Here is a 51,722-nt window from a genome sequence, read left to right as displayed (position 1 = left end):
CCCGCTGAGCCTCTTCTCTGGCTTGAGCTGCTACTTCTTGCTGTTCGGCTAGACGTTGCGCTTCTTCTTCTCGTCGCTGTGCCTCGGCTTCGGCCTGAGCTTGAGCTTCTTGCAGCTCGCGAGCTTGCTCTTCTGCTCGTGCTTGAGCTTGAGCTTCTTCTCTCGCAGCGGCCTCGTCTGCCTGCTGCTGCAATGCTTCTTGCTCACTTGCATCAGGCTCTGGTGCTGGCTCAGCCTCATCGGGGTCGGTTGAACTATTGAGAGCTGCTTGTTGATCCGTTGTTTGCTGTGCTTGGTCAGTGAATGTTTCAGTACTGACGAAGGTCGCTTGCACAATAGAGGACGAGTCTGGCTCTGCCGTAGAACTTGGCAGACTAACCAAACTAAAAAGCACAACTAATAGATGCACCGCAACCGCCAGGACAGTAGGCCAAGTATAGCCAACATCCTGTGGGTCACGGGGTGGTTTGATTGCCATTTGCGCGCTACGTTTAACCATCTTGTGGCGGCTCAGATAACAGACCTACATTAGCGACACCCGAGCGTTGCAGCGTGCTCATCAATACGACTATTTGTCCGTACGCAACGTTGCGATCGCCGCGAACCATGACAGGTGTTTCAGGTCGTCGCTGTAATATCGCTGTTACTCGCTCTGCCATTTGCTCAAGAGAAACAGCCGTTGAGTCTTCGCCAAGCGTGATGAAATAGCCTCCATCCTGATCGACAGAGATAATAATCGGATCGCTATCGTCTTGGCTTTCGATAGGCTCTGATGTGACTTGAGGTAGATCGACTTGCACCCCTTGAGTGAGCATTGGTGCGGTGATCATAAAGATCACCAGCAAGACCAGCATGACGTCAATAAAGGGGACTACGTTGATTTCAGCCATCGGCTTTTTATTGCCGCTGCGATTAAACGGGCCTTGCATAGCGTACTCCCTTAGCTAGCGCTGGACTTACTTTCACGACCTTGCAAATTACGGTGCAAGATAGCGTGAAATTCCTCGGCAAAGTCTTCATATTTGCCCAACAAACGAGCGGCATCATTCGATAGACGGTTATAGAAAATTACCGCGGGAATAGCTGCAAACAGGCCCATAGCCGTTGCAATTAACGCTTCAGCAATCCAAGGCGCAACGGTTGCCAATGTAGCTTGCTGGGTCATAGAAAGGGATTGAAATGAACCCATAATCCCCCAAACCGTTCCGAACAAGCCAATGTAAGGGCTCGCGGATGCTACCGTTGCGAGAAATACAAGATGCTGCGTTAGGCGGTCTTCTTCCCGAGACCAGGCGACTCGCATACTCCGCTGCACACCTTCTAAGATTGTGTCGGGGTTGCGTGTTTTTGGCATTAAACGATTAAATTCGCGAAAGCCCGCCTGGAAAATATGCTCTGCTCCATAGCGTGGGTCGTCAGCAGGAATTTCTCGGTATAACTCGTTTAAATCGACACCCGACCAAAAAGATTCTTCAAATTGGTTGTATTCCTGTTTTGCCCTGCGTAGGGCAATGCTGCGTTGGAAAATAACCACCCATGAGAGGATTGACCCCACCACCAGCAGTAACATCACCAGCTGAACAACCGTGCTGGCACTCATTATCAAGTGGGGGATGGACATGGTGTTATCGTTCACAGTTACCCTCATCAAGCTATTAATGTCGGAATTTCCGAACAGTGGTGGTATATAAAGGCCATGAAGTACGCACGCTACATCGTGCTATCTACTCCATAGGTTTACACATATCACAGATTTATGCGTGTTCTCGGTGTTCGCCTTAAACGAATCAACCCAGCACCTGCAATGTTTTTGGCCATGCTTTTGGCCGCATCTTATGCGCGCATAAGCAGGCTATCTCGACTGTAGCAGCGCATAAGAGTTCCTCATCTCGCTGCACTTGCTGCAAAAAAGTCATCCGGCATCGACCAACATTCTCAATATTTGTACTGACAATAAGTGAGTCATCCAAGCGTGCCGGCTTGCTGTAGTGACAGGCCAAGCGATATACCACTAGCTGGGTGCCATCGTCTAGCAAAGTTTGCTGATTAAGGCCTAGCGTACGTAACCATTCGCTGCGGGCGCGCTCCATAAACTTCAAGTAGTTAACGTAGTAGACAATTCCACCGGCGTCAGTATCTTCCATATAGACGCGCACCGGCATCGTGAACCCATTATTCATGGGCGCCGCTCTCCTTCTGGATCAATAGCATGTTCGTGAGGCGTTTTGTTGAAGTGTAGCCACGCTTGTCGCGTCACTACGCGCCCCCTTGGCGTGCGCATCATTAATCCTTGCTGAATTAAATAAGGTTCAATGACATCTTCAATGGTACCGCGTTCTTCACTAATAGCGGCTGAGATTGAGTCAATCCCAACAGGTCCGCCATCAAATTTATCGATCATTGCCAACAAGAGCCGCCGGTCCATATGATCCAGCCCATGGTGATCGACATTTAGCATGTTGAGTGCCGCATCGGCGAGAGTAACATCAACAATGCCATTGCCCTTTATTTCTGCATAGTCACGTACGCGACGCAGCAGCCTATTGGCAATACGCGGGGTGCCTCTGGAGCGCTTGGCAACCTCCACAGCACCTTCATGGCTCGTTTCAACACCTAGCAAGCGGGCTGAGCGAGTGACAATCTCAGTCAGCTCTTCAAGGTTGTAAAACTCCAAGCGTTGCACAATGCCAAAGCGATCACGTAATGGAGAGGTTAGTAAGCCTGCGCGCGTTGTCGCACCTACCAAGGTAAAGCGAGGCAAATCTAGTTTGATTGAGCGGGCAGCGGGCCCTTCACCGATCATAATATCCAGCTGGAAATCTTCCATTGCCGGATAAAGCACCTCTTCTACCACGGGGGACAGCCGGTGAATTTCATCAATAAACAGCACGTCACCTGGCTCAAGGTTCGTCAGCATGGCGGCTAAATCACCTGCACGCTCAAGCACTGGGCCAGAAGTTGACTTCAGCCCTACCCCCATCTCGGTAGCAATAATATTCGCAAGCGTTGTTTTACCAAGCCCAGGGGGCCCAAATACCAAGGTATGATCTAGGCTTTCCTGACGTAGCTTTGCGGCTCCCATGAAAATTTCAAGCTGCTCGCGTACTCGCGGTTGCCCAATATAATCCTTTAAATGTTTGGGACGAATAGCATGATCAATACGCCCTTCCCCTTGTTCGGGCTCAGCCGCGATTAATCGGTCATGTTCTAACATAAAGTGCGCACTATCAGTCGTTCCATGAAATAACCCACGTTGTTACCCAGTCATGCGTTTTGTCAGCGCGGCTTTAATAATCGTCTCTGTTGACTGCTTGGGATTAATGTCAGCCAGCATTTTTGAGGCTTCAGTAAGCTTATAGCCCAAGCTCACCAAGGCAGCTTCCGCATCTGCTAACGAGTCACGGGGAGCAGGCTCTCCATTCGCCGCTTCTAACGCGAGGGGCGCATCCGCCGCGTTCTCCCATTCAGGGAAACGGTCACGCATTTCAATAATTAACCGCTCGGCAGTTTTTTTACCAACGCCCGGAAGCTTCGTCAGTGCTTTACTATCGTCGTCACGGACGCAGCGCATAAAGGCGGCTTCATCCATTCCGGAAAGGATGGCTAGTGCAAGCTTTGGCCCTACGCCGTTGACTTTGATTAGGGCGCGAAACAGTGCACGCTCTTGTTCACGGCCAAAGCCGTAAAGCAAATGGGCATCATCACGAATTGTAAGATGCGTATACATGGATACGCTCTCTCCTACGGCTGGAAGTGCCACTAGGGTGTTCATAGAGGCTTCAAGCTCGTAACCGACACCATGCACATCAACCACAATCCAAGGGGGGTGCTTTTCTAACAAAAAGCCATTAATACGACCGATCATAGGTATGCTCGCAATAATAAAAAGCAGTCATTTACTATAAAGACACTCTGTACAAATGACCAGTAAGCAACTAAAGCCGCCACCGCCCTGTGCTGCGCCGACGACTGCCCTTAGCGGGTGTGGCAAGTAAGCCATGTCCTGCATACGCATGGGTAAGCGCGATAGCTAGCGCATCCGCGGCGTCCGCCTGTGGCGTTGAAGAGAGCTGCAGAATAGCGGTGACCATATGCTGCACCTGGCTTTTCTCCGCGCCTCCCTGGCCCGTAACGGCTTGTTTGATCTGCCTTGCTGCGTATTCTGCAATGTTCAGACCGTGATTCGCGATGCAGACGAGAGCCGTGCCCCGTGCTTGGCCAAGCTTCAGTGCTGAATCGGGATTTTTAGCCATAAAGACTCGCTCAACGGCGACGGCATCGGGCCGATGCAGCCCCACTACTTCGCTTAAACCTGCATAAATTTGCGCCAAACGCTGCTCTAAAGGGCCATCGGTCGTTCTAATGCAGCCACTGGCGACATAATGAGGCTTAACACCTATTAAATCGATGACCCCATAGCCCGTGATACGCGAACCAGGGTCGATACCCAAAATCCTAATCGCGGGAGCGGGCTGTTTTTCATCCATGGCAGCTGTCCTATTGGTAGCGAGCGGTTCAAACAAAAACACCGACGCCTAAACGTCGGTGCTGAACTACTAGTTGGCGAACTTCTCGTTGCTGAGCTACAAAGCAGAGCTGAGCGATTATTCGCTGGCGGTCTCTGCTTTCGCTTTTTGGCGCAGACGGATGTTCAAGTCTTTCAACTGATCCGCGCTGACTTCACCTGGTGCATCAGTCAGTAAACAGCCGGCGCTTTGGGTTTTCGGGAAGGCAATCACTTCACGAATTGTCTTAGCTCCAGCCATCAGCATCACTAAACGATCTAAACCGAACGCTAGGCCGCCATGGGGAGGCGCGCCGTATTGCAACGCATCCAGCAGGAAGCCAAACTTCTCTTGCGCTTCCTCTTGGCCAATGCCCAAAATTTCAAACACAGTGCTTTGCATGGTTTGATCGTGAATACGAATGGAACCACCACCAAGCTCGGTTCCGTTAAGCACCATGTCGTAGGCACGCGACAAGGCTTTTGCTGGGTCAGCTTTAAGCGCTTCTGGCGAGCAAGAAGGTGCAGTAAACGGGTGATGTAACGGGCTGAGGCGACCGTTGTCGTCCGCTTCAAACATCGGGAAATCGACAACCCATAACGGTGCCCACGCCTGGGTGTAAAGCTCAAGGTCGGCACCTAACTTGACGCGTAATGCACCAATGGCTTCATTGACGATGCGCGTTTTATCCGCACCAAAGAAAATGATATCGCCATCTTCAGCGCCTACGCGATCAAGCAGCTCTTCAACCACATTTTCCATGAACTTAACAATGGGTGATTGAAGACCTTCAAGCCCTTTGGCACGCTCATTGACCTTAATCCACGCAAGCCCTTTGGCACCGTAAATACCAACGAACTTAGTATATTCGTCGATTTCTTTACGAGACAATTTGGCGCCACCTGGCACTTTCAATGCTGCTACGCGGCCGTCTTCCGCACTTGCAGGGCCCGAGAAGACCTTGAAATCAACCTGCTGCATCAGGTCATCAACATCGGTCAATTCTAACGGAATGCGCAGATCAGGCTTATCAGAGCCAAAGCGATCCATTGCTTCCTGCCAGGTCATGCGTGGGAACTCAGGCAGCTCAACGCTCAGCACTTCCTGGAAGAGTTGACGAATCATGGCTTCGGTAATGCCCATGATATCGTCTTCTTCCACAAAAGAGGCTTCGATATCGATTTGCGTGAATTCAGGCTGGCGATCAGCCCGCAGATCTTCATCACGGAAGCATTTAGCAATCTGGTAGTAGCGATCGAAACCGGCCACCATTAACAGCTGCTTAAACAACTGTGGCGACTGCGGTAGTGCAAAGAAGCTGCCTGCATGTGTCCGGCTAGGAACGAGGTAGTCGCGGGCACCTTCAGGTGTTGCGCGAGTCAATACCGGCGTCTCGATATCCAGGAAGCCTTGGTTTTCCAAGTAAGCGCGGACGTTGTGAGAAATACGCGAACGCAAGCGCAGCTTCTCAATCATATCCGGGCGTCGAAGGTCGATATAGCGATGCTTTAAGCGAACTTCCTCGCCTACTTTGTTGTGCTCATCCAACTGAAAAGGTGGTGTGGCAGCTGTGTTGAGCACCTCCACCTCTTTAGCTAATACCTCAATCATGCCCGTTGGCATGTTAGGATTTTGCGTTCCTTCAGGGCGCAGCCGGACACGGCCAATAATACGAAGCACGTACTCACTGCGAGCACGGTCAGCATTAGCAAATGCCTCGGCGGTATCTGGGTCGACAACGAACTGAGCGATGCCATCGCGATCGCGCATATCCAGAAAGATGACCCCACCATGATCACGGCGGCGATGTACCCAACCGCAGACAGTGACCGTTTGTTCCACCAAAGTTTCGTTAAGCTGGCCGCAATAATGGCTGCGCATGTCTAATCCTGTTCTGTTACGTGGCAATGAGATTGTCGTGGGCCGTTGTGACCCTGACAACCGCGGCTAAGCCGCGGCGCCCTTTTTCGTTGATGCGCTACTGGTATCGCTTGTGGCACCAGTGCTAGAAGTAGATTGGCCTTCTGCTGCCAAGTTTTTCTTACTTCCTGTTTTAAAATCGGTTTCATACCAACCGCCGCCAGCAAGGCGGAAACCAGCCGCCGAGACCAAACGCTCAAGACTGGCTCGCTGGCACGCGGGGCAATCCTTCAGCGGATCCGCACTGATTTTCTGCAATTTTTCCATGCGATGACCGCAGGCCTTGCACTCGTACTCATAGATGGGCATGTTGATAACTCCTGAAAAGCTCAACTCCGACAGGCTAAGTTTGTATAAACTAGTGGCAAAACAACGCTTGCCAGGCAAAGAATATGTGGCCTGCTGGGATAAATTCCAAGACTGCGGTTGATAGAGCGACACATTATACCCTTTTGTGCCCCCTGCTGAGCAAGGCCAAGTGCCTTTCGGCAGATAATGGAGAAAAGAAAAATGCCCAATGCGGTAATGCTGGATGCCGAGAGCTTAGGCGCGGATATCGATCTAACAGCAATTCGAGACCTTGTTAGTCATTTAGAGGTGTACCAGCAAAGCACTGCCGAACAGGCAAGTGAGCGCTTGTCGGATGCGGACATAGCGATCGTCAACAAGGTTGTACTGAACGCAGAAACACTATCAGCCTTACCTAAACTCAAGCTTATATGTGTGCTGGCGACAGGGCTTAACAATATTGATCTCGACACAGCTAAAGCCCAAAACATTCTTGTAAAGAACGTCTCCGCCTACGGAACAGCAAGCGTTTCTCAGCATACATTACTGCTTATGCTGGCATTAGCAAACCGTTTGCCTCGCTATCAAGCTGACATCGCACAAGGCGAATGGCAGCGCAGCGATTTCTTTTGCTTACAAGCTCACTCGACGCTGCAGCTTTCCAATAAGCATCTGGTGATGGTGGGGCAAGGTGAGCTTGGCTCAGAAGTGGCACGTTTAGCTGAAGCATTTGGAATGAAGGTTACATTTGCTGCTCGCCCTGGCAATGAATCAAACGATAAACGGCCCTCTCTCGACGATTTATTACCGACGGCAGATATTATTAGCTTGCATTGCCCGCTTAACGAAACAACCAAGCACCTTATTAATCGCACACGCTTGGCAAACGCAAAGTCATCACTGCTATTAGTCAACTGTGCCCGGGGCGGCATCATCGATGAAGAAGCGGCACTTGAGGCGCTTCGTGCTGGCAAGATTGGAGGGTTAGCAGTTGATGTGCTGCCCACTGAGCCGCCGAAAGACGGACACCCTTTATTAACAGCATTAGCAGAAGGCGAGGCACTTAATTTGATAGTGACCCCTCACAATGCCTGGATCACGCCTGAGGCTCGCCAGAACATTGTGGCGCTCACTGCTGATAATATTAAGCAATGGCAAACTGAGGCGAACGTATTAAGCACTGATTAATAGGTCGCAAAATGATCGGGAGCGCGGTGGCCATCCAGCACTTCAATAGTGACATGGGTTACCTGCGCTCCTTCGGGCCCCTGCCATAACCATTCAGTTAGCGTAGATACGGCAGTGGAATTGCCACATAGCAACACCTCTACCCGCCCATCAGGTAAGTTTTTGGCGTAGCCCGTTAGCCCTCGCTGAAGCGCTTGTTCCTGTGTTGAACGCCGAAACCATACTCCCTGCACTTTTCCTGTTACATAGGCACGTACACAACAAGTAGGCATAAACTGTCCTCTCAGTGTTTATACAATAGCGTTTATAGACTTCAGCCTGATAAATCGACAGGCTGAAATCTGTTGATATTCGCTCTTTCTACCCACCTTTTTTAAACCAATTCTTGTCTTACACTAACTCTCGCTTCACCAGCACTGCACTATTACGTGGCACCAATGGCCGCCCACGCCGAAGTAGCAAGGAGCGAGTAAAAGCGGCGCCAAATAGTAGGATTAATGAACTGTAATATACCCATAACAAAATCATCACAACAGACCCCGCTGCACCATAGGTCGACGCTGTGGCGGTATATGCTAAATAAATAGCAATAACGCTGCGCCCAATTGTAAACAACACAGCAGTTACTATCGCGCCAATCAGCACATCTTGCCAACGGAGAACAACATCCGGCAACACTTTGAAAATAGTAGCGAATAACAATGCCACCATCGCCAGTGAGATTAATGACTCAAGCGATGTCGTTAATAAACTGGCATAGGGTAATAAATTACCGGCTCCGTGGAGCATCCCTCGCAAGACAACCCCCAGCACTAACGATACGAGTAGAATGAAGCCAATAGACAACACGACGGTTAAGGAAAGCAAACGATTTTTTATAAAGATAAGAGCACTGTTGGAGGTGGGTTTTGCAGTGACGCCCCAAATGGTATTGAGCGAAAATTGCATTTGCGCAAACACGGTTGTGGCACCCACTAACAAGGCTACAAAGCCAAGCACTGTTGGTAAGATACCTGACTCTTCGATACGTGACTGAGCAACAGCCTGCTCAATCGCAAGTGCTGCATCAGCGCCTAACGTGTCCTGAAGCTGAGCAACTATTTGACCTTGAGCGGCATCTTCACCCAGCACCACGCCAATCACTGTTACCGCGATAATCACGGTAGGCGCCAAGGAGAAGAGTGTGTAGAACGCTAATGATCCGGCATAGCTGAAGGCATTTCGTTCAAGCCATAACGCCGTCGCATCTTGAACCACGTTCCACCAAAAAGTGATCGTTTTTTTCAGCATATTCATTCCCTTAACAAAAGAGTGTCCCTATCAAGCACTAGCGCAAGATACATCTAACAATCATACCGAACTAAAACGTTGAGCGCAGGCGGAGGCGCATTGCGCACCTTAACTGCCCACTTCATAATGGCTCTCTTTTCTCTGCTACTTTCTCACCCACGACCAAGGAAGCGTTATGAATTCGGATGCTGTTAACTCTACTACGGCTTACGACTTTGATTGCTTGGTGTTTATTGGTCGTTTTCAGCCTCCCCACCTTGGCCACCTTGCCATTATCCGAGAGGCGTTAAAACAGGCACGCCAAGTCATTGTATTAGTGGGCTCTGCTTGGCAGGCACGCTCTTTACGCAACCCGTGGACGTTCGATGAGCGACAGGCAATGATTCGTTCTGGGTTTGATGATCAAGACAATCAACGCCTGGAAATCACGCCACTACTTGATGCGCTTTATAACGATGATGTGTGGGTACGTGATGTGCAACGCAAAGTGCGTGATTTGACGTCCCCTGCCAACGCTCGCTTACCCCGTATTGGTTTGATTGGCGCGAGCAGAGGACAATCAAGCTACTATTTATCGCTTTTCCCCCAATGGGAGTCCATCAGTGTGCCACTCGTTGAAGGTATTTCAGCGAGTCAAATACGTGAGCGGTTGTTTCGCTCACCGGGTTCTACCGATGACTATTTGAGCACAGGCGCCTACCACGACTTACCACCAGAAGTCGTCAAAAGCGTTGACAAGTTTTGCAAAGGTACTGCCTACCACGGCCTACTGGAAGAGCAGCAGCTACTCGATCAATACAAACAAGCTTGGGCACAAGCCCCCTATCCGCCCATTTTTGTGACTGTTAATGCAGTTGTCGTCCAATCAGGCCATATTTTGTTGGTAAAGCGAATGGCTGCACCGGGTAAAGGACTTCTGGCATTACCCGGAGGCTTCATCAACCCTCATGAGCGCTTACTAGATGCTTGCTTAAGGGAGCTCCGTGAACGTTTAAGGCTTAAAGTGCCCGAACCCGTTTTAAAGGGCTCGCTACGTGGACAGCGCTTGTTTGATGAACCTCATCGCAGTTGGCGTGGACGAACGTTAGCAGAAGCCTTCTATTTTGCTCTTAGACCTGAGCAGCAGTTGCCCCGTTTAAAGCCAGTCAAGGGCGGCGATCATGCTCGCTGGGTCGCCCTTGCTGACCTAGAACCTGAAAGCTTGTTTGAAGATCACTTCTTTATTATTCAAAATTTTCTTGGATTACCGGCAGATTTAGGCACATTTTAAAATCTAAGGCTTTTTTCTAGTCGCTCTGCAGGCTAAGCCTGCAGAAAATCGCGTGGCAATTTCATCATTTGACGCCAGAGACGCTCAACGCCGGGTTTATGGACTAATGAACAACGGTAAAGTCTAATTTCTAGAGGGATATCCCAATTTTCATCGCCAGCTCTTACTAATTTGCCGGTTTTGAGCTCTTCACGAATGCAAAAATCAGGAATCCAAGCAACCCCCACTCCTTGAAGCACCATGCCTTTTAATCCTTCCGCCATGGCCGTTTCATAAACCGTGCGCAGCTTCAGTCGTAATGGGTCGTTTTTAAGCAGCATGCGTACACTTCGCCCCAGAAAAGCACCCTGCGTATAGGCTAAATAGGGAATTGAGCTGTCATTTTGAATCGAGAAAAGCGGCTTGCCGTCTTCATCTGGGAGTGAAACCGGCAACATTTTTACTTGGCCGATCGAGAAAGAAGGAAAGACTTCTGCGTCCAGCTGCATAGTGGCAAAGGGGTCATAATATGCCAGCATCAGATCACAGTTACCTTCGCGCAGAACATGGATAGCCTCCCCAACGTTCATGGCGACCAATCGTGTAGGCAGTTCACCCAAGCCTTTTTGTAAACGAGAAATCCAAGGTGGGAAAAAGCTTAATGCCAGCGAGTGTGCCGCGACGATATCAAGCGCTTCATTCGCAATAGAAACTCCCCGGAGATGGCTTAATGACTCGTTCAATTGCTCCACTAGGTTGCGTGCGGTGATCAAAAACAATTGGCCCTCTGAGGTCAGGCCAATCGGTGTTGTCGAACGATCTACTAAGATGACCCCTACCGCTTGCTCTAGCGCACGAATACGGCGACTGAATGCAGGCTGAGTAACATGGCGCTGCCTTGCAGATGCCGAAAAACTTCGTGTATTGGCTAATGCAACGAAATCCTCGAGCCATTTTGTTTCTAAATTCACCCAAAACTCCTTTTGCCTAATCGTTGTTAGCGGCGTGCAGGGTTATTATTGATTACTGAATAGGTGCAGTTAAATATGCCGCACGAGAAACTACTTTCTTCCACATTGGGCGCTGGCTAATTTCGTCAATTGTAACGCGTCGGCACTGAGCAAAATCTTGCTCTAACATGGCATGTACTTTACTAGCAAATGCGGCACTGGGTATGAAAGCCGTTATTTCAAAGTTGAGCCTAAAAGATCGATTATCCAGGTTTATTGTGCCGACAGTTGCTGCGTTGCTGTCAATAAGCATGACCTTTTGGTGTAAAAAACCAGGAAGATAACGGTATATTTTTACACCTGCTCTTAACATATCAGGCAGAAATGAAAATGCAGATAGAAACACCAATAAATGATCGGGGCGCTCGGGAATCATAACCCGTACATCTACGCCCCGCATTGCTGCTAACCTAAGCGCATCCTGTACTCCTTGATCTGGCACGAAGTACGGGCTGGTTACCCAGAGCCTTTCATTAGCACTATGAATTAACTGTTGGATTAAAAGGCTAGCCGTGTCCTGTTTATCGGCCGGGCCGGAGGGCACGATAACCACATGATGATCATCTTGCGGATGACTCTCGGCATGCCAGTTTAAGGTAATGACTTCCCCTGTTGCCCAGTGCCAATCTTCCCAAAAAGCTTCCTGTAAACCCAGCACACACGGGCCACCAAGCGCTAAATGGGTATCACGCCAGGGGCCATGCCGTGGATTTTGCCCAAGGTATTCTACACCAACATTAAAACCACCTACCCAGCCCTGCTTACCATCTACGACGGCTATTTTACGATGGTTGCGAAAATTAAGCTGAAAGCGATGTTTGAAGCCACGAGAAGAACGAAATGCTTTTACTTCGATGCCTTCTTTGATCATCTCATTTAAAAAGCCATCGTTTAGTTTCCGGCTACCCACTTCATCGTATAGAAAATAAACACGCACACCCCGCTGTGCAGCTTTAATCAAATGATGCTGCAATCGCTTGCCTAAAGTATCGTTACGTACAATGAAAAACTGCAGCAGAAGATAGTCTTTTGCCTGATCAATACCCTCAAAAAGGCTTGTGAAAGTGGCTTCACCATCGATCAACAAGTCGGCACTATTACCTTTAGTCAACGGCATCATTGCCAGCTGCTCCACTGCCTGAATATCAGTGCTAGTCGGCGATGAAAGGTGCGGCTTAATGTTATGGCGATAACGTACCAACACTCGACGTAATACGTTATCTCGTTCCCCTCTTGCTGTTACATAGCCATAGAAACGCGGGCGTCCGAAAAACCAATACGCAGGCAGCGCAACATATGGAAACGTTAATAGTGAAATAATCCAAGCAATAGCCCCCTGGGATGTTCTGCTCGACATAAGCGCCATAACTGCTGACACGATACCCAATAGGTGTATCAACATAATGCTGGTCCCTAGCAACCATGAGGTCATTGCCTGTTCCTCGCTATCAAGTGAGCTGTTGATCAGATTATTGCACTGCTAATGCACAAAAGCCCCGCGAGAGACGGGGCTTATTGTCACTGACTGCCATCAGTATGCTACGCCTTTTGAGCGATGATCTCCTTCCATTTGGCCGGTCCTGTCTGGTGGACAGATGTTCCTAGGCTATCGACAGCGACCGTGACCGGCATATCTTCAACTTCAAATTCGTAGATGGCTTCCATTCCTAGATCTTCAAAACCAACAACCCGTGACTTCTTAATTGCCTGGGCAACAAGGTAGGCAGAGCCGCCAACAGCCATCAAATAAACCGCCTGGTTATCGCGAATAGCATCAATGGCGACCTGACCACGTTCCGCTTTACCAACCATGCCAAGCAAGCCGGTCTCTTCAAGCATGGTGCGGGTGAATTTGTCCATTCGAGTCGCGGTGGTCGGACCCGCGGGGCCAACGACTTCGTCACCTACCGGATCAACAGGACCCACGTAGTAAATAAAGCGGCCTTTCATATCAACTGGTAATGGCTCGCCTTTGGCAATCATGTCCACCATGCGCTTATGCGCCGCGTCACGGCCGGTTAATAGCTTACCGTTTAACAGCAGCGTATCACCCGGCTGCCACGTTTTGACTTCTTCGGGAGTGACGCTATCCAGGTTAACGCGCTTGACGTTATCGCCTGCTTCGCGGGTGATTTCTGGCCAGTCTTCAAGCTTAGGAGCAGGAAGCGCCACGGGGCCACTGCCATCAAGCGTGAAATGCGCGTGACGCGTGGCTGCACAGTTGGGAATGATTGCCACAGGCTTATTGGCCGCATGGGTTGGATAGTCTTTAACTTTAATATCCAGCACCGTGGTTAACCCACCTAAGCCTTGAGCACCAATACCGCTCTTATTCACTTTATCGAACAGTTCCAGACGCAACTCTTCAGCGCGGTTGCTAGGCCCACGGGCCTGCAGCTCTTGAATATCGATAGGGTCGAGTAGCGCTTCTTTGGCAATCATCATCGCCTTTTCAGCGGTACCACCGATACCAATTCCCAACATACCCGGTGGACACCAGCCTGCACCCATTTTAGGTAACTGCTCCATCACCCAGTCCACAACACTATCGGATGGGTTTAGCATCGCAAACTTAGATTTAGCTTCGCTACCACCGCCCTTCGCGGCGACGTGGATATCGACCTTATCGCCAGGCACAAGCGAATGGTGAATAATCGCGGGGGTATTGTCTTTGGTATTGGCTCGCTTACCGTCGGGATCAGCAAGAACAGAAGCACGCAGCACGTTATCAGGCAACTGATACGCGCGGCGCACACCTTCGTTAATCATGTCATCGAGGCTTAGCTCGGCGTCCCAGGTGACGTTCATACCCACGTGAACGAACACCGTCACAATGCCCGTATCCTGGCAAATTGGACGATGTCCCGTAGCACACATTCTTGAGTTAATTAAGATTTGTGCAATCGCGTCTTTCGCCGCGGGGTTCTCTTCACGCTCGTAAGCGGCTGACATTGCATCAATGAAATCTTTAGGATGGTAGTAAGAGATGTACTGTAGAGCATCGGCAACGCTCTGAATGACGTCGTCCTGGCGAATCACGGTCATGGACAAACAGCTCCTCGGTTATCGTCTTGGCTGCGGCCTTTTTAATGGCCGTCTAGATGTACCGGTAGTATACCGTATTGGTCTTATATGCGGCAGCCACAACCACGGCTAACCTACATCTGATAACTAGGGCATTGGTCTGATTTTCATCAGCGCATACAAGATAACGGTATAAATTATGGAGATTGGCACGTTGGGCATAAATATAAACGGCGAGAGCCAACCATTATGCGTTCGATTACTGAGCCGCAGCGGTGGCAGGAAAGGCCAGCCCGTTCAAACACACTAAAGCGCCATTGTCGGCGTGGCTCACCGGAGGCAATGGCTTGTTTAATCCATGCCTCACGATTAGTAACACCCGCCTCCAAATACGCCTGACGCGTCGTTTCCACAACCATAGTGGCGAGCAGGTCTAACTGATTTTCAGTTAAGTCACATGGGCGCTTCTTAGGGTGAACGTTAGATAAAAAAAGAATTTCAGAGCGCAAGTAATTTCCTAACCCAGCGACAAACCCTTGATCAAGTAACAATGCACCCAGGCTTCTGCGCATAAACGCTGGATCAGTCAGGCGTTGTTTCACATCATCAGGTGATACGTTTTGACTTAATAAATCAGGCCCCAAGCGAGACAAGAAAGGGTGATGGCTCAACTCACTCTCATGCCAGAGCGAAATATCAGACGCGCTATAAAGACTAGCCACCCTGCCCTCAGCAACCAGCCGAACTCGTAATGACCTTTTCGTGCTTGGCGGCCTATTCTCGCTATGTAGCTTCCATACGCCATAAAGCTGATTGTGGGAATACAGCACACGATGGTCTGCAAAACGGACGAGCATGGCCTTGCCCCACGTATCAACTGCCTGAACCCGTTGACCAATCAATGAATCCGCTTGCACGGCGAGTTCGGGAAATGCAAACCACGCATCATCAAGATGTTTGCCACCTATCTGCTGCTCAATTCTGTCTGCTGCACGGCGGATTTCAGGGCCTTCAGGCATCGATTACCCCAGCGCCAGCTGTTTTTCTTGCATTTTATGAAGCTGATCACGAAGCCTCGCCGCCTCTTCAAACTCCAGGTTCTGCGCGGCTTCAAACATGGCGTCCTCTAGCTTGCTAATAGCCGCCAGCAGATCGTGTTTGCTCATCGTGGTCACATCATACTCAGCAGCACTCTCTGCCACTTTGCGCTCATTGCCACGGCGACGGCTGCTCTTCTTGCCTGGTGCCTGGGCGGCTTCAAGAATATCCGCCACGGAGCGCGTCACGGTGGTTGGCGTGATGCCATGCTCTTCGTTGTGAGCGGTCTGCTTGGCGCGGCGACGTCCGGTTTCATCGATGGCTTTGCGCATTGAGTCGGTGATTTTGTCACCATACAAAATAGCTTTACCATGGGCGTTACGGGCTGCACGGCCAATGGTTTGAATCAGTGAGCGCTCAGCACGTAAAAAGCCCTCTTTATCCGCATCCAAGATGGCAACAAGCGACACTTCAGGAATATCTAAGCCTTCTCGAAGTAAGTTGATACCCACTAAAACATCGAACTTACCAAGACGCAGGTCGCGAATAATTTCTACCCGCTCAACGGTATCAATATCCGAATGTAAATAGCGCACGCGGATACCGTGCTCATCAAAGTATTCGGTCAAATCTTCCGCCATGCGTTTAGTCAACGTCGTCACCAGAACACGCTCACCAACGGCGGTACGTAAGCCAATTTCTGAGAGCAGGTCATCAACCTGAGTACTGGCGGGGCGAACTTCTATTTCTGGGTCTAACAACCCCGTTGGGCGCACCACCTGTTCGACAATTTGACTGGCATGTTCTGCTTCATACTTGCCTGGCGTTGCCGACACAAAGATGGTCTGTGGCGAAATAGATTCCCACTCTTCAAATTTCATTGGGCGGTTATCTAGCGCTGAGGGTAGCCGAAAGCCATACTCAACCAGGGTCTCTTTTCTAGAACGGTCGCCCTTATACATACCGCCAACCTGGGGTACGCTCACATGAGACTCATCAATAAACAGTAACGCGTCATCCGGCAGATAGTCGAAGAACGTCGGGGGTGGCTCGCCAGGTGCGCGGCCTGAAAGGTAGCGCGAGTAGTTCTCAATGCCGTTGCAGTAGCCAAGCTCTAGCATCATTTCAATATCGTAAAGGGTTCGTTGTTCTAAGCGCTGCGCTTCAACTAAACGCTCGTGCTTACGCATCCACTCAAGACGCTCCTTAAGCTCTGCCTTGATCGCATCAATAGCACCTAAAATAGTTTCTCGCGGAGTAACATAGTGAGATTTAGGATAGATGGTCATGCGAGGCACATGGGTACGCACCTCGCCAGTTAATGGATCAAATAGGCGAATAGAATCAACTTCGTTGTCAAACAACTCCACCCGCACCGCTTCTTCGTCAGAGTCTGCGGGGAAAATATCGATCACATCGCCCCGCACCCGGTAGGTGCCTCGACGAAAATCCATATCGTTGCGGGTATATTGCAACTCGGCCAAGCGGCGTAAAAAAGCACGCTGATCAATTAGCTCACCACGGGTGAAGTGCAATCGCATCTTAAGATACTGATCCGGATCACCGAGACCATAGATTGCCGATACCGAGACAACGATAAGCGCATCGCGGCGCTCGAGCAGCGCTTTCGTAGCAGATAAGCGCATTTGCTCGATATGGTCATTTATCGAGGCATCTTTCTCAATAAAGGTATCTGAAGAAGGGACATAGGCTTCCGGCTGATAATAATCGTAGTAAGAGACAAAATATTCGACAGCGTTATCCGGAAAAAACGATTTGAACTCACCATATAGCTGGGCAGCGAGCGTCTTATTGGGCGCCATTACAATCGTTGGGCGCTGCTGCTGCTGCACAACATTTGCCATCGTGAACGTTTTACCCGAGCCAGTCACCCCTAACAAGGTCTGATGGGCAAGCCCCGACTCAAGCCCACTAATCAGACTGCGTATCGCGGCGGGCTGATCACCAGCAGGCTTAAATTTGGACTGCAGCCGGAATTCCTTGCTCATCATTACTCCTTAAAAAGGAAGTGTACTACTCGGTAAACGTGGAAATTTCTACCGTCGCCTGGGTCATCAACCGCTGTATCGGGCAGCGATGGCTAATGTCTTCTAGCTTTGCCCGCTGTTCAGGATCATCAATACCGTGGAAAGCCATCGTCACGGCTAACTTATAGACACCTTTTCTTTCCTCACTATCATCGCGCTGCACTTTAACGGTGATGCCTTCCAGCGGCCACTCTTTGCGCCTGGCATACATTTGCACGGTAATCGCTTTGCAGGTACCTAGGGCAATATCAAAGTAATCATGCGGGTCTGGTGCACTACCGTCTCCTCCGACTACCGGCGGTACGTCACCATAGAGGTCTTCCAAACCATCGACTTCAATACGCTGACGAAATGTATGGTTACGCTCACTAATAATCGTGATTGGCTTATGCATCAGGAAACCTTTATACCGAGGTTTAACTTCTCGACCGCTTTTATAAGCGCTTCACGCTTAGCTCGCCCTTCTACTTCTGCTCCGTGGCGCCCTACCTCAGCACTATCGACGCCATCCAGCATCATCAGCGCCGTGGTAATCTTATTCACCTGATCGACTGTTGTGACACCTTGGAACGTTAATGATTGATATGCCATTCCTTGCCCTTTTCTACGCTGAATTGAAGTGAGTACGCTATTGAAAACTATGCAAAACTGATACAGCCCAAGAAGTCTAGCACGCGCCAGAGCCCTTGCAATCTACCCGCAGTGCCCGCACCTTTGATACAAATGCGATTACGTTACGTTTACCCTATCTTCCCTTATGGAGTCTATATGGCGACTGTCTCTTCGTTACTCAAGATAAATGGCTGCGTCCGTTTGCCTCACCTCGCCGCCTTAGATGTCAAAGGTGCAGATGCTGAGAAATTCCTGCAAGGGCAAACAAGCGCACAAGTTAGTTTAGCCAATGGTTTTTTTGCGCCTCTTACCTGCTTTTGCACACCAAAGGGAAGAATGCTGGCCAATGCTCAATTACTAAAAATCAGCAACGACCATTATAGGCTACTGTTGAGCACCTCATTGATCGATATGCTCGCCAGTCATTTAGCCAAATTTGCCGCTTTTTATCGCGTCGAATTGCAGGCTCAGTCATCGATGCTTATCGTAGGCGCCAGCGAAAGTGCCAACGAGGTTGCTCAAGCGTTTGGTTTAGCGCTTCCTGATCAACCTTATACCCATCACAGCAATGCCCAAGCAACAGCCCTATGCCAGCCAGGTGGCGGGCGTTGGTTAATCAGTATAGAAAATTCTGCTGAACAGAACGCCATTGCAATAAATGATGATGAAGATGCGCTTAACACGTGGCAATTAGCAGATATCCGCAGTGGTTTGGCGTGGTTAACAGCCCCACAGCAAGATCACTTCCTCCCACAAATGCTGAACTGGGAAGCACTTGGGGGAATTAGCTTTAAGAAAGGTTGCTATACAGGACAAGAAGTCGTCGCACGGGCGCATTTCCGAGGCCAAGTGAAAAAACGCTTAGTGCGCGTTACCGCCAGTGTTAACAGCTTACCCCAGATCGGTGACACGTTAGTGGATGAGCAGGATAAAACCGTAGGTGAAATCGTTAGCAGTGCATTTAGCGACAAGCAGCAAATTGAGATGCTCGCCGTTGCGAATACTAAAGCGATTGAAGCGCTCTCCCCCCTTTATTGGCAAGGGCATCCGGTCACGCTCTGCGACCTGCCCTATACCGTTGAGCGCCTGGATCCTGAACAGCTGGCCAGCAGCCTAACCGCCTAGTAGGAATTGAAATATGGCAGCTGAAATAAGCGAATAGCATTTGCACTGCTCAGTGCCGCTATTGTTTCAAATGGCTGATGCCGGAGTGCTGCCACCACGTCAGCTACCTTTGCCACCCTGCATGGCTCATTACGTTGCCCCTGATAGCCGCTAAGCGGCATATCGGGGCTGTCAGTTTCTAACACAAAGCCATCGTCAGGTAAGCGTGACACCACGCTACGAAGTCGTTGCGCGCGCTCGTAGGTAATCGCCCCTCCCAATCCCAGGGTATAGCCTAGATCGAGAAACTTAGCGGCCTGCTCATAAGAACCTGAGAACGCATGGATAAGCCCACCGCGGGGAAGCGCCAGCTGGCGTAGGCGTTTGCCTACCTGATCATTGGCTTTTACGCAGTGCACCACAACAGGTAAAGCGAACTGCTTTGCTAGACCGAGCTGCGCATCGAAATAGGCCCACTGTTTATCTAATGACTCCGTAAAGCGGCCATCGATACCACACTCACCTATTGCCACAACGCGTTTTTCGGTTTCGACTTTCTGCTCAGCTAAAAGCTGCTCCAAGGCGACTAAATCGTGGTTAACGTGTTGATCAATGAAGTAAGGGTGAAGACCAACACAGCTACTTACCTCCTTACACGCGCCAAGCGTCAACACATTTGGCCATAGGGAGCGCGTCGTTGATGGCACAACAAAGTGTTCGACGCCCACCGCCTTGGCATTTTCGATGACCGCATCGCGATCATCGTCAAATGCCTCGAAATCCAGGTGGCAGTGGGCATCAATCAACATAGCAAGGCAGTCAACATACGATCAGTGCTCGCGAGTGGGCTGGAAACGAATATCCGGCCAGCGCTCTTGGGTCATCTGCAGGTTGACCCGCGTTGGTGCGATATACGCCAGGTAGCCGCCACCATCGATAGCAAGGTTTGAGCTCGCTTTACGCTTAAACTCTTCCAGCATCTTGGCGTCTTCGCAATAGACCCAGCGTGCGGTTTGTACATTGACCCCTTCATATAGACAGTCAACTTTGTACTCTTCCTTTAAGCGGTGGGCAACAACGTCAAACTGCAGCGTACCGACAGCACCAAGAATCAGGTCGTTGTTATCCATCGGCATAAAGACCTGCGTAGCGCCCTCTTCTGAGAGCTGCTGGAGCCCTTTTTGTAGCGCTTTCATTTTTAACGGGTCTTTTAAACGAACACGCTTGAACAACTCTGGCGCAAAGTGAGGAATGCCGGTAAAGCGCATATCTTCACCAACTGTGAAGGTATCACCAATCTGAATCGTACCGTGGTTGTGTAAGCCGATAATATCGCCTGGCCAGGCTTCCTCTACCTGAGAACGGTCTGACGCCATAAACGTTAGGGCGTCGGCAATTTTCACATCCTTGCCTATCCGCACGTGGCGCATCTTCATATTCTTTTCGTACTTACCGGAACAGACACGCAAAAAAGCAATACGGTCACGATGGTTCGGATCCATATTCGCCTGAATTTTAAACACAAACCCCGTAAAGCGATCATCTTGAGCGGTTACTTCACGGATATCTGTCTCGCGTGGCTGGGGCGGAGGCGCGTACTCAACAAACCCATCCATCATCTCTCGTACGCCGAAGTTACCCATTGCGGTACCAAAGTACACGGGCGACAGCTCACCACGGCGATAGGCATCAAGATCAAACTCATGGGAAGCACCGCGCACCAACTCGACTTCCATGCGCAACTCTTCGGCCTGCTCTTCGCCAAGTACAGCGTCAACTTCCGGGTTATCTAAACCGTCAATTCGCTTGTCATCTGGAATACGGCTGCCTTGCCCCTGGGTATACAGATGAATGACATCGTTATAGAGGTGATACACGCCCTTAAAGTGCCGTCCCATGCCAATCGGCCATGTCATCGGCGCACACTGGATATTCAGTACAGTCTCTACCTCGTCCATGACTTCGATGGGGTCGCGGATATCGCGGTCCATCTTGTTGATGAACGTTAAAATAGGCGTGGTGCGCAAACGGCAGACTTCCATCAGCTTGATGGTACGATCCTCAACACCTTTCGCACCATCAATCACCATTAACGCGGAATCCACCGCGGTTAATGTACGGTAAGTATCTTCAGAAAAGTCTTCGTGCCCCGGCGTATCCAGCAAGTTCACGATACGCCCACCATAAGGGAACTGCATCACCGACGTCGTGACCGAGATCCCGCGCTCTTGCTCCATCTTCATCCAGTCTGATGTGGCATGGCGATCATTACGCTTGCTCTTAACAGAGCCCGCTAACTGAATAGCATTCCCAAATAACAGCATTTTTTCGGTGATGGTGGTTTTACCAGCGTCGGGGTGCGAAATGATAGCGAACGTCCTTCTAAGTTCCGCCTCACGAGCTAACTGTGTATCTTTCATCTTACCTCTACAGAGATTTGTACTCAGCTATGCACTTAACCTAAAGGTCACCGACGCTGAGATGTTCAGAATGGGGCAGATTGTAACGTTATGAGGGGTTTGGTGCTATGTTCATTGAGTCAGCGCAGTGGTATGCCTAGCAAGTGTTTCTCAATTGCTTCAATCATAGATTTGGTGAGCGGCAAATGGGCTTTTTCTTTCGCCCATACTTCATGGAAACCAGCTACGGTTTGCTTGGCCGTATCCAACACCAACTTTTCTGGCAACATGGCTTTGGCCGCTAAATGCGATAGTTCATCCAGATTGAACTCACTGAACTTTTTGCTGCGGCTAACCTTTAACGCGGCACTATCATCAGCAATGTAGGGAATGGTCGAGACAAAGTCATATGCCGGTGCAATTGATGCAGAGCGCTTGTCTTTGTAAATCACAGACCAATTTTTCAAATGCATATCTGCATTGCCAATTAACGTATTGAATACCAACCTGCGAGTAAATTCAGCAATGTCTTCCTCTTGACCTTCTATGCCGATAACCTGCGCGATATTACGCATACTAGCCTTTTTGTATTTATCTTGAGGATACACGCCAAAGACTTGCGCAAAATCTTCAATATGTACTGCTTGCCCATCAGCACGGTCAAAACGCTTGATCACAAAGGCCTGAGCATTTTTAAACGAGCCGCCATACTTTTCGATTCCTTCCGGAATGTTGGCAATCTGGTTAATGGGTAGCAGCTGAATTTCCGGCACATCCATTCCTAACATTCGTGCCAATTCCATCATCGAATATTCATTTTCCGGTACGCCTTCAAAGCGAGGTGATGGCAATTTCACAATCCATGAGCCACCTCTACCCGTAGCTGGGATCGTTAAACCGCTATTAGCATGTTGTACTGCTGAAAATTTCAACTGCACACCCGCTAATGAGAAGCGCATCGCTGCTTCACATTTGGTTCCATCTTCTATTTCTTGATGCACATTAGGCGGCAGCGTTTCACCATCGGCAGTTTCAACAGTGATCGCTCCCGCTAAGTCCTGCCCTAACACCCACAATAGAAAAAACTCCCGCGCTGGGTTCACGCCAGCACGCTCTGCCAGGTAGTTACGCATCGTTTCTTCTGGCAGTAGATTGGAGAAAAAAGGCGTTAATTTGGTTTGGGTAGGTTTGAAGTTAGTGAGCAAACCACCAAGTGAATCTTTAAAGCCAAGCCCTAACACAGGCCGAGATGCATCACTCGCGTAAGCATCCGTAAAGGCAAATAGCGTTCTGTCATTGCCGACGTTGGTGATCGTTGCGATAGGCTCGCCGTAGAGCAAAACGTTTAGAGTGGACACATTGTTAATCATCGCTGTCACCATCTAAATGGTATGCAGGTGACACCTCTTCACCCTCATCCTGATTACCTTTGCTACTTCGAATGATCGACTTTATCGCTGGCACAGATTTTTTAGGCGCGACAAATAGCTCTAGGTCGAGTACACGCGCAAGTGCAATCAAGCTGGAAACCCTTAGGTCAACGCCTCCAGACTCGATTTTCGAGATATGGCTTTGAGGCACACCCGATCGAGCGCTCAGCTCTCTCTGGCTTAACCCCTTACGTGCACGAGCCTCTCGAAGGCTCTCCAGTATTTGCTCTGTTGCGTAACTCATGCTTGATCTTCTTTAATACATCATTAACCATAAAATATATGTAAAAACATATCAAAAACGCGAAATAACACAAAATTGATCTACTATAACGCATCAAAACAATGCTATTGATATATTATAGCAGATAAACAACGGCACATCGCGTTTGCCGACCAGGAATGCTTTTTAGCTCAATCTCAAGAAGAGTTACGGCATCCACTGGGAAAGTAGTTAAGGGAAATTTAAAAAAAAAGCGCCGAACATGTCGGCGCTTTTTTCGTACTGACGTTTATTTGGCTAGGCGTAAGTATTGACCTGAGTCCCCACGCTGCCCTCTTGGGCAAGGCTTGGCTGAGCGCCCATGTTAGCAGAGGCAAGTACTTCCGACACTTGCTGTGCTTGCATATCAAGAGACTGCTTAAAAAGCTGCATCTGTGCCTGTTCAGCAGATTGTGCTTGATTCATATAGAGTGCGGTGCTCACTGCGTTGCTTACGGCAACATCCATCTTCCACCTCACGATTGCGATATGTTGCATCAAGATAGCAAACATCATGCTTTACTACCAAGCACCTCTCCCATTAAGTACTTAGTCAGCAGTACTAAGCCAACAGTACTAAGCCAACAGCTACCCACTGATTTAGAAACGGTCAGCCCTGAAAGGCGCCATATCAATCTCAGTCGGCTTACCTTCTATCATATCCGCCAGTAATTGCCCGGTAGCAGGACCTAGGGTAAATCCCTGATGCCCATGTCCAAAAGCTAACCACAGGCCACGATGCTTGGGAGCCGGCCCTATAACAGGCTTCATGTCAGGCAAACATGGTCGCGCGCCTTTCCAAGCAGAGGCGTCGCGACGCTCAGCGAGGGGGAATATCGTGCGCGCAACTTTTTCTGCAGCAGCTAGCTGCTGCTCATCTGCTGGCGACTCAAGCCGGTCAAGCTCAGCCCCGGTGGTTAACCGAACGCCTGCATTCATAGGCGCAAGCAAGTAACCCACTTCCGCATCCATTAACCAGTAATGAAGCTTTTTAGAAGGCTGTGTGGCGTAGTGCATGTGATAGCCACGCTTAACAAAGGTCGGGAAATGATAGCCTAAGCCTTTCAGCCAGCTACCTGCCCATGGACCTAGTGCAACGACAACCTCATCTGCTTCTAGGCACTCAGCAGCCGTATCGACTTGCCAGCGCTCTCCTTGTTGCTTCAACCCCTTAATATCAGTTTGCAAAATACGCCCGCCCTGCTGGACAAAAGCATCTGCATAAGCGGCAACCAGCCCACCTGGGTCGGCAACTGTCCAGGGGTCAAGCCAGTGAATAGCACCAATAATATCGCTACCTAAGTCTGGCTCTTTAGCCTCTAATGCAGCGCGGTCCAAAACGTCAAACTGAACACCAAAATTGTCACGGGCGTCTTGCGCTTCTTTTACGCGTTTTGCTAGCTCTCCGGGCGTGCGATAAATTTCCAACCAGCCTTCCCGGCGAACCAAATGATCAGCCTTTGCCGCTTCAATCATGGGGCCGTGAGTCTTCAAGCAGAGCTGTATCAATGACGCATACTCAGGCACTATTTTTTTATAGTGTCGGCTGGAAGAGTTATGCCAGTAGCTCAACAGCGGCGAAGCAGCATTAATCATGCCAGCAGGCCGATAACGAATATCAACACGCTTGTTTGGCAGCACGCTCAGGATGGTTTTCATATCCCGCGGGAAAGCATAAGGACGAACCGCTTCGCGCTGGATAATGCCAGCATTGCCGAAAGAGGTTTCACGACCAGGTTGGCGGCGATCAACCAGCGTTACTTGATGACCACGCTGCTGCAAGTGCCATGCAATGCTGACACCGACCATACCTGCCCCTAACACCACCGTTTGACGCGCCATTGCGTTGCACTCCGTAAAAGAAAATACTGCCTACAGTTCAAATGATTATTTTCAACGAACAACTCGTTAAAAAATATCACTATCTAAACAGCATTAACATAGCTTAAAAAACTGTTTTCAGACCCAAAAGCAGCAACAAATATCGCATTAAAAAATAATATAGATGACTTCACTGCACGTATCGCCAAAGCCATCAAAATGCACCAGCGCTTCTTACTAAAGACCTTTTTAAGCGGTTCATCAAGCGCAGGCCTGCCCCCTACTAAGGCGGCATCGCGATAATAAGCCTAGGAAAATTTCGCAGCAATTTCAGGTAGAGAGACATTTTTCGGGCAGGAAATGAATCAAAGGCAAAACCCAGGAAAGGCATTGCATAGCCAAATAAGGTGAAAGAGGCTTAAAACACGAAGGGTTTAAAACACGAGCGACCAAAACGCAAAAAAGCCGAACATAGGTCAGCTTGGTTTCAAACAAAATAATTAATAAAGGGGAAAAGTAATAATAACGCGATAGGATTTTTTTGAGGATAACATCAAGGTTAATGGGGTGGATGATGGGGATCGAACCCACGACCACCGGAGCCACAATCCGGGGCTCTACCACTGAGCTACATCCACCACAACCTAAAACTAGAATTGCATATAATTAATACGAGTCATCAAATGGGGTGGATGATGGGGATCGAACCCACGACCACCGGAGCCACAATCCGGGGCTCTACCACTGAGCTACATCCACCATTGATGAAGTATGACTTACATGTCTTACCGAATGCGTCCACTAAAAAGCCTTAATGGCACGCCCAGCAGGACTCGAACCCGCAACCTACGGCTTAGAAGGCCGTTGCTCTATCCGGTTGAGCTATGGGCGCACATAAAGCATTCTAAGAGACTGAATACTGATGAGCACTTGACCACAACCAATGTTCGGAAAAGCAAGTTACCACCTTCCGCGCTAGGTATGTGGTCGGGATGGAGGGATTCGAACCCCCGACATCCTGCTCCCAAAGCAGGCGCGCTACCAGACTGCGCTACATCCCGATTTCTTACCTTAGACGCTGCTGCATGTCCCGTCTCAAGCGAGGCATATATTACTATTTCTGAGTTTAAAGTCAACACCTAAAGTGATTGATTCGTTAGAAGCTTTGCCTTGTCGCCCTAGCATGCGAAAATCAGCCCTTCTCGAAAGCCAGTGACCTCCTGCGCTCAGCCACACAATACTAGGTGCTGAGTTATAGATAGCGAGGTTTAAGTATCGGTGTTCAACAGAGGTTCGGGTACGATGCTCACGCGCCGCCCTCCCATACTTTAAACGCCACGGCCTAGACATAGTCACTCAGCTTCGTTTCTAACCTTCACAGGGATTCTATTACATGACCGCCCAACTTATCGATGGCAAGGCCATCGCCGCTAATGTCCGCCAGCAAGTTGCCGAGAAAATCAGCGCGCGCCAGCAAGCTGGCGCGCGGGCACCTGGACTAGCTGTTGTTGTGGTCGGGGAAGACCCAGCCTCCCATGTTTATGTCAGCAACAAACACCGCGCCTGTGAGCAGGCAGGCATCCACTCTTTCCAACATGCGCTACCCGCTGATACGCAGCAGCATGAACTTGAAGCACTGGTCGATCAGTTAAACAACGATGCAACGGTTGACGGCATTCTTGTTCAACTGCCATTGCCAGAGCATTTAGACTCTCGCCCTATTCTTGAGCGCATTCGCCCAGACAAGGATGTCGACGGCTTTCACCCATACAATATTGGTCGTCTGGCGCAACGTATGCCCTCGCTCAGGCCCTGCACACCTAAAGGTATTATGACCATGCTTGCCCATAGCGGCATTTCCGTACGAGGGTTAGATGCCACTGTAGTCGGCGCGTCCAACATTGTCGGTCGGCCAATGGCGTTGGAGTTGATGCTGGCAGGTTGCACCACCACGGTATGCCACCGCTTCACGCTACAGCTTGAGTCTCATGTGCGCCGCGCTGACTTGCTTGTTGTCGCTGTCGGCAAACCCGGTATTGTCAAAGGGGAATGGATCAAACCGGGCGCCATCGTGATTGATGTTGGCATTAATCGCCAAGACGACGGCACGCTCACTGGTGACGTTGATTTTAAAGCCGCAGCAGAACGCGCCAGCTTCATTACACCCGTGCCTGGCGGCGTTGGGCCGATGACCGTTGCCACGCTACTTGAAAACACGCTAGAAGCCGCTGAACGGCACGACAAAGGCCTGGAGCAGTAGTGTTACACACACCACTGCCGTTAACGATTTCTTAAGGAGTAATCACGAGTGCAACGTATTGGAATCATCGGCGCGATGGCGCAGGAAGTGGACATACTGGCAGGACAGCTAGAAGGCGCTGAACGCTACGAGCATGCTGGCTTCGTGTTTTATACGGGCACACGTCACGGCTTGGAAATTGTTGTACTGCAGTCGGGGATAGGCAAGGTCAATGCGGCGGTAGGCACCGCGATTTTACTTGAGCGGCACCAGCCTGATGCGATCATTAACACCGGTTCCGCAGGCGGCTTTGCGAGCGATCTTGCTATTGGTGATGTGATTATTTCGGATGAAGTTCGCCATCATGACGTTGACGCAGTGGTCTTTGGCTATGAGCTTGGTCAGGTACCTGGCATGCCGGCAGCCTACCAAGCAGACAAACAACTTCGTGATATTGCCCGCAACGCCATTGCCGCATTAGGTGAAGTCAATGTACGTGAAGGGCTCATCGCCACAGGCGATGCCTTTATGGCCGACCCTGTTCGTGTCGCGACTACCCGTGAACAGTTTCCAACCATGCTAGCCGTCGAGATGGAAGGCGCCGCTATTGCTCAAACATGCCATCTTTATGGCTGCCCATTTGTGGTCATTCGCGCGCTATCTGATATCCCTGGCAGCGGTGACAACCACCTGTCATTCGAGCAATTTTTAGACATCGCGGCTGACCATTCATCACGGATGGTGGATCAGATGCTGATCGAACTTGGTAAGATCAAGCAATAAACGTTAAGAAAGCGTGCTTAAAACGTTAAGAAAACGGAGCCAGTCGGCTCCGTTTTTTGATTTGCTATCTAGCTATACAAGCTACGCTTTCAGCTTCCATGCCAAGCTCTCACCCGCCATTAGCGGAATAATATGCTGACCAGCCGTATAGGGATAATGCGCTGGCAGACTCCATGAACGACGCTCCAACGTCACGCTATCAGCATTAGCCGGTAATCCATAAAAACGCGGTCCATTGAGGCTGGCAAACGCTTCTAACTTGTCTAAGGCACCCATTTCTTCGAAGGCTGCTGCATAGAGCTCAATGGCAGCAGGCGCCGTATATGCCCCTGCACAGCCGCAGCTAGACTCTTTGTCACCCTGGGCATGAGGCGCACTATCGGTGCCTAAGAAGAATTTAGGACTGCCACTGGTCGCCGCTTTCAACAACGCCTGGCGATGCTGCTCACGCTTTAGAATGGGCAAGCAGTAATAATGCGGACGAATACCACCTGCCAGCATTTTGTTGCGGTTAAACAGCAGATGATGGGCTGTGATCGTGGCCGCAATATTATCAGGCGCAGCAGCAACAAACTCGGCAGCCTGCTGGGTCGTAATATGCTCAAACACTACCTTAAGCTTAGGGTGCCTAGCCAAAAGCGGTTTCATAACCTGCTCAATAAACACCGCTTCTCGATCGAAAATATCAATTTCATGATCGGTCACTTCACCATGCACCAACAGCGGCATACCAACGTTTGCTAGCATCGCAATCGTGTCATCGCAGTGGGCAATGTCGGTGACGCCCGATGCAGAGTTAGTGGTAGCGCCCGCGGGATAGAGCTTCACGGCTTTCACGACACCACTTTCAGCAGCACGCTCAATTTCTTCAGGGGGCGTCGTGTCTGTTAAATAGAGCGTCATCAAAGGTTCAAATGCACTCCCTTCGGGTAACGCAGCTAAAATTCTCTGCCGATATGCTAGTGCTTGCGCGGTAGTGGTTATCGGCGGCTTTAAATTAGGCATTATAATCGCACGCCCCATTTGGGCGGCGGTATGACCTACCACAGCGCTTAGCGCCTCATCATCACGTAAATGAAGATGCCAATCATCGGGGCGAGTCAACGTAATAGCGTCCACGGCAAGTCCTGTGCAGAAATGAATTTAGTCAAAGGGTCAGAACAGTATACCCAATACGGGTAATGGATAAATCTCCCCTATCCATCCCACAGCCGTTCCCAAGTGTCGTATCATGGCGACACTTTGTAAGGTCAAGGATTCAGTTTTTTATGCAGAATGTGCGTCGCTATGCGGACATTATCGCCAGTATTGAAGGATTACTTTGGCTTGGTCTTGCCTGGTCGATATCCTTTTCAATGTATTTTGGGAGTACCGAACCGACGCTGGCTGTCCTATTCGTTGTTGGTGCACTCGTGCTGTTCGGTTGGGCGCACCGTCCAATGCGTTACTTGTTGAAACGCTACCATGTACGTAAGCGCCGTACTGACATGTGGGTTCATACGCTAGCACTACCACTCTTGCTCGCTATGTTTTTCCATATCATGTTAGAAGCCGTTCTGGGCAGTGCCTGGCTACCTCCTAAAATGCTGCTATTCAACTTGCTTGCCTCAGCGGGATGGCTGACGTTCGTTATGACGTTATTTATTAAATATGTTATTCACAACGTGAAAGCATCGAGCAAATAAGCACGCTATGCCTACCCCCCTGCCTCTCCCGCTTTCGACGCCAAACCGTAACCTCGTTCGATTAACGATCGTCAGAGGTATCACATGGACCGGCTTTTTACTGGCCATTATTGTTGGTATTGAGCTACTCGCTTTCGACTTGCCAGTGACCGCAGTCGTCAGTGTTGTGATTGCCATGGGGATACTGAATATCGTCACATGGTGGCGCTTAGGCAGACCCAAAGCGGTTAATCATTTCGAATATCTTGCCCACTTATTGGCCGATATTGCAGGCTTAACGCTGCTATTTTATTTTTCAGGCGGCTCAACAAACCCCTTTATCACTTACTATTTAGTGCCTGTCACTATCGCCGCTGCAACCCTTCCCTGGCGGCATGCTTGGATCATCGCCGCATGTTCAATGGCAGGTTACACCTACCTGATGTTCTTTTATCACCCGATACCTCAGCTGGGCCACATTAACAGCGACGGCCCACTAAGCCTTCACGTATTGGGTATGTGGCTTAATTTTGGCTTATCAGCCGGACTGGTCACGTTCTTTATCTACAAAATGGCCCATGCACTGCGTAATCGAGATAAAGCACTATCTCGCACGCGAGAAGCGGCACTGCGCAATGAACAGGTGTTAGCCGTTGCTACTCAAGCCGCTGGCACGGCTCATGAGCTTGGCACGCCGCTTTCAACCATGGCCGTGCTGCTCAATGAAATGTACCAGGACGCGCCTAATGACTCCCCCTTGCAACAAGATATAGCCATTCTTCGCCAGCAAGTAGACGTGTGCAAATCGCGCTTACAACACCTTGTTGCGACGGCTGATCGTCGGCGCATGGCAGAACCAGAGATACTGGATGCTGAACTGTGGTTAGCCGCCGTTGTGCAACGCTGGCTCGTTATCAGGCCAGATGTTAGCCACTTTTTTGATGTTGCCGAGAAACGCGGCCGCCCCTGGTTGGCCGTCGATGCCACATTAGATCAAGCGCTAACCAATTTGCTGAATAACGCCGCCGACGCTAATCCAGAACAAATTGCTATTCGATTGGATTGGCAAGATGAAAGCGTTGTTATTGATATACGCGACCATGGACCCGGCATCGCCATGTCGATTGCTGACCAGCTAGGCGACACGTTTATTTCAACTAAAAGCAAAGGCATGGGGATTGGGCTGTTTTTAACCCATGCCACCATTAATCGTTTCGGTGGTGGAGTAAGCCTGTACAATCACCCGGAAGGCGGTACGTTAACGGAAGTGACGCTGCCGCTTTGTTCCGCCCCTGATAAGTAACAGCGACGCAGAGCATTCGCCAGAAAATCGAGGACATCATGCAGACGCAAGACCAACGCCTTTTAATCGTCGACGATGATGAAATGTTTTGTCACGTGCTAAGCAGAGCGCTTTCGCGTCGTGGTTATGAGGTGCAAGTTGCCCACGATGCTGATCAAGCAATGGCGCTGATCACGCAGTTCATGCCAACGATGGCAACACTCGATCTAAAACTTGAGCATAGTTCCGGGCTTAAGTTACTGCCCGACATGCTGGCAAGCGCACCGAATTGCCGCATTGTGGTATTAACGGGGTATTCCAGCATCGCCACAGCGGTAGAAGCCATCAAACTTGGCGCCGTTAACTATCTATGCAAACCAGCAGATGCCGACGATGTGATTGCCGCTTTTGACCATCAGGATGGTGATCCGAATATTGAGCTAGCCGACAATCCTCCCTCTATCAACCGTATAACGTGGGAACACATTCAAAAGGTGTTGCAAGAGCATGATGGCAACATTTCAGCCACGGCTAGGGCACTCGGCATGCATCGGCGCACATTACAACGCAAATTACAGAAGCGCCCGGTACGCCGGTAATTCGCCCACTCTTTGCGCAACGACGACGCAAAGAGTGGGCGTCAACTTGATGTTATTGGGCGGTCCATCCTAGATCAATGTTCCAGCTGGCACCCGTTACAGCGCCTGCCGCATCGGAGGCTAAGTAAGCAACTAGCTGAGCAACCTCGGAAGGCTCAATCAAGCGCTTAACCGCTGCGTTTTTCAGCATGATTTTTTCAATCACCTCTTGCTCATCCATCCCATGTAGCTTGGCTTGGTCGGCGATCTGATTATCTACCAGCGGTGTTTTCACATAGGCGGGGCAAATAGTATTGGCGGTAATCCCCTGCTCACCACCTTCTAAAGCGGCGGTTTTCGTTAGTCCGATCATGCCGTGCTTGGCACTGATATAAGCGGCTTTGCCTGGTGAAGCCACCTGTGCATGCACAGACGCAATATTAATCACACGCCCCCAACCTTTTTTACGCATATGTGGCCATGCTGCCTGGGTAAGCAAAAACGGCGCTGTCAGCATTAAATCAATGATTTGACGCCACTTCTCTTCGGGGAACGTCTCAATAGAAGCGACGTGCTGAATACCTGCATTATTAACCAAAATATCGACGCCACCAAAGCGTTTAACCGCGTCAGCAATCGCGCCACGGCACGCGTCGGGGTCGGTTAAATCCCCCTGATAAAACGCTGCGCCAGCCGCGTCAGCCACTTCTTTTCCAGCCGGGTTAAAGTCTACTGCTAACACTTGAAAACCCTGCTCACAGAAATGTTTCACCACCGCTTCACCAATACCGCTGCTAGTGCCAGTGACCACAGCAACACGGGGTGTGACAGCTTTTTCAGAGGACATAAACGTTCCTTTTGCTGAGATTATTCAGAGTAAAAATGTAAAAACAACAGTGTAGATAGAGGTAGACGTTTCTGCCTAACCAACCTCTGGAGAAGGTTTATCAGACACCATTAACTGCATCATCATGCGCTGGGCCAGTCGCGCAGCTTCCTGCATACTTTCTAAATCACTTAGATCCTCCAGAATGATGCGCTTATAAAGCTCACTGCCGTTGGGCAACGGTTCACATGAAAGCGAATAGTGGCCAGAAGGAAGATTGAGACGCAATACATTCCCCAGGGGGGCATGCTGATCCAGACGTGGCACAGCAACTAGCCACATCGCACAAGGTGTTATTAACGCACCGACCAGTAGTGACGCATGCTCCTCTTCCCAAGGCTGGAAGCACAGCGCATCAACACCAAGACGAGGGTTATAATGATCCGCCTGCTTCATTGAGCGCAGATGCGCATTTCGATAATGCAACGCTAATTCAGCTAAGCGTGCGTATTCTTGGGCAGCTAAGGTTTGCATACGCTCTTCCGATGATTAAACATTCGCCCATAACACGGCTTAATGAAGCGTGTAGTGTAGCGCTATTAGCCAAACTGCATGAGCTGCGCCACAATAGGCAACCCATTTTTAATAGATCTTTATCCTAAAGGAGTTTCTACGATGTTTGTGGTAATTTTTGGCCGCATGTCATGCCCTTTCTGCGTACGCGCAAAGCATCTCGCAGAGCATTTAGAGAGTAACGGAAAGATAGAAGGCTACCGCTACGTTGATATGCCTTCAGAAGGCGTTACCAAGGAAGATATTGCAAAAACGGCTGGCAAGCCTATTCATACCGTCCCCCAAGTGTTTGTTGACCAACAGCACATCGGCGGTTTTACTGAGTTCGACCATTTTGTGCGCCAACAGCAGCTGCTGGCTTCTTAACCCAGGCGTTAAAACTGACGTTTACACCCGTTGAACAAGCAAATCTTCGCTTGCCTATACTGAAGTATCACAGTTTATATGACAGTTCATGTGGCGTTCGATTAGGCGGCGAGGGTATCCCAATGCAGCGAGAGGAGTTTGTTCAACAGCTTTGGCTGGACTACATACATACACACCCAGACCTTGGCGGACTAAGATTGTGGCCACTAAGTACGTCAGCCGAGTATTTGACCTTGGTGACGCTAAATCATGGTCCCTTTGCTGCTAGCGAGCTCAACACCAGCCTTGCACATATGGGCTACCGATCAGTTGGCCATTACGCTATGGCAGATAAAGGCCTTTTGGTGCATTTACTTGCACCTAATGACAATAGCAGTTGGCTGGTATTAGCAGAGTTGCAGCTGGGTACGCTTTCAAAAGCACCCCGCGAAGCATTAACGCAGCTCGTGCTACAAAGCCATCCGGCCGATTGCCAAGGGCAAAATTTACTAAGCCGAGGACGCCCATGGCCAATGCCCTCTTGGGCGCTCTATCAGCAGCTACAACAGGCACATCCCCTCGCTGCCTGGCTAGCGATCATGGGCCCTAGACTGCACCACGCAGGTTTCGACTGCTCAACGATTGGCGAGCCACTAGACACCTTGCATAGTCAGCTTGAAGCATGCGGCATGCCCAGTTTTGAGGGGCTACAAAACGGCGTATTTGCCGTGTCACCGCTACTTGAGCATCGATTTTATCCTGCAATGCCACAAAAAACCGTTTTCAGCTCAGGCGATGAGCATCGTCTTTGTCTGGGGGGACTAGCACTCGTGCAAAAACATGTCGGCGACGACCATGAGCGTATTGCTGAAATCCTGCTACCTTTCCACACCCGCTGTGAAATGGCGTGAGCTGATTAGCTCACGCCTGTTAAGAGTAGTCGACTAAGGGTTATTCAGCGTCAAACGTCATTTCAGGAACGTGATCGGGCACAATCAGCTTGCCAGCTGTTTTTTCAATAATTTCTTCAACACTGACACCCGGTGCACGCTCTTTGAGAATAAAAGCACCGTCTTTAATTTCCAAATAAGCCAGGTCGGTCAATACGCGATTGATGCAACCTGCCCCTGTTAGAGGAAGCGTGCACTTTTCTAGCAACTTGGACTCACCGTGTTTCGAGGCGTGCGTCATGGTACAGATAATGTTTTCTGCGCCAGCAACCAAATCCATCGCGCCGCCCATCCCTTTGATGAGCTTGCCTGGCACCATCCATGAAGCAATATTTCCCTCTTGGTCCACTTCAAAAGCACCCAGCACGGTCAGATCCACGTGACCGCCACGAATCATGGCGAATGATTCTGCTGAAGAGAAAATAGCAGCCCCAGGACGAGCGGTGACCGTCTGCTTACCGGCGTTGATCATATCAGCATCAACTTCTTCCTCAGTGGGAAAACGCCCCATACCCAGCAGTCCATTTTCGGATTGCAGCATGACATCAATACCGTCAGGTACATAGTTGGCAACCAGCGTAGGTATGCCGATACCCAAGTTGACGTAAAAGCCGTCTTCAAGTTCACGCGCAACGCGCTGTGCCATTTGCTCACGTGTTAAAGCCATGGTGTATACCTCTTATTGAGTGAAAATGTCTAAACCAGAGAGCGATCAGCTACGTACCGTGCGTTTTTCGATGCGCTTCTCGAATGAGCCTTGAATAATGCGATCCACATAGATACCGGGGGTATGGATCTGGCTTGGCTCCAATTCGCCTGGTTCAACAATTTCCTCAACTTCTACAACCGTTATTTTTCCAGCAGTGGCTGCCATGGGATTGAAGTTCTGTGCCGTATGCCGATACATGACGTTGCCGTAGCGATCCGCTTTCCAGCCTTTAACAATCGCGAAATCACCGGTAATGGCTTCTTCTAAAATATAGTGGCGGCCGTTAAATTCACGCACCTCTTTACCTTCACCAATAGGTGTGCCGTAACCTGTGGCGGTATAGAATGCAGGGATACCCGCACCACCGGCGCGCATTTTCTCGGCCAGCGTGCCTTGGGGTGTTAGCACAACTTCAATTTCGTCGTTAAGCATTTGCTGTTCAAACAATGCGTTCTCGCCAACATAAGAAGCGAGAATTTTACGAATCTGACGATCTTCGAGCAGCACACCTAGCCCGAAACCATCAACACCGCAATTGTTAGACACTACCGTGAGGTCAGTGACAGCCCGACGTTTAATCTCAGCGATCAAATTTTCAGGAATGCCGCAAAGGCCAAAACCGCCAGCAATAACGGTCATGCCACTTTCGATACCTTCCATCGCTTCCTCATAGGAAGATACACGCTTGTCAAATCCTGCCATTGTTATGCCTCGCATTATTATCGGTGGTACGTTGCACGCGTCGTTATGATGCGGTTGGATCTGTATAGCCAGTGTTGTACCAGATGATATATTTGTTAAGTTTGTTTTTCTTATCAATTTATATAAAAAATTTATTAAAGGGTCCGTATGACCGTTAAGCAACTTCGCGCTTTTCTGGCGGTAGCCCAAACCCTGAGCTTTACCCAAGCCTGTGAGCGCCTGCACCTGTCTCAGCCAGCGCTCAGCTTGGCCATCAAAGGGCTTGAAGATTCGCTGGGGGGAAAGCTGTTGATACGCAGTACCCGTAGCGTCCGACTCACACCTGAGGGTGAAACCCTTATCCCACTAGCGAAGCATTTACTTGCTCAGTGGGATAATACTGAAGAGCGACTGCGCCAACGCTTCACTCTCCAGCTTGGCCGTTTAAGCGTAGCAGCCATGCCCTCTTTTGCGTGTAATTTACTGCCCAGCGCCCTGGTTACCTTCCGTCGGCAATATCCTAAGATCAATATTACTGTCCATGATGTTATCAACGAAGAAGTCATCGACATGGTGCGCTCTCGCCAAGTGGAAATCGGCATTGCCTTTTTGCCCGAAGGAACCGGCAGCTTAACGTTTACGCCACTCTTTGAAGATCAATTTATCGCTGTTGTCCCCCCCCAATCAGACTTGGCCCAGGCCAACACACTGAGCTGGGCCACCTTGTTACAACAGGATTTTATTACCCTTCAACGCCCATCAATGGTACGTAGATTGTTAGAGCAAGGACTTGCCAAACAACACATTGACTTACCGGTCGCTTTTGAAAGCCATCAGCTCTCAACCGTTGGTAGAATGGTGGCCGATGGCTTAGGCGTAAGTGCCGTGCCTTCAATGTGTATTCAGCAAATGCACCAACTCGGCGCTCGTTGCGTTCCCTTAACCTCACCAGGCATTGCCTGCCGAGTGGGGATACTGACGCATCATGAGTTATCTGTCGCGGCACAGGCTCTGAGCAAAGTGCTAATCGAAGGTATCAACACACCGACACTGACGCCCTAGCACATCCGTTAAGCATGCTAAGGTTTGGTAATATACTGGGCAGCGTGGGCGTGATCCTTTAGCATTTACGCGGGGTTGCCTATAAATTGGTCACCTAGCGCTAAAATTGCACCACTGGTGTCATCATACGTAAAAGGAACTGTGGTATGTCTACTGCCAAAGGAGTCGTCAGCCTGTTGCTGCTGACGCTAACGACACTGTTTTGGGGCGTGCCACTCATTTTGTTAACGCTGTTAAAAGTCATCACCCCAGGACGACATCAAAAACAGAGAATTCTTGATGGTCTGTGCCGCGTTGCGCTCAATTGGATTGGCGCAAATCTGTGGTGGATGCGCCGGTGGATCAAGCCTGATGTAAACATCAGCATTCCGGACTCACTCAGCCCACATCAATGGTGGCTGGTTATTTCAAACCACCGCAGTTGGACAGATATCTTCATTCTTTTTATGGCATTGCATCGCCGCATTCCAATGCCCCGGTTCTTTTTGAAACATCAGTTAATTTGGATTCCTATCGTCGGACTGGCATTTTGGGCGTTAGAATTCCCTTTTATGCGGCGCTTCAGTCGAGAGCAACTTGCCAAAAACCCTAAACTCGCCACTATCGACCGTGAGTCAACTGAGCGCGTTTGTCGGCAAGCTAGAAATGCCCCCATTGCAATATTTAATTTTGTCGAGGGGACACGCTTTACCGTAGCAAAACGGGAAAAACAGCAAAGCCCATTTCGGCACTTACTGAGACCCAAGGCTGGCGGTGTCTCTCAGGTGCTTAGCCTGCTTGGTGACAAACTGGATGGCATTTTGGATGTCACCATCAGCTATGAAAACCCAACGCCAACTTTCTGGGGTTTTCTATGCGGAAAAGAGGCTTGCATCACACTTAACGCAAGGCAACTCGCTATTCCCCAATGGATGAACGAAGCCAACTATCACGAAGAACAGCAGCACAAGGAACGGTTCCACGCATGGATCAATTCACTCTGGCAGGAAAAAGACGCCTTGCTAGCCAAGCAAACCAATCACGACTAGCTCGATGGTTAGCGGCCTGTTTGCTAGCAACGTTGTTAGCGGGATGTGCTGGTTCTCCCTCTTCAAATGATCAAAACAACCCTGTGCCCAGTAGCACTGCCGGTCAAATAAATGGTGAATGGGTAGCGGTACAGCGTGGCGATACGCTGGGAAAACTTGCCAACCGGGCAAACGTTCCACTGGAACGTCTTGAACGCTTCAACCCTGGAACAAATGCTCAACGCTTAAACGTTGGACAACGTCTATTAATACCTACCCAGCAAGAGCGAGCGCCCTCTGGCGGGCCCTATCGCTACCAGATTCGGCCTGGCGATACCTATTCAAGTATCGCGCGCCATTTTGGCACCACATCAGGGCGTATGCAGAGTGCCAATCCTGGCACCTCTCCCACAGCGCTCAGAGTTGGCCAAATTGTCAGTGTACCGCTGAGTAGCAGCACCACCTCAAGCAGCGCCAGCAGTTCCAGCACTAGCCAGCCAGCACCGACGCCAAGCGCAAGCTTGCCTGCATCTGCACGTCGTTGGCCTTGGCCCTTAGAGGATTATCGGATTGTGCGCCGTTTTGGTGCCGATAGCCGTGGTACGCTTCAACCTATGCTACTGGCCACCCAAGCCGGTGCCAAAGCCCAAGCAGTCGCGCCAGGTGAAGTGCGTTTTGCTGATGGAATGCGCCAGCTTGGCGAAGTTGTCATTATTCATCATGCGGATAACTTACAAACCGTCTACGCACTGTGCGAACGCATTTTAGTCCGTGTCGGCCAGCAAGTGAGTACAGGCGACCCACTTTGTGATGTCGGCCAAAGCAGTGCCTCACAGCGCTACGACCTGCTTTTTGACCTGCGCCAAGGCGGAAAACCTATCGACCCCCGACAAGTATTAAGATGAAGTAAAAAAAGCCCCTGAATTTCAGGGGCTTTTTTCATGAACAGTGGCGGTGTTAGCCGCGATAATAGCCTGGCTTCACAAACGGAGTTGGTGTCACCACCATCGGCAGCTGTTTACCTCTCACCAACGCATAAACTGTGGTCTCCGGCGCTTCCCATTCACGCCCCACGTACCCCATGGCAATTGGCTTACCAACACTTGGCCCAAAGCCACCGGAAGTCACAACACCAATTTCATTGCCCTTTGCATCAACTAAAAGCGCGCCCTCTCTTACTGGTGCACGCCCTTCTGCCACTAGCCCTACCCGCTTACGCGTGTGATCTTTCGCGGCTACTTGGTGCAGAATAAGCTCCGCCCCTGGGAAACCTGCCGGACGCTCCCCAGCCTGTCGGCGAGGCTTACCAATCGCCCAAATAAGCCCAGCTTCTACAGGCGTCGTTGTCATATCCATATCGTGCCCGTACAAACACAGCCCTGCTTCTAGGCGAAGCGAGTCGCGCGCACCCAAGCCAATTGCTTCAACTTCGGGTTCAGCTAACAGCTGCTCTGCCAATGCCTGGCATGCATCAGAAGCCACTGATATTTCAAAGCCATCTTCACCGGTGTAACCGCTACGACTAATCCAGACTTCCTGCCCCGCCATCGTGAAGCGGCCATGCTGCATAAACGTTAACTCACACGCTTGGGGGCACAGACGTTCCATGACATCGCGGGCTTGCGGGCCTTGCAGAGCCAGTAGCCCACGGTCGAGTACCTCTATGTGATGTGTAGCAGAAAGATTGGTGCGCAGATGGGCAATATCCTGCTCTTTGCAAGCAGCATTGACGACCAGATAAAAATGATCACCTGCATTGACGGCCATTAGATCATCGATAATACCGCCATCAGTCCCGGTTAATAGTCCATAGCGCTGCTCACCTTTGCTTAACCCCACTAGGTCTGCTGGGATGAGTGACTCAAGCGCCTCAGCAACATTGTCGCCAGAAACCGCTATTTGGCCCATGTGAGAAACATCAAACAGCCCACATTGTTGACGCGTATGCTCATGCTCTTTTTTGACACCCAATGGGTATTGCACCGGCATGTCATAACCCGCAAAGGGAACCATTTTGGCTCCTAGCGAAAGATGCAATTCATGAAGTGGCGTCTGTTTAAGGTCGGTCATGGGATTTCCTCGGTCGAGAAAGAGAAACGGGAAGCCATGACTGGCTTCCCGGCTCTATTACATCTTATCGGCCCATATTACGTTGAATAGGGCTTACTTATCATGATCCAGCGCTTCACCTGGCAGCACGTCTTTGCCTGCAAAGTAATCACGGGTAAGTTTGAATACCACTGGCGAAAGTAGCGCCAACGCGATCAAGTTCGGAATGGCCATCATAGCGTTAAAGGTATCAGCCATCAGCCAAATAAAACCAAGCTGCGCGATAGCACCCAGCGGGATTGCCAGAACGAACAGCACGCGATACAGCATAATCGAACGTGTACCGAACAGGAACTGACAGCACTTCTCGCCGTAGAAAGACCAGCCAAGAATCGTGGTGAAGGCAAACACAGCCAGGGCAATCGCAACAATCTGGTTACCAAAACCGGGCAAGGCAGCATCGAACGAAAGTGCCGTCAGCGATGCACCCGCCTCACCATCAATCCATACTGTGGAGGTCAAAATAACCAGTGCCGTAATGGTACAAACGACAATCGTATCGATAAAGGTACCCAGCATGGCGATGAGGCCTTGGCGAACCGGGTTTTTGGTCTGCGCTGCTGCGTGTGCAATGGGTGCACTACCTAAACCTGCTTCGTTAGAGAAAATACCGCGTGCTACACCAAACCGGATAGCAGCCATGACTGCCGCACCGGCAAAGCCACCCGCTGCTGCCATCGGATTAAAGGCGTAATAGAAAATCAAACCAAACGCTTCACCAATTTGGCTTGCATTCACGATCAAGACCAACAGCCCGGCAATCACGTAAGCAATCCCCATGATGGGCACTAGTTTACCGGCTACTTTTGCAATGCGCTTAATGCCGCCGAGGATAACAGCCCCCGCCAGCACCATGATAATTACGCCGGTTAGCCAATGCGGAACACCAAAGGTAGAGTCCATTGCATCCGCTACAGAGTTTGACTGTACGGTATTACCGATCCCGAAAGCCGCTACCGCACCAAAGAATGAGAACAGCCCACCCAGCCAGAGCCATTTCTTACCGAGGCCATTCTTTATATAGAACATCGGGCCACCAACGTGGTAGCCAGTGCTATCGGTTTCACGATAACGCACAGCAAGAACTGCTTCGGAAAATTTAGTGGCCATCCCCACTAACGCAGTGATCCACATCCAGAACACCGCGCCTGGGCCACCAAGCGCAATAGCCGTTGCCACACCCGCGATATTACCTGTGCCAATCGTCGCGGATAGCGCCGTCATCAGTGCATCAAAAGGTGAAATCTCACCGTCTTGGTCAGCAGACGTCTGGTCAGCATCTGCTTTGCTAGGCTTAGTGTCGCGGCCCTTCCACATGAGCTTGAAACCCACACCAAGCTTTCTAATCGGCATCAGCTTCAAGCCAATCTGTAAGTAAATCCCTACGCCTAGCAGTAGGACCAACATTATCGGGCCCCAAACGACACCGTTAATTGCCCCTAGGAGGTTGGTTAGTATTTCCACGTGTTTCTCCTTACCCTGTTCGTTAGCTCGTTTATTATGGGTACCGGGCAGTCAAGCTGCCTTGTTTTATGCTGCTGAGGTTATCAAACGTTTCCACCATAGCGCGTCTCACGCTTTGAAAAAACGCATAATTGGCATGTTTTACACCATTTTCCTAGTGCGCATCCATTGTCATGTCGCAACTCAGTAGAGAAAGCATCTGTTTTCAAAAAAACTAGCAGATATAAAGCATCAGGAAACACGACGTGTTTTTTTTGCCACCATGGGGCGTTGAAGAAATTTGTTTCCGATCGGAAACACGTTAACATAGGGCACAGATCGCCTGACTTAGAACTGGCCAATAGTCGCCAAGGCGAACGACAGGCGTTAGTATGCTCCTGTCCAGACAACTGTTTCATAAAGGGAATCATCATGAGCAATCTTCCTGCCAATCTTCGTTATGCCGCAAGCCACGAATGGGTACTTGACCACCAAGACGGTACCGTCACTATCGGCATTACTGATCATGCCCAAGAAGCGCTGGGTGACGTTGTTTTCGTTGAACTGCCAGAAGTCGGTCAGGCACTCAACAAAGGCCAAGAGTTCGGCGTTATCGAGTCTGTTAAGGCGGCTTCTGACCTTTACTCGCCGGTTAACGGTGAAGTTATCGAAGTGAATGAGGCGCTTGAAGATTCGCCGGAGACAGTCAATGAAGCGCCTTATGAAGGTGGTTGGATCATGAAGGTGCGCCTGACAGACACAGCCCTTGACGGGTTGCTAGACGCAGATGCTTACCAGGCAACACTTAGTTCAGACGATTAATTAGTCGGAAAGCCTGCGTAAAGCAGGCTTTCTAGTTTCACCCTGCGCGGTTTTCTCATTACGTTCGGAACCCTCCCATGCCATTTGAAACACGCCGTTTGGCCGAACTGGCCGACCATGATGCTTTTATCAAACGCCACAATGGGCCTAGCCCCGCTGATGTCGACACTATGTTAAAAGCGCTCAATTTGCAGCGCATGGAAGATCTTATTGAGCAAACCGTGCCAAGCGATATCCGCCTTGGCCGTGAGTTAGCCCTGGACGACCCACGCAGCGAAGCAGAAGCGCTAGACTACCTAAGCCAGCTGGCGCGCCAAAATCGTGTGGCTAAGAGCTACATCGGCCAAGGTTACTACGGCACCCACATGCCAGCGGTCATTCAGCGCAATGTGCTGGAAAATCCGGGCTGGTACACCGCTTATACGCCTTATCAGCCTGAGATCTCTCAAGGCCGACTAGAGGGCCTGCTTAACTTTCAGCAGGTCATTATGGATTTAACCGGCATGGAGCTTGCTAATGCTTCATTGCTGGACGAAGCGACCGCTGCAGCGGAAGCGATGGCACTATGCAAGCGCAGCAACAAGAAAAGTAAGTCAACAACCTTCTTTGTTGCCGATGATCTATTTCCGCAAACGTTAGACGTTATTAAAACTCGCGCGGAGTTTTTTGGCTTTGAGCTAATCAGTGGCCCCGCTGAAACGCTGGCAGAACACGATGTGTTTGGTGCCCTGGTGCAATACCCTTCCGCCAGCGGCAACATCACGGACCTTTCTCCTCTACTAAGTGCTGCCAAAGAACGCGGCATCATGACGTGCGTCGCCACGGATCTATTGAGCCTAGTGCTACTTAAAGAACCAGGAGCAATGGGCGCTGATATCGTCGTCGGTAACTCCCAGCGTTTTGGTGTCCCCATGGGCTTTGGTGGCCCGCATGCAGCTTTCTTCGCCACATCCGATAAGCTAAAGCGCTCGATTCCTGGCCGCATTATTGGTGTCTCAAAAGATAGCCGCGGTAACACTGCATTGCGCATGGCCATGCAGACCCGCGAGCAGCATATCCGCCGCGAGAAAGCGACCTCCAATATTTGTACTGCTCAGGCACTACTAGCAAATATTGCTGGCTTCTACGCCACCTACCATGGTGCAGAGGGTCTTCGCAAAATTGCAGGCCGCGTACATCGCCTCACTACTTTATTAGCGGAAGGCCTTAAGCAAGGTGGGGTCACGTTAGCGAACGACAGCTGGTTTGATACACTCCGCCTGACTCAAATAGATGCGGGTAAAATTCATGGCCGCGCCATGACGCATGACATCAACCTTCATTACTTCGCCAATGGCGATGTGGGCATTAGCCTGGATGAAACGACAACGGCTCACGACGTCGCGACGCTTTTTGATGTGCTGTTAGGCGATGAGCACGGCTTGTCCGTCGCAGCGTTTGATGGACAGGTCATTAGTGACGAGCTTAGCGGCATTCCTGCGCTGTATCGGCGTGAAAGCAGCTTTTTGGAACACCCCACGTTTACCCGTTATCGCAGTGAAACCGAGATGCTGCGTTATTTGAAACGTCTCGAAAATAAAGACCTTTCCTTAGCTCATGCCATGATCCCGCTGGGTTCGTGCACGATGAAGCTAAACGCTACCAGTGAAATGATTCCGATCTCCTGGCCTGCGTTTGCGCACCTCCACCCGTTCGCCCCTCGCGATCAAGTGGCCGGCTATCATCAAATGATTGATGAGCTAGCCGCCTTCTTAGTGGAAGTGACGGGGTATGACCATATCTCCATGCAACCCAACTCAGGTGCCCAGGGTGAATATGCGGGTCTGCTGGCTATTCGTCGCTATCAGGCAGCACAAGGTGAAGCTCATCGTGATGTGTGCTTAATCCCCAGCTCTGCCCACGGCACTAACCCTGCGTCTGCCGCCATGCTAAGCATGGACGTTGTCGTGGTTGAGTGTGACGCCAACGGCAACATTGACCTGGATGATCTAACGCGCAAAGCCGAGCAGCACAGTGATCGCCTATCTGCCGTAATGATCACGTATCCCTCTACTCACGGTGTCTTCGAGTCCCATGTTCGCAAGGTTTGCGAGGTAGTACATCAGCATGGCGGCCAAGTGTATGTGGATGGTGCCAACATGAATGCTCAGGTGGGGTTGACGCGGCCCGGTGACTTCGGTGGTGATGTCTCGCACCTCAATCTGCACAAAACATTTTGTATACCCCACGGTGGCGGTGGCCCGGGAATGGGCCCGATTGGTGTCAAAGCTCACCTTGCCCCCTTCGTTTCCAATCACGTGGTTACGCCTATTAATGGTGTTAACCCAGAAAACAGTGCGGTTTCCGCTGCAGCATTTGGCAGCGCGTCAATTCTGCCAATTTCCTGGGCTTACATTAAGATGATGGGCGCACGTGGGCTTCGCGAAGCAACTGAGCTGGCTATTCTTAATGCCAATTATATTGCCAAGCGATTAGAGAGTGCTTACCCGATTCTCTACCGTGGCCAGAACGGCAATGTCGCCCACGAATGCATCATCGATATTCGTCCGCTCAAGAGTGCTTCCGGTATCAGTGAAGAAGATATTGCCAAGCGTCTGATGGACTACGGTTTCCATGCACCGACCATGTCGTTCCCTGTGCCCGGCACACTGATGATCGAGCCTACAGAGTCTGAGTCACTCTACGAAATTGATCGCTTCTGTGATGCCATGATCGCGATTCGAGAAGAGATTGCGCGCGTCGAAAAGGGTGATTGGCCGCTGGATAATAACCCGTTGGTGAATGCCCCTCATACCCAAGCAGATTTGATGGATAGCGAGTGGCAACGCCCTTATGACCGTAAACTGGGCGCCTTCCCAACTGATGCTGTTGCTGCGTCAAAGTATTGGCCTGCGGTTAACCGCGTTGATAACGTATTCGGTGATCGGCAACTTATCTGCACTTGCCCTAGCATTGACGAATACCGTCGTTAATACTCAACGCATACACTATTAAACGACAAGACATCCCTGTCTCTTAAACGCCCTTGGCGCTCGTTATTCGGGCACCAGGGGCGTTTTTTCTTGCAGGCGTTGGTGATGAAACCCCTCCAGTAGCTTTTCATAACGTTTCGGCAAGACCGAATCTCGCCGGCGCAGCAGATAAAGCACTTCATTAATCCCTTGAGGTAACGCCAACGCTTTTACTTGGCGTTGCCAAGGAGAGGTTTCTAACACCAAGCGTGAGACAACGGTAAAACCTAGCCCTCGCGCGACCGCATCCAGCACCATGCTCACTTCGTTAGTAAACCCCTGATGCCGAAAATGCGTCATTGAACGAAATTCGTCTGGATAATTGGCGCGCAGCAGTGCATTGGCGTGATTAATGCCGTCGTAGTAATTAAGAAAACCAATGCCCATCAGGTCGGTTAGCGTGCTGCCAGCAAAATCAGCAGGCACGACTAAACATAATGGCTCTTTGTGCCATACCGTGCAGGTCAGTTCGGTATGGTTGACCTGCTCAGTCACGATGCCAATATCGTAGCGGCCTTCAAGCAGGTCATTAACGATTTCGTGATTAAAAGCAAAACTGTAATTGACCGTTAAGTTGGGGTGCATCTGCTGCTGACCAAGAATAAAAGGATAAAACATCAAGCCAACACTTCCTGGAGATGCAATCCGGCATTCACCGCTATCCAGCGAGTCGTCATCTAAACCATGGCGAAACTGCTCATGCTCGGCAAATAGCTTCAACGCATAATCATAAGCCCTTCGTCCAGACTCCGTTAGCGTAAAACTTCTGCCCTTTCTCTCTATCAGCGGTTTATCTAAATAGCTTTCTAACTTGCGGATATGCTGGCTGACGCCAGGCTGCGTCATCTCCAAACGGCGCGCAGTTCGTGTGAAACTCCCCGTTTCCACTAACGTTATAAACGTCCGAAAATACTGGGCATTAAACATAATAAAGCGCCATCTTGACTAGCCACCGTGTGCTCTTAACGAGAGCACAGAGTAGCACAATCCGACTCTTAAACGGACGCTAAGGACCGTCACTACCCTTATTGCTTGAATTCAGTTAGTAAAGGCCATGATAGTATGTGGTTTCGTTAACAATATGATTAGGGACAGCCAGACTAATGACGCAACTCCCAGTGCCGCGCGCCACCATTTCCAGCATTATTTCCCCGGAAGGCAGCCTCGAAGTGCTTTCCCAGCATGAGGTCAACCGTTTAAAAAGCACCTCTAAAAGTGGCTTGCATGATCTGCTACGCCGCTGTGCACTCGCGGTGCTTAACTGCGGCAGCCCAACGGATGATAGTTTGGCCATTATGGAAGCCTACAAAGACTTTGATATTGAAGTCTTACAGCAAGACCGAGGCATCCGTCTTAAGCTAACCAATGCGCCCGCCGAAGCCTTTGTCGACGGACGAATGATTCGTGGTATACGTGAACATTTATCATCCATTCTTCGCGACATTGTTTATGTTTACAACGAAATCCAACACCACAAGCGGTTTGATTTAACCACGGGTGAAGGCACAACTAACGCCGTGTTTCATATCCTGCGCAAGGCGGGCACGCTGAAGCCGGGACGCGACCCAAGCTTGGTGGTGTGCTGGGGTGGCCACTCGATTTCCAGAGAAGAGTATGAATATACCAAGGACGTTGGTTATCACCTTGGCTTGCGAGATCTAGACATCTGCACCGGCTGCGGCCCTGGCGCCATGAAAGGCCCCATGAAAGGAGCTAACGTTGCCCATGCAAAACAGCGTCGTAAAGATGGCCGCTATTTAGGTATTTCTGAGCCAGGCATCATTGCAGCCGAAGCGCCCAACCCTATCGTTAATGAGCTAGTTGTCATGCCAGACATCGAAAAACGGCTCGAAGCATTCGTGCGTTTAGGGCACGGTATTATTGTTTTCCCCGGAGGGGTGGGTACTGCAGAAGAAATTCTTTACCTACTGGGAATTCTGCTTCATCCAAGCAATCACGATATTCCCTACCCACTCGTGTTTACTGGCCCAGCTGATTCCGCCGAGTACTTCCAGAAAATCGATGAATTCTTAGTTTATACGCTGGGCGAGGATATCCGCCGCTACTACACAATTATTACCGGCAACCCTGTGGCCGTCGCACGTAAAATGCGTGAAGAAATTGACGAGATTGCAGACTTCCGCCGCACGCATCAGGACGCTTTTTACTACAACTGGCGTCTTACCATTGCACGTGACTTTCAGGCACCCTTCGAGCCCACCCATGAAGCTATGCGCGGTCTAGCGCTTCACCGTCAGCAGCCAACCCATGAACTAGCGGCCAACTTGCGTCGTGCTTTTTCTGGCATTGTGGCGGGTAACGTTAAAGAGCCAGGGATTCGAGCAATTGAAGCCCATGGACCTTTTGAGTTAACTGCTGAACCAGAACTCATGCAGCGCTTAGACGAGCTATTAACCTCATTTGTCGCCCAAGGACGCATGAAACTTGATGGACAAGCATATACACCCTGCTATGTTCTCAAGTAACTAATTTAGCAAGCACAGCCTTTATCAGGCGCAACCCAGTCGCGCTGCGCCTGATACATCAGGAAATTCACCGTGATTATTGCTCTTTTAACGCTGATTGCAGCAGGCATCATCAAAGGTGCCATCGGTTCTGGCGTGCCAGTCATCGTAGTCCCTGTACTCACCATGCTCTACGACGTGAAGCTGGCTATTGCCGTGTTAATAGCCCCCAATTTGTTCAGTAACATTTTACAAGTATGGCAATATCGGCACCATTTGTTACCACTGCGTTTTCTCGCTGCCTTCTCTCTTTCTGGCGGGCTAGGCATTGTGCTGGGCACATGGGGCTTAGTCGTGTTATCACCCACTCTTTTATCGCTTGGGGTGGCCGCGTCGATCGTGCTCTATTTGGTCATCAAAATAGCTAGGCGAACGATCGCCCTTCCTTTCGCGACTGCCAACCGCATCGTGCTGCCTGTCGGTTTGCTCGCTGGCGTTCTGCAAGGTGCTGCGGGCATGTCAGCACCCGCATCTGTGACGTTTCTAAACGCAATGCAATTGGAGCGCCGCGTGTTTATCGGCTCTATCTCGGTGTTTTTTGTTGCTATCACCTGCGTGCAAATACCCGCGCTGCTGAGTGCGGAAATACTCACACTGGAACGTACGCTTTACAGCTTTATAGCACTATTCGTAATTCTCGCCGCCATGCCCATCGGCGCACAGCTCGGCAAACGCCTACCGCACCGCTGGTTTGATAATCTCATCATGCTGTTGCTGGCAGGTATTGCAGTCAAAATTATTGTGGATGCTGTGTTTTAAACCAAGCCTTACCACTAGACAGAAATGGCGCACAGGGAAATTACCCTAGCGCCACCTATGACTTGTTATCCCCCTAGGTGGCGCTGATCTTTTATAAACAGGGCATTACAATTAGCCCATGCTCAGTTTCTATTTAACCTTGAGCATGCGCCAGCCCACCTTCTCAGCTTCAATTAACAGATAAATCATTCCGCTACTTAAAATGATAGCTAGCCAATGCGTAATGCTTAACCCTTCGCTAGAGAAGATAAGCTGCATAAAGGGTAAATAGGTAAACGCCATTTGCAGCAACATCACCATCATAATAGCGATCCATACCGGCCGACTGCCAAAAATGCCGGCAAACGACAGCGTACTATTAATTAAAAAGCGGCTATTGATTAAATAAGCGGCACTGCCAGTGACCAGCATATTGACCGCCCCTGCCCGCGCTAGCGCTTCACTGCCCCCTTGGTTGAGTATCCAGGAGAACATGCCGAAGACGCCGACGAGCAGCAGCACAGACACAAAAATCACTCGCCACAATAAAAATAGATCAAGCAGCGGTGCTTTAGGGTCTCTGGGCTGGCGTGCCATTAAGTCTTTCTCCCCGCTCTCAAACGCTAATGCCAAGCCTAGCGTAATCGCTACCACCATATTTACCCATAATGCCTGTAACGGCGTTACCGGTAGCACCGAGCCTGATAGCACGGCAAGCATAATCGCCAAGCCCTGAGCAACATTGGTCGGCAGAATAAAGGTGATCGTTTTACGGATGTTATCGTAGACTTTGCGGCCTTCTTCAATAGCACTGACAATGGTTGCGAAGTTATCGTCTGCCAATACCATTTCAGAAGCATCTTTCGCCGCCTCAGTCCCCTGCACACCCATAGCAACGCCGACATCAGCACGTTTCAAGGCTGGCCCATCATTAACGCCATCTCCAGTCATGGAGCAAACCCCACCCCGTGCCTGCATCGCTTTTACTAAGCGCAGCTTATGTTCAGGAGATGCTCGAGCAAAGACATCAATCTCTAAAATAATGTCTTCTAACGCTTGATCGGACATCGCTTCAATTTCTCGCCCGGTAAGCGCTTTCTGGGTTTGCGCAAAACCCAGTTGTTTAGCAATAGCCAGCGCTGTCGAAGCATGATCACCGGTAATCATAACGGGACGAATACCCGCTTGTTGGCAACGTTTAACCGCTTCAATGGCCTCTTCTCTTGGTGGGTCCAGCAAGCCAATAATTCCCAGTAAGCGCAACCCACCTTCAATATGGTGATGATCAAGCTCATCAATTGCAGCGGCAGGTTTATCCGCAATGGCCAGAACGCGCAAACCTCGCGAGGAAAGCTCGTGAATACGGTTTTCCCACTCATTACGATCAATATCGACAGTGCCTTGCTTGGTAGCAACGCTGTCGCACATTTCTATCAAACGATCAGGCGCCCCCTTTACGATGACACGCTGGCCATCAGCTCCTGCATGCAGAGTGGCCATATACTTAAAGTCTGACTCGAAAGGGATCGCATCTACCCGCGGAAACTGCTGGCGCACCTCTGACGTTTTTATACCTGCTTTTTCACCGGCAACCACTAACGCGCCCTCTGTCGGGTCACCATAAATCTGATACTGTCCCGCCTGCTGTTGCAGCTCAGTGTCGTTACACAATACGCCAGCACATAAAAAATCGCTTAACGGTTGGGCACTGTCCATATCGACACATTCTGTGTCTTGTTCACCGCTGACACGCAGTCGATAAAAAGCCCCCTTGGGCGTGAAACCGATACCCTCGATGAAAAACTGCTCGTCACCCAGCCATACCGCTTGAGCCGTCATTTCATTGCGCGTCAATGTGCCCGTTTTATCGGAAAAAATAGTCGAGATGGAGCCTAACGTTTCTACTGCAGGAAGTCGTCGAATAATGGCGTTACGCTTCGCCATGCTTTGCACACCAAGCGCGAGCCCGATGGTGACAATGGCGGGTAGACCTTCGGGAATCGCGGCCACCGCTAGACCGACAGCAGCCATAAACATATCAGCAGCGGGCTGGTCATGAAGAAGCGTGCCTAACAACGCGGTAATAGCGGCGGCACCTAAAATAAAAATTGCCAGCACCCTGCCCGCACGATCAAGCTGCTGAAGCAACGGCGTTTTAATTTTTTCCACACCACGCAGAAGTTCGGAAATTTTGCCGATTTCAGTGTAGCGCCCCGTCTCAACGACCAAACCACGGGCATTGCCTTGTACCACAATCGTACTGGCAAACGCCATACTGCTTCGCTCCGCAAGATCCACATCTGCACTCACTGGGTGCGACTGCTTCTCTACAGGCACCGACTCCCCAGTTAGAGCCGCCTCGTCGGTGCGAAAACGCCGCGCTTCAATCAGTCGCACGTCCGCAGGTATCCGGTCACCACTTTCCACCAGCACGATGTCCCCAGGTACTAACGCTTCGGCAGGAATGGTAGTGCGCTTCCCGTCACGTATGACATTAGCCTGAGGAGAAAGCATATTGCGGATGCTATCAAGCGCCTGTTCAGCTTTTCCTTCCTGGATAAAACCAATCAGCGCGATCACGGCCACTACCCCTACAATGGCCGCCGCATCGATGACATGCCCAAGCAGGAAACTGGCAATGGCAGCAACCAGCAGTATAAGAATTAAAATATTATTCAGCTGATCCAATAAACGCCGATACCAAGGACGTCCCTGAGCCTGCTGAAGACGATTCGGCCCGTAGCGTTCTATACGCACTAGAGCCTCTGCAGTGGATAGGCCATCGACGGTAGCGGCCTGCCACGCCAGCGCTTGATCTATCGAGGCACAATGCCACTCTCGAGAAGGCTTCACTGGTGTTTGAGGGTTTTCCATCCATAAGCTCCCTTGTTAACTATACGGTCAGCTTACCGCAGGTTGCTGCACCGCAACACTGCTAATATTTATAAACTAACAAGGAAATGATGCAACGCAAAAAAAAGCCTCAAAATCAAGACTGAGTACGCCGAGTAAAACATCACAATGAATATTTTCTATAGATATGGGGGGCTGTTAATAGCGGTGAAAGTTGGTGTTTTTATTATATTGCGACCAACCAATGAAGTAAGCAAAGGTCAATATTATACCATTCAAATACTCGTATAATAAGTGGTTATGCAAAAGTTATCGAGTTACTTTTTCCGTAATT

At 50.2% G+C, this 51,722-nt stretch carries 49 protein-coding genes, 4 tRNA genes and 1 pseudogene; 17 read left to right on the top strand and 37 right to left on the bottom strand.

Features of this window, described 5'->3' with window-relative positions; genetic code table 11:
- The 9 genes and pseudogenes from INT19_RS08040 to INT19_RS08000 all read right to left on the bottom strand — a co-directional run.
- Positions 1-499, bottom strand: a pseudogene (locus INT19_RS08040) (cell envelope integrity protein TolA); the annotation flags it as partial.
- On the bottom strand, positions 492-929 hold the full coding sequence (gene tolR / locus INT19_RS08035) for a protein TolR (RefSeq protein ID WP_089038393.1): 438 nt from the start codon (positions 927-929) through the stop codon (positions 492-494). The gene tolR and the pseudogene INT19_RS08040, both read right to left, overlap by 8 nt.
- 11 nt (positions 930-940) lie before the next feature.
- Positions 941-1,636: a protein TolQ gene (gene tolQ / locus INT19_RS08030; RefSeq protein ID WP_038484320.1), complete on the bottom strand. Its 696-nt coding sequence runs from the start codon at positions 1,634-1,636 to the stop codon at positions 941-943.
- A gap of 151 nt (positions 1,637-1,787) precedes the next feature.
- The gene (ybgC, locus tag INT19_RS08025; protein WP_089038394.1) at positions 1,788-2,180 is read right to left on the bottom strand and encodes a tol-pal system-associated acyl-CoA thioesterase; all 393 of its coding nucleotides are present in this window, start codon (positions 2,178-2,180) and stop codon (positions 1,788-1,790) included.
- On the bottom strand, positions 2,177-3,214 hold the full coding sequence (ruvB, locus tag INT19_RS08020; RefSeq protein WP_095602952.1) for a Holliday junction branch migration DNA helicase RuvB: 1,038 nt from the start codon (positions 3,212-3,214) through the stop codon (positions 2,177-2,179). The genes ybgC and ruvB overlap by 4 nt, the downstream gene beginning before the upstream one ends.
- A gap of 42 nt (positions 3,215-3,256) precedes the next feature.
- Positions 3,257-3,865 carry a Holliday junction branch migration protein RuvA gene (ruvA, locus tag INT19_RS08015; RefSeq protein ID WP_193060387.1) on the bottom strand — a complete coding sequence of 203 codons (609 nt, stop codon included), beginning with the start codon at positions 3,863-3,865 and terminating at the stop codon, positions 3,257-3,259.
- Positions 3,866-3,935: 70 nt separating this feature from the next.
- Positions 3,936-4,487, bottom strand: coding sequence for a crossover junction endodeoxyribonuclease RuvC (ruvC, locus tag INT19_RS08010; protein WP_193060386.1), 552 nt, complete (start codon positions 4,485-4,487; stop codon positions 3,936-3,938).
- Positions 4,488-4,604: 117 nt separating this feature from the next.
- On the bottom strand, positions 4,605-6,386 hold the full coding sequence (aspS, locus tag INT19_RS08005; protein ID WP_193060385.1) for an aspartate--tRNA ligase: 1,782 nt from the start codon (positions 6,384-6,386) through the stop codon (positions 4,605-4,607).
- Between the two features lie 66 nt (positions 6,387-6,452).
- Positions 6,453-6,734 carry an FmdB family zinc ribbon protein gene (locus INT19_RS08000; RefSeq protein ID WP_038484338.1) on the bottom strand — a complete coding sequence of 94 codons (282 nt, stop codon included), beginning with the start codon at positions 6,732-6,734 and terminating at the stop codon, positions 6,453-6,455.
- A 201-nt stretch (positions 6,735-6,935) separates the two neighbouring features.
- Here INT19_RS08000 and INT19_RS07995 point away from each other — a divergent pair, with 201 nt between their 5' ends.
- Positions 6,936-7,901: a D-2-hydroxyacid dehydrogenase gene (locus tag INT19_RS07995; protein ID WP_193060384.1), complete on the top strand. Its 966-nt coding sequence runs from the start codon at positions 6,936-6,938 to the stop codon at positions 7,899-7,901.
- Here the strand turns inward: INT19_RS07995 and INT19_RS07990 are convergent.
- Both INT19_RS07990 and INT19_RS07985 read right to left on the bottom strand, forming a co-directional pair.
- Positions 7,898-8,173 carry an acylphosphatase gene (locus INT19_RS07990; protein WP_089038400.1) on the bottom strand — a complete coding sequence of 92 codons (276 nt, stop codon included), beginning with the start codon at positions 8,171-8,173 and terminating at the stop codon, positions 7,898-7,900. The two genes, INT19_RS07995 and INT19_RS07990, sit on opposite strands and share 4 nt — an antisense overlap.
- A 118-nt stretch (positions 8,174-8,291) precedes the next feature.
- On the bottom strand, positions 8,292-9,191 hold the full coding sequence (locus INT19_RS07985; RefSeq protein ID WP_089038401.1) for a YihY/virulence factor BrkB family protein: 900 nt from the start codon (positions 9,189-9,191) through the stop codon (positions 8,292-8,294).
- Positions 9,192-9,366: 175 nt separating this feature from the next.
- Between INT19_RS07985 and INT19_RS07980 the strand changes: the two genes are divergently transcribed.
- On the top strand, positions 9,367-10,461 hold the full coding sequence (locus tag INT19_RS07980; RefSeq protein WP_193060383.1) for a bifunctional nicotinamide-nucleotide adenylyltransferase/Nudix hydroxylase: 1,095 nt from the start codon (positions 9,367-9,369) through the stop codon (positions 10,459-10,461).
- 32 nt (positions 10,462-10,493) lie between these two features.
- On the opposite strand, the gene INT19_RS07975 is transcribed toward INT19_RS07980, so the two are convergent.
- The 7 genes from INT19_RS07975 to INT19_RS07945 all read right to left on the bottom strand — a co-directional run bounded on the left by INT19_RS07975 (position 10,494) and on the right by INT19_RS07945 (position 18,151).
- Positions 10,494-11,411 (bottom strand): LysR substrate-binding domain-containing protein, encoded by a 918-nt coding sequence (locus tag INT19_RS07975; protein WP_089038403.1) that lies wholly within the window; start codon positions 11,409-11,411, stop codon positions 10,494-10,496.
- A 52-nt stretch (positions 11,412-11,463) separates the two neighbouring features.
- Positions 11,464-12,882 carry a cardiolipin synthase gene (cls, locus tag INT19_RS07970; protein WP_193060382.1) on the bottom strand — a complete coding sequence of 473 codons (1,419 nt, stop codon included), beginning with the start codon at positions 12,880-12,882 and terminating at the stop codon, positions 11,464-11,466.
- A gap of 107 nt (positions 12,883-12,989) precedes the next feature.
- Positions 12,990-14,495, bottom strand: coding sequence for a fumarate hydratase (locus INT19_RS07965; RefSeq protein WP_193060381.1), 1,506 nt, complete (start codon positions 14,493-14,495; stop codon positions 12,990-12,992).
- Positions 14,496-14,671: 176 nt separating this feature from the next.
- Positions 14,672-15,493 carry an endonuclease VIII gene (nei, locus tag INT19_RS07960; RefSeq protein WP_193060380.1) on the bottom strand — a complete coding sequence of 274 codons (822 nt, stop codon included), beginning with the start codon at positions 15,491-15,493 and terminating at the stop codon, positions 14,672-14,674.
- A gap of 3 nt (positions 15,494-15,496) precedes the next feature.
- Positions 15,497-17,521 carry an excinuclease ABC subunit UvrB gene (uvrB, locus tag INT19_RS07955; protein ID WP_193060379.1) on the bottom strand — a complete coding sequence of 675 codons (2,025 nt, stop codon included), beginning with the start codon at positions 17,519-17,521 and terminating at the stop codon, positions 15,497-15,499.
- Positions 17,522-17,546: 25 nt separating this feature from the next.
- Positions 17,547-17,954: an OsmC family protein gene (locus INT19_RS07950; RefSeq protein WP_193060378.1), complete on the bottom strand. Its 408-nt coding sequence runs from the start codon at positions 17,952-17,954 to the stop codon at positions 17,547-17,549.
- Positions 17,954-18,151, bottom strand: coding sequence for a hypothetical protein (locus tag INT19_RS07945; RefSeq protein WP_038484371.1), 198 nt, complete (start codon positions 18,149-18,151; stop codon positions 17,954-17,956). The genes INT19_RS07950 and INT19_RS07945 overlap by 1 nt, the downstream gene beginning before the upstream one ends.
- A gap of 177 nt (positions 18,152-18,328) precedes the next feature.
- Between INT19_RS07945 and ygfZ the strand changes: the two genes are divergently transcribed.
- Positions 18,329-19,297 carry a CAF17-like 4Fe-4S cluster assembly/insertion protein YgfZ gene (gene ygfZ / locus INT19_RS07940; protein WP_193060377.1) on the top strand — a complete coding sequence of 323 codons (969 nt, stop codon included), beginning with the start codon at positions 18,329-18,331 and terminating at the stop codon, positions 19,295-19,297.
- Here ygfZ and INT19_RS07935 read toward each other — a convergent pair.
- The 10 genes from INT19_RS07935 to INT19_RS07890 form a co-directional block, all read right to left on the bottom strand.
- Positions 19,294-20,085, bottom strand: coding sequence for a TatD family hydrolase (locus tag INT19_RS07935; protein ID WP_193060376.1), 792 nt, complete (start codon positions 20,083-20,085; stop codon positions 19,294-19,296). The genes ygfZ and INT19_RS07935 overlap by 4 nt on opposite strands.
- Before the next feature lie 21 nt (positions 20,086-20,106).
- Positions 20,107-21,696: a peptide chain release factor 3 gene (locus INT19_RS07930; RefSeq protein ID WP_193060375.1), complete on the bottom strand. Its 1,590-nt coding sequence runs from the start codon at positions 21,694-21,696 to the stop codon at positions 20,107-20,109.
- 119 nt (positions 21,697-21,815) lie between these two features.
- Complete coding sequence (locus INT19_RS07925) at positions 21,816-23,045, bottom strand: type II toxin-antitoxin system HipA family toxin (protein ID WP_193060374.1); 1,230 nt, start codon at positions 23,043-23,045, stop codon at positions 21,816-21,818.
- Positions 23,038-23,349, bottom strand: a complete 312-nt coding sequence (locus INT19_RS07920) for a helix-turn-helix domain-containing protein (protein ID WP_193060373.1) — start codon at positions 23,347-23,349, stop codon at positions 23,038-23,040. Before INT19_RS07920 ends, INT19_RS07925 begins: the two co-directional genes overlap by 8 nt.
- Before the next feature lie 276 nt (positions 23,350-23,625).
- Positions 23,626-23,835 carry a putative motility protein gene (locus INT19_RS07915; RefSeq protein ID WP_193060372.1) on the bottom strand — a complete coding sequence of 70 codons (210 nt, stop codon included), beginning with the start codon at positions 23,833-23,835 and terminating at the stop codon, positions 23,626-23,628.
- 132 nt (positions 23,836-23,967) lie between these two features.
- A complete protein-coding gene (locus INT19_RS07910; RefSeq protein WP_193060371.1) occupies positions 23,968-25,209 on the bottom strand; it encodes an NAD(P)/FAD-dependent oxidoreductase in 1,242 nt (413 codons plus the stop codon).
- A 542-nt stretch (positions 25,210-25,751) separates the two neighbouring features.
- Positions 25,752-25,826 (bottom strand) — tRNA-His (locus INT19_RS07905).
- A 46-nt stretch (positions 25,827-25,872) separates the two neighbouring features.
- Positions 25,873-25,947: transfer RNA gene (locus INT19_RS07900), tRNA-His, on the bottom strand.
- A 56-nt stretch (positions 25,948-26,003) separates the two neighbouring features.
- Positions 26,004-26,080: transfer RNA gene (locus tag INT19_RS07895), tRNA-Arg, on the bottom strand.
- A gap of 92 nt (positions 26,081-26,172) precedes the next feature.
- Positions 26,173-26,249, bottom strand: a tRNA-Pro gene (locus tag INT19_RS07890).
- 332 nt (positions 26,250-26,581) lie between these two features.
- Between INT19_RS07890 and folD the strand changes: the two genes are divergently transcribed.
- On the top strand, positions 26,582-27,448 hold the full coding sequence (gene folD, locus INT19_RS07885; protein WP_193060370.1) for a bifunctional methylenetetrahydrofolate dehydrogenase/methenyltetrahydrofolate cyclohydrolase FolD: 867 nt from the start codon (positions 26,582-26,584) through the stop codon (positions 27,446-27,448).
- 48 nt (positions 27,449-27,496) lie between these two features.
- The gene (gene mtnN / locus INT19_RS07880; RefSeq protein ID WP_193060369.1) at positions 27,497-28,210 is read left to right on the top strand and encodes a 5'-methylthioadenosine/S-adenosylhomocysteine nucleosidase; all 714 of its coding nucleotides are present in this window, start codon (positions 27,497-27,499) and stop codon (positions 28,208-28,210) included.
- Positions 28,211-28,291: 81 nt separating this feature from the next.
- On the opposite strand, the gene pyrC is transcribed toward mtnN, so the two are convergent.
- Positions 28,292-29,329: a dihydroorotase gene (gene pyrC / locus INT19_RS07875; protein WP_193060368.1), complete on the bottom strand. Its 1,038-nt coding sequence runs from the start codon at positions 29,327-29,329 to the stop codon at positions 28,292-28,294.
- 149 nt (positions 29,330-29,478) lie between these two features.
- On the opposite strand from pyrC, the gene INT19_RS07870 reads away from it, so the two are divergent.
- From INT19_RS07870 to INT19_RS07860, 3 genes are read left to right on the top strand one after another with little or no spacing between them, the layout of a single operon-like run.
- A complete protein-coding gene (locus INT19_RS07870; protein WP_193060367.1) occupies positions 29,479-29,895 on the top strand; it encodes a hypothetical protein in 417 nt (138 codons plus the stop codon).
- Between the two features lie 7 nt (positions 29,896-29,902).
- Positions 29,903-31,177: an ATP-binding protein gene (locus tag INT19_RS07865; protein ID WP_089038418.1), complete on the top strand. Its 1,275-nt coding sequence runs from the start codon at positions 29,903-29,905 to the stop codon at positions 31,175-31,177.
- Between the two features lie 38 nt (positions 31,178-31,215).
- Positions 31,216-31,755, top strand: coding sequence for a response regulator transcription factor (locus INT19_RS07860; RefSeq protein ID WP_193060366.1), 540 nt, complete (start codon positions 31,216-31,218; stop codon positions 31,753-31,755).
- 52 nt (positions 31,756-31,807) lie between these two features.
- Here INT19_RS07860 and INT19_RS07855 read toward each other — a convergent pair whose 3' ends face one another.
- The gene (locus INT19_RS07855) at positions 31,808-32,581 is read right to left on the bottom strand and encodes a 3-hydroxybutyrate dehydrogenase (protein ID WP_038484408.1); all 774 of its coding nucleotides are present in this window, start codon (positions 32,579-32,581) and stop codon (positions 31,808-31,810) included.
- 75 nt (positions 32,582-32,656) lie between these two features.
- Positions 32,657-33,094, bottom strand: a complete 438-nt coding sequence (gene hybE / locus INT19_RS07850; protein WP_193060365.1) for a [NiFe]-hydrogenase assembly chaperone HybE — start codon at positions 33,092-33,094, stop codon at positions 32,657-32,659.
- Between the two features lie 141 nt (positions 33,095-33,235).
- Here hybE and INT19_RS07845 point away from each other — a divergent pair, with 141 nt between their 5' ends.
- Both INT19_RS07845 and INT19_RS07840 read left to right on the top strand, forming a co-directional pair.
- Complete coding sequence (locus INT19_RS07845) at positions 33,236-33,499, top strand: GrxA family glutaredoxin (protein ID WP_038484415.1); 264 nt, start codon at positions 33,236-33,238, stop codon at positions 33,497-33,499.
- A gap of 122 nt (positions 33,500-33,621) precedes the next feature.
- Positions 33,622-34,389 (top strand): DUF1338 family protein, encoded by a 768-nt coding sequence (locus INT19_RS07840; RefSeq protein ID WP_193060364.1) that lies wholly within the window; start codon positions 33,622-33,624, stop codon positions 34,387-34,389.
- 40 nt (positions 34,390-34,429) lie between these two features.
- Here the strand turns inward: INT19_RS07840 and INT19_RS07835 are convergent, their stop codons facing one another.
- Positions 34,430-35,095 carry a CoA transferase subunit B gene (locus INT19_RS07835; RefSeq protein WP_038484421.1) on the bottom strand — a complete coding sequence of 222 codons (666 nt, stop codon included), beginning with the start codon at positions 35,093-35,095 and terminating at the stop codon, positions 34,430-34,432.
- Positions 35,096-35,140: 45 nt separating this feature from the next.
- A complete protein-coding gene (locus tag INT19_RS07830; protein WP_193060363.1) occupies positions 35,141-35,839 on the bottom strand; it encodes a CoA transferase subunit A in 699 nt (232 codons plus the stop codon).
- Between the two features lie 147 nt (positions 35,840-35,986).
- Here INT19_RS07830 and INT19_RS07825 point away from each other — a divergent pair, with 147 nt between their 5' ends.
- The 3 genes from INT19_RS07825 to INT19_RS07815 all read left to right on the top strand — a co-directional run bounded on the left by INT19_RS07825 (position 35,987) and on the right by INT19_RS07815 (position 38,792).
- A complete protein-coding gene (locus tag INT19_RS07825) occupies positions 35,987-36,880 on the top strand; it encodes a LysR family transcriptional regulator (protein WP_193060362.1) in 894 nt (297 codons plus the stop codon).
- A gap of 146 nt (positions 36,881-37,026) precedes the next feature.
- On the top strand, positions 37,027-37,908 hold the full coding sequence (locus tag INT19_RS07820; protein WP_193060361.1) for an acyltransferase: 882 nt from the start codon (positions 37,027-37,029) through the stop codon (positions 37,906-37,908).
- Positions 37,845-38,792, top strand: a complete 948-nt coding sequence (locus INT19_RS07815) for a LysM peptidoglycan-binding domain-containing protein (protein WP_226912377.1) — start codon at positions 37,845-37,847, stop codon at positions 38,790-38,792. The genes INT19_RS07820 and INT19_RS07815 overlap by 64 nt, the downstream gene beginning before the upstream one ends.
- Before the next feature lie 52 nt (positions 38,793-38,844).
- Here INT19_RS07815 and gcvT read toward each other — a convergent pair whose 3' ends face one another.
- Together gcvT and INT19_RS07805 are read right to left on the bottom strand one after the other, a co-directional pair.
- Positions 38,845-39,957, bottom strand: coding sequence for a glycine cleavage system aminomethyltransferase GcvT (gene gcvT / locus INT19_RS07810; RefSeq protein ID WP_089038425.1), 1,113 nt, complete (start codon positions 39,955-39,957; stop codon positions 38,845-38,847).
- A gap of 93 nt (positions 39,958-40,050) precedes the next feature.
- Positions 40,051-41,460, bottom strand: a complete 1,410-nt coding sequence (locus INT19_RS07805) for an alanine/glycine:cation symporter family protein (RefSeq protein ID WP_089038426.1) — start codon at positions 41,458-41,460, stop codon at positions 40,051-40,053.
- A 411-nt stretch (positions 41,461-41,871) separates the two neighbouring features.
- Between INT19_RS07805 and gcvH the strand changes: the two genes are divergently transcribed.
- On the top strand, positions 41,872-42,261 hold the full coding sequence (gcvH, locus tag INT19_RS07800; protein ID WP_089038427.1) for a glycine cleavage system protein GcvH: 390 nt from the start codon (positions 41,872-41,874) through the stop codon (positions 42,259-42,261).
- A 77-nt stretch (positions 42,262-42,338) separates the two neighbouring features.
- A complete protein-coding gene (gene gcvP / locus INT19_RS07795) occupies positions 42,339-45,233 on the top strand; it encodes an aminomethyl-transferring glycine dehydrogenase (RefSeq protein WP_193060360.1) in 2,895 nt (964 codons plus the stop codon).
- 63 nt (positions 45,234-45,296) lie between these two features.
- On the opposite strand, the gene INT19_RS07790 is transcribed toward gcvP, so the two are convergent.
- Positions 45,297-46,199: a LysR family transcriptional regulator gene (locus tag INT19_RS07790; protein ID WP_038484441.1), complete on the bottom strand. Its 903-nt coding sequence runs from the start codon at positions 46,197-46,199 to the stop codon at positions 45,297-45,299.
- A 176-nt stretch (positions 46,200-46,375) separates the two neighbouring features.
- On the opposite strand from INT19_RS07790, the gene ppnN reads away from it, so the two are divergent.
- Positions 46,376-47,758, top strand: a complete 1,383-nt coding sequence (ppnN, locus tag INT19_RS07785) for a nucleotide 5'-monophosphate nucleosidase PpnN (RefSeq protein ID WP_089038429.1) — start codon at positions 46,376-46,378, stop codon at positions 47,756-47,758.
- A gap of 72 nt (positions 47,759-47,830) precedes the next feature.
- Positions 47,831-48,556 (top strand): TSUP family transporter, encoded by a 726-nt coding sequence (locus tag INT19_RS07780; RefSeq protein ID WP_193060359.1) that lies wholly within the window; start codon positions 47,831-47,833, stop codon positions 48,554-48,556.
- A gap of 129 nt (positions 48,557-48,685) precedes the next feature.
- Here INT19_RS07780 and INT19_RS07775 read toward each other — a convergent pair whose 3' ends face one another.
- The gene (locus INT19_RS07775; RefSeq protein WP_193060358.1) at positions 48,686-51,409 is read right to left on the bottom strand and encodes an HAD-IC family P-type ATPase; all 2,724 of its coding nucleotides are present in this window, start codon (positions 51,407-51,409) and stop codon (positions 48,686-48,688) included.
- Positions 51,410-51,722: the final 313 nt, after the last annotated feature.

The sequence above is a fragment of the Halomonas sp. 3A7M genome (assembly GCF_014897875.1).
Lineage (GTDB): Bacteria > Pseudomonadota > Gammaproteobacteria > Pseudomonadales > Halomonadaceae > Vreelandella.
The sequence above is the reverse complement of the archived record's forward strand: the minus strand, read 5'-3'. Positions and strand labels throughout refer to the sequence as shown.

Excerpts from the sequence above, each read along its gene's own strand:
- tolR (WP_089038393.1), bottom strand. The coding sequence starts at position 929 with ATGCAAGGCCCGTTTAATCGCAGCGGCAATAAAAAGCCGATGGCTGAA.
- ybgC (WP_089038394.1), bottom strand. The coding sequence starts at position 2,180 with ATGAATAATGGGTTCACGATGCCGGTGCGCGTCTATATGGAAGATACT.
- ruvB (WP_095602952.1), bottom strand. The coding sequence starts at position 3,214 with ATGTTAGAACATGACCGATTAATCGCGGCTGAGCCCGAACAAGGGGAA.
- ruvA (WP_193060387.1), bottom strand. The coding sequence starts at position 3,865 with ATGATCGGTCGTATTAATGGCTTTTTGTTAGAAAAGCACCCCCCTTGG.
- ruvC (WP_193060386.1), bottom strand. The coding sequence starts at position 4,487 with ATGGATGAAAAACAGCCCGCTCCCGCGATTAGGATTTTGGGTATCGAC.
- aspS (WP_193060385.1), bottom strand. The coding sequence starts at position 6,386 with ATGCGCAGCCATTATTGCGGCCAGCTTAACGAAACTTTGGTGGAACAA.
- INT19_RS08000 (WP_038484338.1), bottom strand. The coding sequence starts at position 6,734 with ATGCCCATCTATGAGTACGAGTGCAAGGCCTGCGGTCATCGCATGGAA.
- INT19_RS07995 (WP_193060384.1), top strand. The coding sequence starts at position 6,936 with ATGCCCAATGCGGTAATGCTGGATGCCGAGAGCTTAGGCGCGGATATC.
- INT19_RS07990 (WP_089038400.1), bottom strand. The coding sequence starts at position 8,173 with ATGCCTACTTGTTGTGTACGTGCCTATGTAACAGGAAAAGTGCAGGGA.
- INT19_RS07985 (WP_089038401.1), bottom strand. The coding sequence starts at position 9,191 with ATGCTGAAAAAAACGATCACTTTTTGGTGGAACGTGGTTCAAGATGCG.
- INT19_RS07980 (WP_193060383.1), top strand. The coding sequence starts at position 9,367 with ATGAATTCGGATGCTGTTAACTCTACTACGGCTTACGACTTTGATTGC.
- cls (WP_193060382.1), bottom strand. The coding sequence starts at position 12,882 with ATGACCTCATGGTTGCTAGGGACCAGCATTATGTTGATACACCTATTG.
- INT19_RS07965 (WP_193060381.1), bottom strand. The coding sequence starts at position 14,495 with ATGACCGTGATTCGCCAGGACGACGTCATTCAGAGCGTTGCCGATGCT.
- nei (WP_193060380.1), bottom strand. The coding sequence starts at position 15,493 with ATGCCTGAAGGCCCTGAAATCCGCCGTGCAGCAGACAGAATTGAGCAG.
- uvrB (WP_193060379.1), bottom strand. The coding sequence starts at position 17,521 with ATGAGCAAGGAATTCCGGCTGCAGTCCAAATTTAAGCCTGCTGGTGAT.
- INT19_RS07950 (WP_193060378.1), bottom strand. The coding sequence starts at position 17,954 with ATGCATAAGCCAATCACGATTATTAGTGAGCGTAACCATACATTTCGT.
- INT19_RS07945 (WP_038484371.1), bottom strand. The coding sequence starts at position 18,151 with ATGGCATATCAATCATTAACGTTCCAAGGTGTCACAACAGTCGATCAG.
- ygfZ (WP_193060377.1), top strand. The coding sequence starts at position 18,329 with ATGGCGACTGTCTCTTCGTTACTCAAGATAAATGGCTGCGTCCGTTTG.
- INT19_RS07935 (WP_193060376.1), bottom strand. The coding sequence starts at position 20,085 with ATGTTGATTGATGCCCACTGCCACCTGGATTTCGAGGCATTTGACGAT.
- INT19_RS07930 (WP_193060375.1), bottom strand. The coding sequence starts at position 21,696 with ATGAAAGATACACAGTTAGCTCGTGAGGCGGAACTTAGAAGGACGTTC.
- INT19_RS07925 (WP_193060374.1), bottom strand. The coding sequence starts at position 23,045 with ATGATTAACAATGTGTCCACTCTAAACGTTTTGCTCTACGGCGAGCCT.
- INT19_RS07920 (WP_193060373.1), bottom strand. The coding sequence starts at position 23,349 with ATGAGTTACGCAACAGAGCAAATACTGGAGAGCCTTCGAGAGGCTCGT.
- INT19_RS07915 (WP_193060372.1), bottom strand. The coding sequence starts at position 23,835 with ATGGATGTTGCCGTAAGCAACGCAGTGAGCACCGCACTCTATATGAAT.
- INT19_RS07910 (WP_193060371.1), bottom strand. The coding sequence starts at position 25,209 with ATGGCGCGTCAAACGGTGGTGTTAGGGGCAGGTATGGTCGGTGTCAGC.
- folD (WP_193060370.1), top strand. The coding sequence starts at position 26,582 with ATGACCGCCCAACTTATCGATGGCAAGGCCATCGCCGCTAATGTCCGC.
- INT19_RS07870 (WP_193060367.1), top strand. The coding sequence starts at position 29,479 with ATGCAGAATGTGCGTCGCTATGCGGACATTATCGCCAGTATTGAAGGA.
- INT19_RS07865 (WP_089038418.1), top strand. The coding sequence starts at position 29,903 with ATGCCTACCCCCCTGCCTCTCCCGCTTTCGACGCCAAACCGTAACCTC.
- INT19_RS07860 (WP_193060366.1), top strand. The coding sequence starts at position 31,216 with ATGCAGACGCAAGACCAACGCCTTTTAATCGTCGACGATGATGAAATG.
- INT19_RS07855 (WP_038484408.1), bottom strand. The coding sequence starts at position 32,581 with ATGTCCTCTGAAAAAGCTGTCACACCCCGTGTTGCTGTGGTCACTGGC.
- hybE (WP_193060365.1), bottom strand. The coding sequence starts at position 33,094 with ATGCAAACCTTAGCTGCCCAAGAATACGCACGCTTAGCTGAATTAGCG.
- INT19_RS07845 (WP_038484415.1), top strand. The coding sequence starts at position 33,236 with ATGTTTGTGGTAATTTTTGGCCGCATGTCATGCCCTTTCTGCGTACGC.
- INT19_RS07840 (WP_193060364.1), top strand. The coding sequence starts at position 33,622 with ATGCAGCGAGAGGAGTTTGTTCAACAGCTTTGGCTGGACTACATACAT.
- INT19_RS07835 (WP_038484421.1), bottom strand. The coding sequence starts at position 35,095 with ATGGCTTTAACACGTGAGCAAATGGCACAGCGCGTTGCGCGTGAACTT.
- INT19_RS07830 (WP_193060363.1), bottom strand. The coding sequence starts at position 35,839 with ATGGCAGGATTTGACAAGCGTGTATCTTCCTATGAGGAAGCGATGGAA.
- INT19_RS07825 (WP_193060362.1), top strand. The coding sequence starts at position 35,987 with ATGACCGTTAAGCAACTTCGCGCTTTTCTGGCGGTAGCCCAAACCCTG.
- INT19_RS07820 (WP_193060361.1), top strand. The coding sequence starts at position 37,027 with ATGTCTACTGCCAAAGGAGTCGTCAGCCTGTTGCTGCTGACGCTAACG.
- INT19_RS07815 (WP_226912377.1), top strand. The coding sequence starts at position 37,845 with ATGGATCAATTCACTCTGGCAGGAAAAAGACGCCTTGCTAGCCAAGCA.
- gcvT (WP_089038425.1), bottom strand. The coding sequence starts at position 39,957 with ATGACCGACCTTAAACAGACGCCACTTCATGAATTGCATCTTTCGCTA.
- gcvH (WP_089038427.1), top strand. The coding sequence starts at position 41,872 with ATGAGCAATCTTCCTGCCAATCTTCGTTATGCCGCAAGCCACGAATGG.
- gcvP (WP_193060360.1), top strand. The coding sequence starts at position 42,339 with ATGCCATTTGAAACACGCCGTTTGGCCGAACTGGCCGACCATGATGCT.
- INT19_RS07790 (WP_038484441.1), bottom strand. The coding sequence starts at position 46,199 with ATGTTTAATGCCCAGTATTTTCGGACGTTTATAACGTTAGTGGAAACG.
- ppnN (WP_089038429.1), top strand. The coding sequence starts at position 46,376 with ATGACGCAACTCCCAGTGCCGCGCGCCACCATTTCCAGCATTATTTCC.
- INT19_RS07775 (WP_193060358.1), bottom strand. The coding sequence starts at position 51,409 with ATGGAAAACCCTCAAACACCAGTGAAGCCTTCTCGAGAGTGGCATTGT.